Source organism: Bifidobacterium [indicum] DSM 20214 = LMG 11587, from assembly GCF_000706765.1.
GTDB classification, from domain to species: Bacteria; Actinomycetota; Actinomycetes; order Actinomycetales; family Bifidobacteriaceae; genus Bombiscardovia; species Bombiscardovia coryneformis.
In genome coordinates this window covers 230,686-288,356 of record NZ_CP006018.1, presented here as the reverse complement: position 1 = coordinate 288,356, position 57,671 = coordinate 230,686, and the positions used below count along the sequence as shown (strand labels likewise).

General features: G+C 58.9%; 43 protein-coding genes and 1 tRNA gene (2 of these 44 only partly in view). 22 read left to right on the top strand and 22 right to left on the bottom strand.

The window, feature by feature from the left end; translation table 11 throughout:
- Window positions 1–481: the 5' portion of a histidine phosphatase family protein gene (locus BINDI_RS01010; RefSeq protein ID WP_033491379.1), read on the bottom strand. Its footprint begins 176 nt before the window's first position; only the first 481 of its 657 coding nucleotides appear in the window; its start codon is at window positions 479–481; its stop codon lies beyond the left edge, outside the window.
- Window positions 482–758: 277 nt separating this feature from the next.
- On the opposite strand from BINDI_RS01010, the gene BINDI_RS01005 reads away from it, so the two are divergent.
- From BINDI_RS01005 to BINDI_RS00995, 3 genes are all read left to right on the top strand, one after another.
- Window positions 759–2,084 (top strand): MFS transporter, encoded by a 1,326-nt coding sequence (locus BINDI_RS01005; protein WP_033491377.1) that lies wholly within the window; start codon window positions 759–761, stop codon window positions 2,082–2,084.
- Window positions 2,085–2,238: 154 nt separating this feature from the next.
- Window positions 2,239–2,745, top strand: a complete 507-nt coding sequence (locus BINDI_RS01000; protein ID WP_033491375.1) for a GtrA family protein — start codon at window positions 2,239–2,241, stop codon at window positions 2,743–2,745.
- Window positions 2,746–2,818: 73 nt separating this feature from the next.
- Window positions 2,819–3,166, top strand: coding sequence for a phenylpyruvate tautomerase MIF-related protein (locus BINDI_RS00995; protein ID WP_033491373.1), 348 nt, complete (start codon window positions 2,819–2,821; stop codon window positions 3,164–3,166).
- A 168-nt stretch (window positions 3,167–3,334) separates the two neighbouring features.
- Here BINDI_RS00995 and rplI read toward each other — a convergent pair whose 3' ends face one another.
- From rplI to rpsF, 4 genes are all read right to left on the bottom strand, one after another.
- On the bottom strand, window positions 3,335–3,787 hold the full coding sequence (gene rplI / locus BINDI_RS00990; protein WP_033491371.1) for a 50S ribosomal protein L9: 453 nt from the start codon (window positions 3,785–3,787) through the stop codon (window positions 3,335–3,337).
- 14 nt (window positions 3,788–3,801) lie between these two features.
- The gene (gene rpsR, locus BINDI_RS00985) at window positions 3,802–4,050 is read right to left on the bottom strand and encodes a 30S ribosomal protein S18 (protein WP_033491370.1); all 249 of its coding nucleotides are present in this window, start codon (window positions 4,048–4,050) and stop codon (window positions 3,802–3,804) included.
- A 46-nt stretch (window positions 4,051–4,096) separates the two neighbouring features.
- On the bottom strand, window positions 4,097–4,702 hold the full coding sequence (locus BINDI_RS00980; RefSeq protein ID WP_033491369.1) for a single-stranded DNA-binding protein: 606 nt from the start codon (window positions 4,700–4,702) through the stop codon (window positions 4,097–4,099).
- A 110-nt stretch (window positions 4,703–4,812) separates the two neighbouring features.
- The gene (gene rpsF / locus BINDI_RS00975; RefSeq protein WP_033491368.1) at window positions 4,813–5,109 is read right to left on the bottom strand and encodes a 30S ribosomal protein S6; all 297 of its coding nucleotides are present in this window, start codon (window positions 5,107–5,109) and stop codon (window positions 4,813–4,815) included.
- A gap of 319 nt (window positions 5,110–5,428) precedes the next feature.
- Between rpsF and BINDI_RS00970 the strand changes: the two genes are divergently transcribed.
- The gene (locus tag BINDI_RS00970) at window positions 5,429–6,457 is read left to right on the top strand and encodes a glycosyltransferase family 2 protein (protein ID WP_033491367.1); all 1,029 of its coding nucleotides are present in this window, start codon (window positions 5,429–5,431) and stop codon (window positions 6,455–6,457) included.
- Window positions 6,458–6,469: 12 nt separating this feature from the next.
- Here BINDI_RS00970 and BINDI_RS07630 read toward each other — a convergent pair whose 3' ends face one another.
- The 7 genes from BINDI_RS07630 to rfbB all read right to left on the bottom strand — a co-directional run bounded on the left by BINDI_RS07630 (window position 6,470) and on the right by rfbB (window position 16,477).
- Window positions 6,470–8,890: a glycosyltransferase gene (locus BINDI_RS07630; RefSeq protein ID WP_237742953.1), complete on the bottom strand. Its 2,421-nt coding sequence runs from the start codon at window positions 8,888–8,890 to the stop codon at window positions 6,470–6,472.
- 16 nt (window positions 8,891–8,906) lie between these two features.
- On the bottom strand, window positions 8,907–10,562 hold the full coding sequence (locus BINDI_RS07625; protein ID WP_052357137.1) for a glycosyltransferase family 2 protein: 1,656 nt from the start codon (window positions 10,560–10,562) through the stop codon (window positions 8,907–8,909).
- A gap of 173 nt (window positions 10,563–10,735) precedes the next feature.
- On the bottom strand, window positions 10,736–11,959 hold the full coding sequence (locus tag BINDI_RS00955; RefSeq protein ID WP_052109042.1) for an ABC transporter ATP-binding protein: 1,224 nt from the start codon (window positions 11,957–11,959) through the stop codon (window positions 10,736–10,738).
- The gene (locus BINDI_RS00950) at window positions 11,960–12,787 is read right to left on the bottom strand and encodes an ABC transporter permease (protein ID WP_033491365.1); all 828 of its coding nucleotides are present in this window, start codon (window positions 12,785–12,787) and stop codon (window positions 11,960–11,962) included.
- Between the two features lie 63 nt (window positions 12,788–12,850).
- The gene (rfbA, locus tag BINDI_RS00945) at window positions 12,851–13,750 is read right to left on the bottom strand and encodes a glucose-1-phosphate thymidylyltransferase RfbA (RefSeq protein ID WP_033491363.1); all 900 of its coding nucleotides are present in this window, start codon (window positions 13,748–13,750) and stop codon (window positions 12,851–12,853) included.
- 135 nt (window positions 13,751–13,885) lie between these two features.
- Window positions 13,886–15,343: a sugar nucleotide-binding protein gene (locus tag BINDI_RS00940; RefSeq protein WP_033491360.1), complete on the bottom strand. Its 1,458-nt coding sequence runs from the start codon at window positions 15,341–15,343 to the stop codon at window positions 13,886–13,888.
- A 114-nt stretch (window positions 15,344–15,457) separates the two neighbouring features.
- Window positions 15,458–16,477, bottom strand: coding sequence for a dTDP-glucose 4,6-dehydratase (gene rfbB, locus BINDI_RS00935; RefSeq protein WP_033491429.1), 1,020 nt, complete (start codon window positions 16,475–16,477; stop codon window positions 15,458–15,460).
- A gap of 104 nt (window positions 16,478–16,581) precedes the next feature.
- Here rfbB and BINDI_RS00930 point away from each other — a divergent pair, with 104 nt between their 5' ends.
- Both BINDI_RS00930 and BINDI_RS00925 read left to right on the top strand, forming a co-directional pair.
- Window positions 16,582–17,985 carry a DUF2142 domain-containing protein gene (locus BINDI_RS00930; protein ID WP_148301947.1) on the top strand — a complete coding sequence of 468 codons (1,404 nt, stop codon included), beginning with the start codon at window positions 16,582–16,584 and terminating at the stop codon, window positions 17,983–17,985.
- 94 nt (window positions 17,986–18,079) lie between these two features.
- Window positions 18,080–19,519, top strand: coding sequence for a DUF2142 domain-containing protein (locus BINDI_RS00925; RefSeq protein ID WP_081830735.1), 1,440 nt, complete (start codon window positions 18,080–18,082; stop codon window positions 19,517–19,519).
- Window positions 19,520–19,605: 86 nt separating this feature from the next.
- On the opposite strand, the gene BINDI_RS00920 is transcribed toward BINDI_RS00925, so the two are convergent.
- From BINDI_RS00920 to BINDI_RS00910, 3 genes are all read right to left on the bottom strand, one after another.
- The gene (locus BINDI_RS00920) at window positions 19,606–20,322 is read right to left on the bottom strand and encodes a glycosyltransferase family 2 protein (RefSeq protein ID WP_033491357.1); all 717 of its coding nucleotides are present in this window, start codon (window positions 20,320–20,322) and stop codon (window positions 19,606–19,608) included.
- A 164-nt stretch (window positions 20,323–20,486) separates the two neighbouring features.
- The gene (locus BINDI_RS00915) at window positions 20,487–22,640 is read right to left on the bottom strand and encodes an RICIN domain-containing protein (protein ID WP_052109041.1); all 2,154 of its coding nucleotides are present in this window, start codon (window positions 22,638–22,640) and stop codon (window positions 20,487–20,489) included.
- Window positions 22,641–22,937: 297 nt separating this feature from the next.
- Window positions 22,938–24,893, bottom strand: a complete 1,956-nt coding sequence (locus BINDI_RS00910; protein ID WP_148301945.1) for a DUF6541 family protein — start codon at window positions 24,891–24,893, stop codon at window positions 22,938–22,940.
- A 144-nt stretch (window positions 24,894–25,037) separates the two neighbouring features.
- Here BINDI_RS00910 and BINDI_RS07050 point away from each other — a divergent pair, with 144 nt between their 5' ends.
- Window positions 25,038–25,532, top strand: a complete 495-nt coding sequence (locus BINDI_RS07050; protein ID WP_051875575.1) for a hypothetical protein — start codon at window positions 25,038–25,040, stop codon at window positions 25,530–25,532.
- A 43-nt stretch (window positions 25,533–25,575) separates the two neighbouring features.
- On the opposite strand, the gene BINDI_RS00900 is transcribed toward BINDI_RS07050, so the two are convergent.
- Window positions 25,576–26,292, bottom strand: coding sequence for a metal-dependent transcriptional regulator (locus BINDI_RS00900; protein WP_033491356.1), 717 nt, complete (start codon window positions 26,290–26,292; stop codon window positions 25,576–25,578).
- 222 nt (window positions 26,293–26,514) lie between these two features.
- Here BINDI_RS00900 and BINDI_RS00895 point away from each other — a divergent pair, with 222 nt between their 5' ends.
- Window positions 26,515–27,957 (top strand): Nramp family divalent metal transporter, encoded by a 1,443-nt coding sequence (locus BINDI_RS00895; protein ID WP_081830733.1) that lies wholly within the window; start codon window positions 26,515–26,517, stop codon window positions 27,955–27,957.
- Window positions 27,958–28,069: 112 nt separating this feature from the next.
- Window positions 28,070–28,157 (top strand) — tRNA-Ser (locus tag BINDI_RS00890).
- Between the two features lie 475 nt (window positions 28,158–28,632).
- Here BINDI_RS00890 and BINDI_RS00885 read toward each other — a convergent pair.
- Window positions 28,633–30,051, bottom strand: coding sequence for a DHA2 family efflux MFS transporter permease subunit (locus BINDI_RS00885; RefSeq protein ID WP_033491354.1), 1,419 nt, complete (start codon window positions 30,049–30,051; stop codon window positions 28,633–28,635).
- A gap of 66 nt (window positions 30,052–30,117) precedes the next feature.
- Window positions 30,118–30,702, bottom strand: coding sequence for a MarR family winged helix-turn-helix transcriptional regulator (locus tag BINDI_RS00880; RefSeq protein WP_033491352.1), 585 nt, complete (start codon window positions 30,700–30,702; stop codon window positions 30,118–30,120).
- A gap of 108 nt (window positions 30,703–30,810) precedes the next feature.
- On the opposite strand from BINDI_RS00880, the gene BINDI_RS00875 reads away from it, so the two are divergent.
- From BINDI_RS00875 to BINDI_RS00855, 5 genes are all read left to right on the top strand, one after another.
- Window positions 30,811–31,782, top strand: a complete 972-nt coding sequence (locus BINDI_RS00875) for an SIS domain-containing protein (protein WP_202805349.1) — start codon at window positions 30,811–30,813, stop codon at window positions 31,780–31,782.
- A gap of 1 nt (window position 31,783) precedes the next feature.
- Complete coding sequence (locus tag BINDI_RS00870) at window positions 31,784–32,629, top strand: PfkB family carbohydrate kinase (RefSeq protein WP_033491348.1); 846 nt, start codon at window positions 31,784–31,786, stop codon at window positions 32,627–32,629.
- Window positions 32,630–32,762: 133 nt separating this feature from the next.
- Window positions 32,763–33,497 (top strand): GntR family transcriptional regulator, encoded by a 735-nt coding sequence (locus BINDI_RS00865; RefSeq protein WP_202805348.1) that lies wholly within the window; start codon window positions 32,763–32,765, stop codon window positions 33,495–33,497.
- 99 nt (window positions 33,498–33,596) lie between these two features.
- Complete coding sequence (locus tag BINDI_RS00860; RefSeq protein WP_052109036.1) at window positions 33,597–35,102, top strand: amidohydrolase family protein; 1,506 nt, start codon at window positions 33,597–33,599, stop codon at window positions 35,100–35,102.
- A 37-nt stretch (window positions 35,103–35,139) separates the two neighbouring features.
- The gene (locus BINDI_RS00855; protein WP_033491346.1) at window positions 35,140–36,588 is read left to right on the top strand and encodes a YfcC family protein; all 1,449 of its coding nucleotides are present in this window, start codon (window positions 35,140–35,142) and stop codon (window positions 36,586–36,588) included.
- A 203-nt stretch (window positions 36,589–36,791) separates the two neighbouring features.
- Here BINDI_RS00855 and BINDI_RS00850 read toward each other — a convergent pair whose 3' ends face one another.
- Window positions 36,792–37,421 carry an NAD(P)-dependent oxidoreductase gene (locus BINDI_RS00850; protein ID WP_033491345.1) on the bottom strand — a complete coding sequence of 210 codons (630 nt, stop codon included), beginning with the start codon at window positions 37,419–37,421 and terminating at the stop codon, window positions 36,792–36,794.
- 165 nt (window positions 37,422–37,586) lie between these two features.
- Here BINDI_RS00850 and BINDI_RS00845 point away from each other — a divergent pair, with 165 nt between their 5' ends.
- The 3 genes from BINDI_RS00845 to BINDI_RS00835 all read left to right on the top strand — a co-directional run bounded on the left by BINDI_RS00845 (window position 37,587) and on the right by BINDI_RS00835 (window position 39,794).
- Window positions 37,587–37,910 carry a winged helix-turn-helix transcriptional regulator gene (locus BINDI_RS00845; protein ID WP_033491418.1) on the top strand — a complete coding sequence of 108 codons (324 nt, stop codon included), beginning with the start codon at window positions 37,587–37,589 and terminating at the stop codon, window positions 37,908–37,910.
- A gap of 209 nt (window positions 37,911–38,119) precedes the next feature.
- Complete coding sequence (locus BINDI_RS00840) at window positions 38,120–39,355, top strand: Na+/H+ antiporter NhaA (RefSeq protein ID WP_052109034.1); 1,236 nt, start codon at window positions 38,120–38,122, stop codon at window positions 39,353–39,355.
- Window positions 39,356–39,407: 52 nt separating this feature from the next.
- Complete coding sequence (locus BINDI_RS00835) at window positions 39,408–39,794, top strand: TIGR02328 family protein (protein ID WP_033491334.1); 387 nt, start codon at window positions 39,408–39,410, stop codon at window positions 39,792–39,794.
- A gap of 21 nt (window positions 39,795–39,815) precedes the next feature.
- On the opposite strand, the gene BINDI_RS00830 is transcribed toward BINDI_RS00835, so the two are convergent.
- Entirely contained in the window at window positions 39,816–41,027 is a 1,212-nt protein-coding gene (locus BINDI_RS00830; protein ID WP_033491332.1) for an MFS transporter, read from the bottom strand.
- Between the two features lie 153 nt (window positions 41,028–41,180).
- Between BINDI_RS00830 and BINDI_RS00825 the strand changes: the two genes are divergently transcribed.
- From BINDI_RS00825 to BINDI_RS00815, 3 genes are all read left to right on the top strand, one after another.
- Window positions 41,181–41,921, top strand: coding sequence for an SDR family oxidoreductase (locus BINDI_RS00825; protein ID WP_033491331.1), 741 nt, complete (start codon window positions 41,181–41,183; stop codon window positions 41,919–41,921).
- 102 nt (window positions 41,922–42,023) lie between these two features.
- On the top strand, window positions 42,024–43,358 hold the full coding sequence (locus tag BINDI_RS07045; RefSeq protein ID WP_052109032.1) for a polysaccharide deacetylase family protein: 1,335 nt from the start codon (window positions 42,024–42,026) through the stop codon (window positions 43,356–43,358).
- A gap of 247 nt (window positions 43,359–43,605) precedes the next feature.
- Window positions 43,606–44,022: a hypothetical protein gene (locus BINDI_RS00815; RefSeq protein ID WP_033491329.1), complete on the top strand. Its 417-nt coding sequence runs from the start codon at window positions 43,606–43,608 to the stop codon at window positions 44,020–44,022.
- Window positions 44,023–44,141: 119 nt separating this feature from the next.
- On the opposite strand, the gene BINDI_RS00810 is transcribed toward BINDI_RS00815, so the two are convergent.
- Both BINDI_RS00810 and BINDI_RS00805 read right to left on the bottom strand, forming a co-directional pair.
- A complete protein-coding gene (locus BINDI_RS00810; RefSeq protein WP_081830731.1) occupies window positions 44,142–44,912 on the bottom strand; it encodes an MIP/aquaporin family protein in 771 nt (256 codons plus the stop codon).
- A gap of 221 nt (window positions 44,913–45,133) precedes the next feature.
- The gene (locus BINDI_RS00805; RefSeq protein WP_033491325.1) at window positions 45,134–48,727 is read right to left on the bottom strand and encodes a DEAD/DEAH box helicase; all 3,594 of its coding nucleotides are present in this window, start codon (window positions 48,725–48,727) and stop codon (window positions 45,134–45,136) included.
- A 279-nt stretch (window positions 48,728–49,006) separates the two neighbouring features.
- Here BINDI_RS00805 and BINDI_RS00800 point away from each other — a divergent pair, with 279 nt between their 5' ends.
- Both BINDI_RS00800 and BINDI_RS00795 read left to right on the top strand, forming a co-directional pair.
- Complete coding sequence (locus tag BINDI_RS00800) at window positions 49,007–55,954, top strand: RCC1 domain-containing protein (protein ID WP_033491323.1); 6,948 nt, start codon at window positions 49,007–49,009, stop codon at window positions 55,952–55,954.
- Between the two features lie 237 nt (window positions 55,955–56,191).
- Window positions 56,192–57,671, top strand: the 5' portion of a protein-coding gene (locus BINDI_RS00795; RefSeq protein ID WP_033491322.1) for a leucine-rich repeat protein. Its footprint extends 1,040 nt past the window's final position; the window shows 1,480 of its 2,520 coding nt (coding positions 1–1,480); the start codon lies at window positions 56,192–56,194; its stop codon lies beyond the right edge, outside the window.

Sequence of the window (57,671 nt, the reverse complement as noted above, 5' to 3'; positions counted from 1 at the left end):
CCAGAATCTGTGCGTCCGGATATTCCTCGACCTTTTCGTATACGAAGTCCGAAACCCTGCGGGCTATCTGCCGGTAGCTCTCGCCCCAGCTTGGTTTGGAAAGATCCAGGACCAGTTTCAGGTTGGAGGGGTACCAGAGGGCACCCGCACCCCGGCCGATCCGTTTGCCGCGGAACTCATTGCCGGCCTCGATCAACCGCTCGTCATAGTGCGGATTCAGTGGGTCCAGGCCACGTTTCCCCCTGGCGGGATTGACCTCTTCCAGAAGGATGTCCGTGGTTTCCCTGGTCCGGTCCAGGGGGGAGGAATAGACGGCGGCGATGTCCCTGAAGCCAGGCGCTGCCGCCAGGAATCTACCCGTGGCATGGGCCATCCCCCGTCCGCGTTCGGACAGGTGGAAGCCTGGAAGGCGTTCGTAGAGAATATGGTCGGGATTGAATACCTGACCGTGGCGGATGAAATGAATGGTCGTTGCCGGCAAGTGACCTACCTCCCGATGGCTCCCCGGGTCTTCCCTCAGGACGAGAGCTCGGGGTAAACTTATATCAGCCCGGGACCGGCTTCAAGGGTCCGGAGCGGTTACCAGTCTAACAGTCCGTAACAGCCACCAATTCAACCCCTCTCCCCCTGTTTTCCGGGATTCCCCGGAGCGACCCGCGTCTTTGCGGATGGAGGGAGTGAAAGCGCTACGTTGAGCGGCAGGCCCCGAGGAAACCAAACACATAGGCATACGAGCAGAGAAAAAGGCAGGAGGAGCAATGCCGCAGCAGGTAAGGGATGCACTGGGTCAGATCGGCCATCGTATTTTCGGGGGCTACGCGTCACTTTTACGTATGCCCCACACAGCCCGCTTCGCAGTCGGCTCGGTCATCGCCTCCATGCCCTTCCCCATGGTCGGCATGACCATCACCATCTCGGTCCAGCATTACTACGGCAGCTACTCACTGGCCGGAGCCCTGACCGCCGTCCAGGCCATATCGCTCGCACTGGTGAGCCCGATCCTGGGTAAGCTGATTGACAAGTTCGGCCAGCGACAGGTCTCCCTCCCCACCGTGGTGGTCTGGATGGTCGCCGCCGCGGCCCTTATCACCTCGATCACCTCTCATGCGCCGGCCTGGGTGCTGTACTGCATCACCCCCTTCATGGCGGCGATACCGCCGTGGGGAGCCATGAGCCGCAGCAGGTGGACCAACATCCTCAGGGGAGACAGGAAGGCCACCGACCAGGCACTGTCCCTCTCCGGGGTCTTCGACGAGGCCATGTGGGTCATCGGAAACCCCCTGGCTTCCATCCTGGCCGTCATATCCGGGGTATTGGCCTTCTCCTTCACCGGAGTCTGTGTCCTGGTCGGCGCCTGGATGTTCCTTTCGATCGCCACAACGGAACCACCGTCCCAGACCAGCCTGGCCAAGGCCCAGGGCATCACACGCAAGGAGTACCGGGCCAGGCAGGCTGCCAGGGCGGCCGAACTGCAGGGGCAGGAGGGGCAGAGTGCCTTCTGGAGCTCGGGCATGATAGCCGTATGCGTCACCTGGTTCGGCCTGGGTGCCTTCCAGAGCGCCGCTTCCATCTCCATCATCTCCTTCGCCACCGAGCAGGGCATGAAACAGATGACCGGGTTCGTCTTCGCCTGTTTCTCCTTCAGCTCCTTGATAGGCGCCCTGCTCTATGGTGCCAAGAGCTGGACCATTCCCCTCTGGAAACGCTTCTACTTCTGCCTCCTGGTGGTCAACCTGGGCATTGGCACCTTCCTCTTTGCCGGAAACCTCTGGACCATCATGCTCATCTACCTGGTCATCGGCATCTGCCAGGCACCGACCTGGATCAACGGGAATCAACTCATGCTCCACCTGGTCCCCCCTGCCAGATTCACCGAGGGGATGGCCTGGCTGAGCGCCATGAACTCCATCGGGTCATCGGCAGGGTCCGCAATCGCCGGTCAGTTCATCGACCGATACGGCTCCCGGGGCGGATTCGGGGTTGTCACGGCTCTAGCGCTGACCTCCCTCACCATCGCCTTCGTAGGGTTCCGTCAGATTCGAGACAGTACCGAGAAGCCCATTCTCACCGAGCTCAAGGCCTGAACCCTCTGCCTCCAAGCCTGGGTACGGCATTCCGGCTCCGTCGGAATCATCAACAGGCACCGGTGCCGTTGCGATTCCTGCCGTCGTGAGATTTCTGCATACAATTCTCCGGCAGTATCGGCCCGGCTGCCGGGGAGTGGTTCAATGGTGCCTTATGCGCAAACTCATCGAGCAACTTGTCAAGTTCGGCATCGTGGGCGCCATCGCCTTCATCATCGATGTCAGCATCATGAATCTGCTGATCATCCTGGCCCACTTCAACAACGTGCTGGCCGGCGCCATATCCTTCCTGATCTCCCTGGCCTTCAACTACCTGGCCAGCATGAAGTTCGTTTTCAAACACCGGAACGATATGGCCCGTTGGATGGAGATGACGGTCTTCCTTATCTCCTCGGTCATCGGATTGGGCATCAACGAGCTCATCCTCTGGGCAGGCACGGCCATGCTGCCCGCCGACGCCATCCACTCCATGCACAGCAAATATGTGCTCTACTCCAACGCAGCCAAGATAGTGGCAACCGTCGTCGTGGCCATATGGAACTTCATTATCCGCAAGTGGCTCCTTGATGCCCCGGCACCCGGCCAACCAGCCAAGGAGGGCTCCCTCTCCCATCGCCTCGGGGCCTGGTCCCTGACGCATCGTCCTTTCGGATGGAACTGACCGGCACCGTCTAGTATTGAAGGGGTCGGCGGGCCAAGTCCAGGCCCTCTCCAGTCCAGTCAGGAGGAACATCATGCCTGTTATCCATACCCACGTCAGCACCTCGATAAGCGTCGAACAGCGTGAACGGATCAAGACCGCCTACGGCAAGGCCATCACCGCCGTTCCCGGCAAGTCCGAGGGGTGGCTCATGTGCCCCTTCGAGTCGGACATGCCCATCTACTTCGCGGGTGACGACTCCCAACCAGCCGCCTATGTGGAGGTCAACGTCTTCGGCAGCGAGGTTCCCAAGTCGGCCTGGGAGAGCCTGACCAAGTCCATCATGCAGATTCTGGACACCGAGCTGTCCATCCCCCAGGACAGGACCTACATCCGCTACACGGCCACAAAGGACTGGGGCTGGAACGGCGGCAATTTCTGAGCCGAAGGATTGTCCGGAAATGAGATACCGGACACATGAAGAAGGTCCCCCGCACCACATCGGGTGCGGGGGACCTTCTTCATATCTTGCTTAAGCCCTGATGCCGGGACCGGGAATACCGACCCCGAACCCTGGCATCAGCATTACCTGGGTCTCATCCAGGGTGGTTCACTCGCCGGCAATCACCTTGACGGTGAAGTTGGCGGTGATTTCCGGATGCAGGGCCACTGTTGCCGGGAATTCGCCGGTGGTCTTGATGGACTCAACGGAGATGGTCCTGGGGTCCACATCGGCCATGGGTCGAAGGGCCTGGGCGATTGCCTCGTTGGAGATACCACCGAAGAGCTTGCCGGAATCGGAGACCCTGGCGCTGATCTCAACGCTCTGGCCTTCGACGGCGTTCTTGGCTGCGACTGCATCCTCACGGGTTGCCAGCGACTTGGCGCGACGAGCCCTCTGCATGGCCTCGATCTGGGCCGCGGCACCCTTGGACCAGGCGAAGGCCAGGCCCTGGGGAATCAGGTAGTTGCGGGCATACCCGGGCTTGACGGCGACGACGTCACCCTTGTGCCCCAGGTCGGTCACGGTATCAGTGAGAATAACCTTGGTTTCCTTTGCCATGTCTGTATCCTCCCTCAGCGACCGGTGGTGGCGTAGGGCAGCAGGGCCATCTCACGGGCATTCTTGATGGCCGTGGAGATCTCGCGCTGCTCCTGGACGGTGACGCCGGTGATACGACGGGAACGAATCTTGCCGCGGTCCGAGATGAACTTGCGCAGCAGGGCGACGTCCTTGTAATCGATGGTGTGAACCTTGGCGGCCCTGAGCGGATTCGGCTTCTTCTTGAAGGGCTTGACCGGTGGTTGCGGCCTCTTGCGTGACATATGTTCTCCTTATTGCACTTATGAAATCTTGCCTTGAGCTATCAGCTCAGAACTCTGGCTCATCTCCTGCGCCGCCGAACTCCCCCGAGGACCCAAAGGATCCGAAGGAGTCACCGGAACCGGTGGACGACCAGGGATCCTGGGCAGGAGGCTGAGACCCCTGCTGGGGCGCGGCTCCCGCCGCGGCACCACCCTGGTAGGAGGATCCACCCTGGTAACCGCCGTTCCCGGCACCTGCAAACCCACCACGGCCGCCCCCGTTGGGGGCACCAGTGTTGGAGTTCCGGGTCACCTGGGCGGTGTTCCTGGTCAATGCAGGGCCAATCTCATCCAGACGCAGCTCCACGACCGAGCGGTTGTTGCCCTCACGGTCCTGGTAGGAGCGCTGTACCAGACGACCCTGGGCGATGACCCGCATGCCCTTGGTCAGACTGGCCTGAATGTTGGAGGCCAGGGGGTTGTAGGTGGAGTCCCATGCGGAGCACCGCATGAAGAGGGCGTCCCCGTCCTCCCACTGACCCGAGTTCCTGTTGAACTGCCTGGGCGTAGAGGCGATGGTGATGTTGGCCACCGTACCGCCATTGGAAGTGGTGCGCACCTCCGGATCCGCAGTGAGGTTCCCCACCACGGTGACGTATGTATCTCCTGCCATCTCACGACCTTTCCTCTTGTCGGGAATCCCGGATGTTCTGCCATCCCGTGGTTCCCCTGCCCATGGCGGACGGATGCCCCGCAGGGCCCGTCAACGCTCGATAGCTGTTTTTACTTGGCATCCTTACGAAGGATCTTCGTACGAATGATGGATTCGTTCAGGTTGAGGACACGGTCGAGCTCGGAGCTCACAGCCGGCTCGCAGCTGTACTCGACGACCACGTAGTTGCCCTCGTTGTTCTTGTCGATCTCATAAGCCAGCTTGCGGCGGCCCCAAATGTCGATATTGTCGACGGACCCACCTTCCTTGGTGACCACCTCGAGATACTGATCGGTCAGCTTCTTCAGGGATCGCTCATCCAGGCTCGGATCAGCAATGAACATCAGTTCATACTTGTGCGCAGACATCACCCACCTCCTTTGGACCTAACGGTCACGGACTTTCCGTGACAGGAGGGTGCATAAAGCCGGCGGTCCAATCACCACATGGCGCCAGAACCACCAGACAATGTTTCGAGTATATATCGTCATCAGGACCGGATTCGATCAGCCGGCTACGCTGGAGCCAATCACCGGCTGGCGCTGCAGGAAACCTGTTCCTGACAAGAAATGCGGCAAGGCCCCACTGTTCGACTCAGGCATCATACGGGCCATACCCACGCCGACCTTGCCGGTCTTTCATACAAGGCACAACCCAGACCATGAGGCTTCTACTAGACTGGCTTCTATGACAGTCAGCCAAGACCTGGTATCCATCATCGTTCCCGTATACAATGCGGCGGAATACCTACCCCGCTGCCTGGATTCCATCTGTGGGCAGACCCATACCAATCTGCAAATCATCCTGGTGGATGATGGGTCCACCGACGGGTCCGGCACCATTTGCGACCGATATGCAGTCCGGGACCACCGCATTCAGGTAATACACCAGGAGAACCAAGGCATCTCCGTGGCCCAGAACGCCGGACTGGACGCCACCCGAGGCACCTACCTGGCCTTCGCGGACAATGACGACATCCTCGATAAAAAGAACATCGAATTACTGCTCCACGCTCTGAAAGTAACCGATGCCGACATGAGCAAGGCCAGATGGCAGCAATTCGGCCCCTCCCAGATGGACTCCATTGTTGATGAAGCCTCTCATGGGGCTGCCTCACCACGAAACATCAAGGTCTTTGCCAACCCCTTCAAGGCCTATCAGACATACTTCTGCAAGAGTCTTCGCATCTTCATGGACATGATCGGCAAATCCGGTGAGGTCAGGTATTTCAACGAGGCCAATTGGTGCAGACTATACAAAGCTGAACTGTGGGAGGGTATCCGCTTTCCCCCCGGCCGCTACGCACAGGACATCATGGTGGCTGGCCCGCTATACCGACGAATGTCCAAGGTTGCCGACATCAATACAGTCCTGTACTACTGGCTGCAGTCGCCCTCATCCGTGACCCACTCCCTCCGCAGCGTGGGCTTCTACCGCGACAATGTGGCTGCGGGTCTGGCCAACTTTGAGCTGGCCCTGGACGACGGAATCACCCCTATGCGCAGTTACTATTCCATCTGGGATGGGCTCCGTTCCGAGACGGCTGCAGCTGGCTCGGACCCGCAGAGCCTGGAGGAACTGCACCAGGACCGGCAGAGGGCGTCGGCCCTCTTCCACAAAATGGGTATCGCCCGACGCGCCCTCTGTACCGTCGCCACCTGGGTCAGGCATCTGGAGAAGCTCATATACGATGCCCGGGTCAAGAATATGGCTTAATCTGCTGGGTATTCAGTCCTCCCGGACCCAGAAGTTGCCCGAGGTCCGGGAGAGATTGGGGTTGTAGTAGGGGTCGTTCTCGACCGCCTCCGCATGTCTGCTCCTGAATTCCGCGGACTCCTTTTCCAACCTCGCCCTCTTCTTTTTGTCTTTGGCATCCTTCCCGCGAGTCACCGACTCGAAGTGATAGAGCTCGACCTCATGGGCCCACACGTTGTCCCTGCCCAGCTCATCGTGGATTCGTGCGCAGAGATCGACGTCGTTGTATGCGACCGCCAGAGTTTCGTCAAAACCGGAAACAGCCTGGAAGTCCTCGGCCTTGACCATGCAGCACGCCGCCGTCATAGCGTAGTAATTGACATTCTCGATGAGTCTGCCGAAATAGCCAAAGTGGGTCCGTGGCGTGCCGACCATGATATGCCCGGCCACGCCTCCAAGCCCCAGAACAATGCCTGCGTGCTGAATGGTGTTGATCGGGTAATAGAGCTTGGCGCCAACCACTCCTATCCGTTGTAGCTGAGCGAAAGAGACCAAGCGCGTCATCCAGAGCGGGCTGATGACCTGGGTGTCGTCGTTCAGGAAGAGAAGGTACTTGCCCTTGGCCTCCTTGGCAGCCAGGTTGTTGATGCGGGAGAAGTTGAAGGGGATATCGAGATCAAGCACCCTGAACCGCTCCCCCAGGCGTTCCTTGTACCTGGCATACAGTCTTTTCATGGCCGGGTTGGTGCTGCCGTTATCGGCAATGAGCACCTCATAGTTAGGGTACTTGGTCTTTTCGATCACCGAGTCCATGCACCGCTCGATGTTGTCATAGCCATTCTTGGTAGGGATAATCACCGACACAAGGTCGGGGTCGTGAATACCGTAGTGAACGTTGTAGATGCCGCTCGGACCGGCAGAGACCACCTCGGCGTCAATCCCCCTGCGTTCCATGGCCGAGCTGAGGGCTCGCAACCCCGCGTCCGAAGCGTAGTCCTTGGCACCACCGCTGGAGGCAGTCGATGTGGGTAGAGTCCTCCAGTGGTAGAGAACCTTGGCTATGTGCTGGACTCTTGATGGCTCGGTACGCTCCATGAACCGCAGGAGCATGTCATAGTCCTGGGACCCCTCATATCCCACACGGAAGCCACCGATCTCATTAACGATGGATCTGCGGTAAACACCCAGATGACTGATGTAGTTGGTGCTCAGGAGAAGATCAGGCTCGTAGTCGGGCTTGAAGTGCGGGTCGAATCGGTGACCCTGCTCGTCTTCCTTGTCCTCATCGCTATAGACCAAGTCGGTTTCAGGCTTCTCGTTGAGCCGCTTGACCACTTCGAAGAAGGCCTGAGGAGGCAATTCATCATCGTTGTCAACCAGAGCCACGAACTCACCGGTTGCGATCTCGAGAGCCGAATTGGTCGCCCTCGATATATGCCCGTTCTCCTTCCTGAATACGACCTTGATCCGGTCATCCTCTTCGCTCATTTGCTTGAGGACTTCAGCTACACGGGGATCCGTGGAGCAATCATCGGCCAGGCAAAGCTCCCAGTTGGAATAGAACTGGTTGCGGATGGAATCTACACAGGCTCGTAGCCACTGCGGCTCAACATTGTAGACAGGCACCAGAACGGAGATCATGGGCTTGTACGCGAATCCATCGATGCTGGATTCGACAGCCGCTTTGTCATATTGCTCGGTACGCGCGATGAGTTTCCTGTACGCCGCCTTCTGCCGACGTGGCACCAGATATCGGTCGAAAATACGCCTGGCGAAGCTACGGGGATGCCTGATGGCGGCAGCTTTTCTGAGAAGTAGCCCGAACCTGGACATGGCTTGGGAACGGGGCACTTTCAGGGTCAAGGAAACCTGCCCGGACGGCCCGGAAATAACCAAGGACGGATGCTCGGCACGGAAAGCCGCCAGTCCGTCCGGCAGACTGATCCGCAGCTTGAATCCAAGCTCGGAATCGATGGGCATGGCCTTGGTCATGTTGACATCCGGCCGAAGAATCCGCTTCACATCATTCAAGCGGGCATGCTCGCAGGGAGATATACCGACAGAAGCCGCTTCATGCCCCTCCAGGTCGGCTGCCCAACCCGTCACCGTGATGACGGAGGAGTCCGATGAGACCAGGACCTGATCAATGGACGCCTCTACAGGAGCATGGTCCGGTTTCTCGGAGGGGAAGAAGGCCGAAGCGAAGGGATCCACCATGCCCTGGTGGGAAGCCAAGTACCGATCCAGGTCTTCCTGGGGTATCTTCGCAGGGTTTTTCGCCTCGTCAACGAAGAGGGAATATGGTTGCCAGAGGGTGGTAAGACCGCATTCCTCCTGCAACCTGACACAGTAGTCAATGCCTTGAAGACCGGAAGAAAGAGACTGATCGAACCCCTTTATCCGCTCAAAATCACGGCGACGAGTAAGCAGGCAATCCTCCGTGACGGCGAACATATCACGAGGCAGGAGATCAACGGAAGTAGTATCCGATGCCCTGGTCCCAGTCTCCGCGCATCTCGAAAGGCTGGCCTGTCTTCATCGCTCGCAGGGTCACGCCCACATTCGCAACTCGTCCACGGTCATCCAGGATTTTGCCTCCGACAACCCCAACCTGATCGTCGCGAATATAGTTGACCATTTCGGTCAGCCAGTCCGCCCTCCTGGGGTTCTTCCCATCCAGGAAGACCAGAAGGTCCTCATCGCATTCTCGTGCTGCTGCGTCGAACCCGGCCTTGCCGACGGACACAAACCTCACCTGAGGGTAGTCTGTTTCGAGCTCAAGATCATGGAGCTTCTCACCCGTATACCCGGAAGCAATAACAGCCACCGAGGGCGCTTCTCCATGGTAGTCGATCTTGTAGGTGCCGAGGTTATCGAGCATGCGGACGCTGCCATCTGTTCCCCGACGCTTAAGGGTGGCTTCAAGCGCAGCCTTGCCTGCCTCATAGGCGTACATCTTGCTGCGGGGATCACCGGCCACTGAACTGGAGAGGGTCCTCCAGTGATACATGATCTGGGGAATGTGATGGACCTTCTGCGCCTGCTCCGTCGCCCTCAGGACGAAGTCATAGTCCTGACTCCCGTCGAAGGCGGAATCCAGACCTCCCACCTTCTGCAGCAGGGCCCTGGAGACGGTCACGAAGTGGGTGATGTAGTTGTGGCCCAACAGAAGATGGGGCGAGAAATCAGGCTTGAAGAAGGGATCGAATCTGACCCCCTTTTCCGTGATTTTGTCCTCATCGGTGTAGATGAAGTCAATCGATGGATCGGAGTTAATTGCCGAAACCACCTCATAGAGTGCACTGGGAGCCAGCTCATCATCATTGTCCATGAAGCCGATGTACTGCCCCTTGGCCAGCTCTATCGCAGAGTTCGTTGCGGCGGCTATGCCACCGTTCTCATCCCTGTACACGGCATGGATTCGGGGATCACCGGCGGAGATCTCCTTCAGCAGGGTTCTCACCGACTCATCAGGAGAGTGGTCATCGGCCAGGCATAGTTCCCAGTTCGGATACCACTGGGCATCCATGGACTCCACACACTTGCGCAGCCATTGCTCATCCACGTTGTATACGGGAACCACGATGGAGATCAATGGCTTTTCAGCGAAGCCCTCCATGACCTGCATGGCATCCGCGGGCTTAGTAACCTCATGAGTCCGTATCCACTGGTCATAGGACTTCTGCCGCTTGGTGATCTTCCTCTTGGCACGCTTCACCAAGGACCTAAAGTTAGACGAGAAGGAATCATGAAGAAGACGGTAACTGATCTGTCTCAAACGTTGTTTCTTCCTGTCATTGCTGAGTTTACGTTCCAAACGGTTCAAATCGATCTGAACCGGCCGTTCAGTACCGTTGATCATGAAAAGAAGTTGGAATGATCCCTTGCTGGAAAGGGTTGCAGCGGTAAAACCGGGCCGGGCGGAAGAATCCAGATCGAAGACCGTGGCAATGTCATTCCTGTCCTGCCGTTCAACGGTTACATCCTCATCTTGGGGGCGAATGCGTATTCCGGTCTTACGATAGGTATCCACAGCCCAGCCGGATACCGTGACGGTGCCGTCTATGGGGTTCTTCACCAGATCCTCGATGGCAACCTCATAATTTACGGCGCTATGAACGATCATCCTTTTTTCTTCCTCGTCTTCGCACTATCATCAACAAGGCCACGTGTGGCTGACTTCTGAATATGTGTCACCGCTCCTTCTCGGAGCGGAATCAGGCCCGAAACAGCAGATACATCCTAATGAACTCCCAGCGGTAAAAACATGCGTACCCACTATGCGTCTATATGCCGTCATCAGGTCAGTTTCACACTGACTTTCGGATGAGTCAAACTTTGATCGTAGAGTTTGGCCTTGCGAACCTGGAAGTGGTACACAGCCGACTGCTTGAGCAGAAGGTCATCTCCCGAGGCAGCAGTGATGTTGATGTCATAATCACCAGAGGCCAGAACATTCTCGATCTTAAATATGATCTCGTGACGACCCTTGGTAAAAGTGTCCTTGTCTGAATTGACCAGGTTCGAGGTAGCCAGAACCACCCTGCCCTGCTGGTCTACCAGATTGATCTCGAAGATGCCGTGTGGAACGTTCCGCTCGCATTCGAAGGCGATCCTGATGTCGAAGTTCTGGTTGATGTCGAGGAGCTGGGTGTTCTTCCCATCGGCTGCGACCTGTATGTCGACCATCCGAACACCATCGCCTTGCTCCAGTCGGACCGCCTCATTGTCCTTCTGGACGGCCTCCTGCTCCTTCTCTATGAAGTAGTCGGAATAGGCACTGGCGACTTCGTCCGGTTCGCCGAACTTGGCAATGACACCGTCCTGTATCAGCATGGCTTTGTTGCAGAACTGTCGAACATCACCCATGGAATGAGTGACCAGTATGATGGTCTTCTTCTCTCTCTTGGCCTCGAAGAAATAATCCCGGCACTTCTTCTGAAAAGCTTCGTCCCCCACGGCCAGTACCTCATCAAGGACGAGAATGTCACCCTGGGACTTGATGGCTACTGAGAAGGCCAGCCGAACCTGCATACCACTGGAGTAGTTCTTCAGCTTCTGTTCCATGAAGTCGCCCAGCTCGGCGAAATCGACAATATCGTCATACATATTGTCGATCTCTTCCCTGGAGAACCCGAGCATGGCACCGTTCAGATATACGTTTTCCCTACCCGTAAGCTCAGGATTGAAACCCACTCCCAGCTCGATGAAAGGCACCAGTTTCCCATTGACCTGAACCTTGCCACTGTTTGGAGAGTATATGCGAGAGATGATCTTCAGAAGAGTGGACTTGCCGGAACCATTCTTGCCCACAATGCCAAAGAAATCACCTTTCTTCACCTCAAAGGAAATGTCCTTGAGCACATGCTGGATGGTATATCCGTTCTGCCTTCGGATGGTGTTGAAGACGAAACCCTTGAGGCTGTTGGTCTTCTCATAGGGCAGTTTGAAGTCCTTTGACACATGGGAGACCCTAAGTGCCACGTCATCAGGCAGATTATCGGTTTTATCGGAAAGTTTCATTTATACCAGCTCCGCGAAGTACTTGGATTTGACAGTAAAGAACTTCAAGCCCAGCAGGAAGATCAACAGGGAGAAGACAACAGGCCAGCAGGCGACGAAGAAGTTGCTTGTCCATCCCCACAAGGTCGGATTGGCCGGGGATATCAGCACATGACGAGCATCCTGCACAATCTGGGCCATAGGGTTAAGCATGAGGTCCAGCTTGGCGAAAATAGGTCCGTTGTTACCGGCCCTGGAAGAGATCATGCTGATTGGATAGATGATGGGCGTAGCATAAAAGCCGGCTTGCGTCACGACCTCCCAGATGGGGTTCAGATCACGCAGGTCGACATAGAGCGCACTGAGGAAGAATGAGATACCCAAGGCCAGCAAGTAGAGCTCAAAGACTATCGGCAGAATGAGTAGATTCGACCATGCCGGCTTGACTCCGTTGATCAGGGCAAAGACAATCACGACGATGAAGTTGAACCCGAAGTTGATCAGAGCGCTCATGGATGACGCAACGACTACCACATACTTGGAGAAGTGTATCTTCCGCAGAAGATCTCCATGCCCCACAATCGAGAGCATACCGCCAGTTGTTGTTTCGTTAAAAAGATTCCACAGGATGATACCAAGCAAGAGAGCCACGGCGAAGTGCGGAACATCCGCTCCAAACCGCATGAAGCGCACGAAGACGACATACATAATGGCAAAGAGCATAAGGGGCTTGAGAACCGACCACAGGTACCCCAAGACCGATTCCTTATACCTCAGTTTGAAATCCGTGGAGACCATGGCTTTGAGCAGAAGCCAGTTCTTCTTGCTGAAAATCTCTAATCTCTTCAATTTCCTCTCCTTGGTCGCACTCGACAATGGAACCCGTACTTGAAGGTGCGGGTTCCTGAATCGTCAGGCTTGATCCACATGCTTCTTGAAGATGATCTTGTTGTTGGCAACATCCAGCAGATGCTGACCATATGGAGACTTGCCATACCTTTGACCTGCTTCTACCAGCTCTTCACGGGTGATCCAGCCATTCTCGTAAGCTACCTCTTCCACAGCGGCGATGGGAAGACCCTGGGCCCTCTGAACGGTTCTGACGAACTCCCCTGCCTCATAGAGGGAATCCATGGTCCCTGTATCCAGCCAGGCATAACCACGACCCAGGGTCTGAACGCGCAGGGATTCGTCTTGAAGGTAGAGACGATTCAGATCGGTGATCTCCAATTCACCACGTGCAGAAGGCTTGACCTGCTTGGCAAACTCAGTGACTCGCTCGTCATAGAAGTACAGTCCGGTAACCGCGTAGTTGCTGGCCGGATGCTCAGGCTTCTCCTCAATGCTGACGACCTTGTTGTCTTTGTCGAACTCGACCACGCCGTACCTCTGTGGATCGTCCACATAGTAGCCGAACACCGTTGCCCCGTGCTGGCTGCCCGCCGCATTTCGCAGAGTACGACCAAGACCATTCCCGTAGAAAATGTTGTCGCCCAGAACCAAAGCGCAGGGTTCGCCGCCGATGAAATCCTCGCCCAGGATGAATGCCTGGGCAAGACCATCCGGGCTGGGCTGGATCTTGTAGGAGAGACTGATGCCAAACCGGCTCCCATCACCCAGTAGGCGCTGGAAATTGCCGATATCCATGGGCGTTGAGATGATCAGTATCTCATTGATACCTGCCATCATGAGCACGCTCAGGGGGTAATAGATCATAGGCTTGTCGTACACCGGAAGCAGCTGCTTGGAAGTGACGGTGGTCAGCGGGTACAGACGCGTGCCCGAACCGCCGGCAAGAATGATGCCTCTCATCGCGTGACGCCTCTCTTATGATTCATACATCCGTGTCAAACTCAAGATAGCTTACTGCCGACCGCCAACAGGAATCGATGAGTGGCAAAATCTCTGCGGTTCCCACGCATAGCGGACGGGCCGGAAGCGAGCCGCTCAGCGGGAGTCGATGATGGACTGGACGTAATCCTCCAGGGCACCCTCCCAATCACCGGGATGGAAGCCGACGGCCCTGATTTTATCCAGGGAGAGGGCACTGTTGGTCGGACGCGGGGAAATAGGGCCGGTGGCTCCCGCGTAGTAGTCCTCGGTCGACACCGGTTTCACCTTGTCGCCGTTGCCATTGGTCTGCTCGAAGACGCGACTCGCAATCTCAGCCCAGGAGGTGATGGACCCCGAACCGGTCAGGTTGTAGGTACCGTATGGTGCCTGCGAATCCAGAAGGTGGAAGATGGCTGCGGCCATGTCTTCGGTGAAGGTCAGCCTGCCAACCTGGTCGTCCACGACGGTAACCGAGTCGAGACCGTCATCCGGGTCAGCCACTCGGTCGGAAAGCCCCATCATGGTCTTGACGAAATTATGCCCCTGACCAATCACCCAGCTGGACCGGAGAATGTAATGGCGGGGTATATTCGAGACCGCGATGTCGCCGGCGGCCTTGGTCTGACCGTACACTCCGAGGGGTGCGAAGGGCTCGGACTCAGCGTGCTCCTTCTGCTGCCCATCGAAAACGTAATCACTGGAGACATGCACCAAGGTCATGTTGTGTTCTTCCGCGACCCTGGCCAGCATTGCCGGCCCCACGGCGTTGGACTTCCATGCATCCTGCCGCCCCTGGTCCGTCTCGGCCATATCGACCGCGGTATAGGCACCGGCATTGATGATGGTCCCGTACAGACTCCAGTCGAACTGGTCGTAGGCCTCAGGATCGGAGAAATCGAAGTCCTCGATGTTCGTGAATTCGAACCCTTGGAGATCGTGGTCCTGCACGTACTGGCGGATGGCCTGCCCAAGCTGTCCGCTGGCACCGGTCACCATGGTCCGGCGCGGGGCCATAGGCTTGGCCTGGGCCAGCATGGGATGGTTCGTATCCGCTTCACTCAGTTCGCACTGATCAAGCGGTATGGGCCACTCGATGCCAAGCTGGGGGTCGGCGAGGTTGACGAAGGTATAGGTCTTCTTCTGCTCCAGGGACCAGTGGGCATTGACCAGATAGGTGTAGACCGTGTTGTCGGCCAGAGCCTGGAAGCTGTTGCCCACTCCCCTGGGCACATAGATTGCCTTGGAGGGGTCCAGCCGGGTGGTGAACACCTGTCCGAATCCTTCGCCTGGGCGGAGGTCAACCCAGGCACCGAAAATCTCACCGCTCCCGATGGAAATGAACTTGTCCCAGGGCTCGGCATGGATACCACGGGTAACGCCACGGCTGGCATTGAAGCTGATGTTGTTTTGCACCGGGTGGAAATCAGGCAGGCCGAGTTCCGTCATCTTGGCCCGTTGCCAGTTCTCCTTGAACCAGCCTCGGTTGTCACCGTGCACCGGCAGGTCAAAGACCAAGAGCCCGGGAATGTTGGTCTTGCTGACTTTCAGCTCTTTTTCAAAATCGAAAGACATGGTTACTACTCAGTCACTTTCTAGCGGAATCGGGAATCGCTCCTCAGAGAGGAATCAGTCACACACCGATCGACGCAGAAGGCAACCCCCACCCCCGACCGGTAGCGGACCTCGTCACTGTCCGTTACGTCGATACTTCTCTTCGGTGGCGGCTTTGGCGGGCTCCCACCAAGCCCGGTTGTTCCTGTACCAGTCTATGGTCTGCTCCAGGCCGCTTTCGAAATCGGTATGCGCAGGCTCCCATCCAAGCTCGGTACGGAGTTTGGTGGCATCGATTGCATAGCGACGGTCGTGACCGGGGCGATCCTTGACCTTGTCGAAGGCATCCTCAGGTTGACCCATGACTTTGAGGATGTCGCGCAGGACGTTGATGTTGTTGCGTTCCCCGTCCGCCCCAATCAGGTAGGTCTCACCCAGGCGCCCCTTGGTCAGGATGGTCCAGACCGCACTGGAGTGGTCTTCGGTGTGAATCCAGTCCCTGACATTGAGACCGTCGCCGTAGAGCTTGGGACGAATTCCATCCAGGATGTTGGTGATCTGGCGGGGAATGAACTTCTCCACGTGCTGGTAAGGACCGTAGTTGTTGCTGCAGTTGGAGATGGTCATGCGGACCCCGAAGGTCCGGTACCAGGCGCGGACCAGAAGGTCCGACGAGGCCTTGGTGGACGAATAGGGGCTTGAGGGATGGTATGGCGTTTCTTCGGTGAACCTTGCAGGATCATCAAGCGCCAGGTCGCCGTATACCTCATCAGTGCTCACGTGATGGTAACGGACATCGTACTTCCTGGCGACTTCAAGGAGTCTGAAAGTGCCCACCACGTTGGTCTCGACAAATGGCGCTGGGTCCTTGATTGAGTTGTCGTTGTGGGACTCGGCGGCATAATGCACGATGGCATCGTGACCTGGCACGATTTTATCAAGCAGATCCGCATCGCAGATGTTGCCGTGGACGAACTCGACCCTGTCCTCCGGCAGCCCCTCGATATTCTTCCGGTTGCCGGCATAGGTGAGCGCGTCCAACACGGTGACGTGCACATCAGGGTGATGGTCAACCACATAGTGCACGAAGTTGGAGCCGATGAAGCCGCATCCGCCGGTCACAAGAATGTTCCTGGGTGAAAAGAAATCTGCCATGCGGACCATTATACGATACCGGTGCCTCCATTTTTATGTGTGCTAATGTACCCCTGTTGTATTCAGCTACGAGCCTCTATGACCACTAAGCAAAGGGGGCCTGCGTGAAATTGCAAGCCAAACGATTGAACAGTCACAGCACCTATGCAGTACTGCTCTTCCTTGTCATCTCCATTCTCGAAGGCACGGTCTTCCTGACCAACGTCGGAGCCCTGACTCTGCCGGATGGCGATATGCACGCAAACGCCTCATATGCCATGGCAACCGGACAGATCTTGAACCTGCCTGAGCGCAGTACGGACAAATTCGGGAACCCGGTAAAGAGCCAGCATATTTCCGGAGACTCCCGATACCTGCATAACAAGGCCATGCACAACGCCCTGGTGATGGACATCATCGGCGACCCCATGGCCACCGACCCCCATATGGCGAATCAGCGTCTTGCCGACCATCTGCCATCAACACAGGTAACCCTCCCGGACAAGTCATTCCCCTCGCGAACGAACCAGTACTTCCCCCTGGTCTATCTGCCCCAGGGGATAGGCGTTTGGGTTGGCCTGCACACCGGACTCGGACCCTACAACGTCTGGCAATGCGGAAGAATAGCGAATTTCATCTTCTACCTGTTCCTATTCGGCCTATCCATCGTGATGATTCCCAGGGGCAAGTACCTCATGGCTGTACTGGGGTCCCTGTATCCGACCATATTCATGGCGACCAGCCTTATGTCGGATGCCATGTTCATCAGTGTCTGCGCGTGCTTCATCGCTTACTTCTTCTCCCTTTCAACCCGCGATAGACCAGTAACCCGTGTTCAGATGGGTATCCTGCTAGGGCTCACCGTCTGCCTCTTCCTCTTCAAGACGGTGTACGTGGCATTGGCTCTCCTGGTATGGGCCCTGCCGGGGTCGCTGCTGACGACGAAACGCAAGGCTACATTCACGGGATTGTCCGCTCTCATCGCTCTCCCGATTTACGGCCTGTGGAGTTCGATCTATCAGAATGTACCGGCAATCGTCAGTATCTCCGACAACACCCACTTCATGTTCAGGCACCCTCTGAAGGTCATATTCACCATTTCCTGGAACCTCATGGAGTTCCCGAAGACCCTGATGAGAATCGGTTCTGCCGTCCTCGTCCCGACACTCTTCGTACTGGCGGCCTGGCTCATCCTGTTTATGTCCAGCAGGCCTGCACCGGTTGACCAGAGTTCCCCGACCGCCTCCGTGCGCCGGTACCGGTACATCTGGGTCTCTATGGTCGCTTTCTTCTGTGTGGCCTTCCTGGCATATCTCTTCCCCTATCTCACCTGGAACGATATGACGGTCATGAAGAACGCCCAAGCGATACAAGGATTCCAGGGCAGGTATCTCACCCCGATCCTGCCCCTCCTGACCTGCATATGCTTCTTCCCGCCCGAGAGGACGGCGGATGCCTTGCCCCCTCACAACGCGGCCGATACCATTGTTGGAGCTTCCGAAGCAGAGAGTTCTTCTCCAACGCGATAGCTATAATCCTTGACGTTGCTGATGCCCGTCTCTGTTGTCCAGCACCGGCAGGTACCGATTAACCACTGACTTACCGATCGGCAGGTATTCAAACATGGGAAAGCAGACAATGCAGGCTTTGAAGAAAAGCAGGGGGGCCATGCTCTTCTTCCTTGCGTTTGCCCTGTTACAAGGCAGTTTCTTCATCACTACGGTTGGGGCGCTGTCGTTCCCCGATCCGAACATCCATGCCTACGCCTCGTACTCAGCCGCCACTGGACAGATTCTCAACAAACCCGATCGTCAGATTGATGCGTACGGGAATTCAGTCAAAATCCAGCAGCTTCATGGCGACCCCCGCTTTCTGAGCCTTCAAGGATGCCAGAACGCGCTGGTAGTGACCCTTCTCAATCAGACCTCGGACTATGACCCAAAGCTCGAGGAGCAAAAAGCCGTTGACGGCCTGGCCCCGGGCGAAGAAGTCACCGTAGCCTCCCTTAAGGGCACAAACCGGGCTAACCAGTATTTCCCTGCAGTGTTCCTCCCCCAGGCAATAGGTATCTGGATAGGTCTTCACACCCATCAATCCCCCTACCAGACCTGGCAACTGGGACGAATAAGCAATCTGGTGGTTTACATCCTCCTGTTCTGTCTGGCCATCGCCATCATCCCCAGGGGGAAGATGTTCCTGGCTGTCATAGGTGCATTGCCGCATGGCATGTTCATCGCATCAAGCCTTATGGCGGATGCTCTTTTCATCAGCCTCTGCGCGGTGTTCATCGCCCTTTTCATGGCTATCACCACCCGCAACAAACCGGCATCGAGAGGGGAGATGGTGGCCTTATCAGTACTGACAGTGCTCTTGTTCATGTGCAAAACCGTCTATGCCAGTCTTGCGGTCCTCATTCTCGTCCTGCCCAGACGGATTCTCTCAACCAAGCGTAAGACCCTGTGTCTAGGTTCCTCCGCCCTTGCAATCCTGGCGATCTACGGCACCTGGTCTTCCTTGTACTCAACGGTTTGGGCAGAGGCATCCGTCTCCGAAAACCTGAGATTCGTGCTTCGCCACCCCCTCAAAATGTGCATGGCAGTTGCATGGAACTTCTTCATAAGGGGACCGCTGCATCTACTTAAACTTGGGGCTCCTTCAGTCCTCCTGGCAATCATACTGGGACTGGCATGGGGTGTACTCTTCCACAACTCTCACCCGACCCGACGGAAGGTCACATCGGCACGTGGGTTCATCAGCCTGTACCGTTACCAGATCGCCTCGGCTCTGGCCTTCCTGCTCCTCATCTACCTGGCCTATGCGTCCATGATGCTCACCTGGAACAACCTGCCGCAGATGAGAATCGGCGACCCCATCCAAGGAATCCAGGCAAGGTATTTTGAGCCTTTCCTGCCTCTCCTGGTCTGCACTGTCTTCCACCCTTCCGATGAAGACATAACGGATACGGAAGACCGTTCGACGGAATCGCACAAGGTTGGTTCAGCAACAAGGGGAATCGAAGAGCACGGGCCCGAAGAGAAAGCCCTCAAGCGCGAAACGGTCTGAATTCCCGATCGCTACGGCCTAATTGACTTCGCCATGGTCGGTAATCACCGACCATGTGGAGCATCGGAAGTCGTATTCCTTGCGCCTCAGTCGGCGGGTTGAATACCCTTGCGCTGAATGAAGCGGTTCTTGAAAATCCACTTCAGGTGACCAAAACCGGTCTTCAGATAGGACTGCTTCGTCTCTCCGAACCTGATACCCTGCCGTATCCTGACTTCACCGAAACGGGGACCCAGGTACTTATGGGCATTGAGCTTGATCTGAGGGGACAGGTTCCAATCGCCCTCCGTCAGATGAAGGGAGGGAACCACGTCACGCTCGAACACCCACATCCCTGATAGGGAATCGTGGATGACCTTAGCGTAGAGAAGGAACATTTCGAAGTTGAGAATCTTCACCCCGAGCTGGAGTTTCAAAGGAATGTTCTTGTCGGGATACCTGGAGCAGGAGGCGAAGCTGAGGCCACGCTCCTTCATGACACCCATGATGCGAGGGAGGTCCTCAATCGGGTACGTGCCATCGGAGTCCGCACACACGATGATCGAACTCTTGGCCTTGTTGATTCCAGTCATGTGGGCGAACCCATAACCGATTCCCGAGGCGACCCTGTCATCGACAAGCATCTCGAAGCGAGGGTTCGACCGCTCAATCTCACGGCCGACCTCTACGGTGTCATCACTCGACTTGTTGCTGACGCAGATTATCTCATCATAGAAATCCGGAATGTCGGCGACCATCTGAGCCAGATGCTTTGCCTCATTGCGGCACGGCATGACCAGAGAAACAGTCGAACCGCTCAACATGACTTGGTACTCCTTCGAATCGTATCTTCGTCTCATCGGGCAACCAGCCAACAGCAGTGCAGGAACGAAGGCGTGGCCAGGTCCCTCACATCATAGCCCACTCCCCTCACGGGAGAGGGTTCATCCCGGCCTCCTATGTGCCGCAAAGCCAACGGGTCAGCGTGTCAGCCGATGTTCCATTTCTGGTTGGCCTGCTCTCGGAATGTATAGGTGATGACAGGGGTACCCGGGTTGAGACCGCCACTGTGGATGTCGATAGCCTTATTGTTGACCATGCTGCGGATGGCATACCCGCCCTGGTACTTCTGCAGGTACCACACCTGATTGTACCCGCTCGTTTGGGTGTACTGAACGATATTGCCGCCGTCTCCCGGGAAACCGTACTGGAGGTCTAGATACATCTTGGAGTGCACAACCCTGATTTTGTATCTTCCATTGCCGGCATCGATGAACTCGAAACCCTGATTGGGGCCTCCGTTGTACGGCCATGTCTGCAGACGGGTATCACGAACCATGCTGCCGGCAGGCACATCAAGGCTGCTCCCATTCGCGTATGAACTGGTGATGGTTCTTTTACCACCGGGGATGGCTGCTGCCTGCATCAGTCTGAAGGCCTGATTCTGACCACCGTTATACTGCCAAATCTCCATCTTGGTACCCAGTGCCATATTGCCGCTGGTCACGTCGAGGGCCACACTTCTACCGTCCCCGAGTGCGGAGATGATGAAGACATATCCCTCTGGTGACCGATAGAAGTACCAGCGCTGATTGGGTCCCCTATTGGTCGAGTACTGAATGACTGGGTTCCCATTACGGGTAGAGCCTGTACTGACGTCCAGGGCCTTGCCGGAGTTCTTCGACGTGATGATATATGACCCGTCGCCGTGCGGCTTTAGGTGGTACAGCTGGTTCCAAGCGTTGGTAGGTGACCATGTTACCAACTGAGTCTCGTCCTGGTGGCTGCCGGCCGGTACGTCCAGATACCGGTCGGGAAGGGCCGAGCCGATGAAATAGTCACCTTCGGTTATGTCCGTGATTCTGTCGGCTGGGGAGAGCTTGGCCACGTCTCCCCCTACGCTCACCGGATTCCTGTTCCCGCAAGCGTTCAGATCCACGCTGTTGCCGATACCGTTGATTCTGCCGTTATCCGCATACTGCCAGCAACGCTGATTGGCAGAGAAGTTGAAGCCTGTGCGAGCACCATAACTGGCCACCCAGTGGGTCCTGGAGCGGATGGTGCCGCTGTTCAGAGCCGTGTTCAGGTAGTAGGTATAGGAGTAGATCGAGAGATTGTTATACCCCGCGGACTGCAAACGGTTGTACCAGGAGTTGACGATGCTGTCGTACACGGCGGGTGACGTCGGAGGGGCATGGCCGGTCCAGGCCCACTTCTCCAGGTCATAGTAGACAGGGTAGGTCAAATCTCCGGGCTGCACACCCGCACGACGAAGAAGATCCACCGTGCCGTCTCCCTCGGCCCAGCCGGTATTGCCGTCATAAGCGTAGGAGTAGAGGTAAAGACCGAAGGGGATACCAAGACGTTTGCACTCATTGATGTTGTATAAGGCCGTACTGTCGAAGCCGTTTCCCCATCCGTATCCGATACGGATGATGGCGCCTTCCACACCAGCGGCACGGGCCGTCGCCCAGTCGATTCGCCCCTGCCATTGAGAGACGTCGATGACGCCCTTCGCCTGCTGAGCGAACAGGGTGCCATCTGCCTCGAAGAAGGCCTGGGAGCCGTTGTGTGTTCCCCAGTGGGCCCCATATGCGTTGTTGCCCAGCGAGGCGGTTTTCGCAACAGCTTCCGACCTCCCCTGCGGGCGGTAAACACCACTTCGCGCTACGGAGGAGTACCTATCGCCGACCTGCCGTTGAGCGGCCGGATTTACCGACCCTGCCCGGTCGGACTCGTCCAGCTGCTCCTTGACTTCACTGACGGGAACCGGAATGAAGCTCTTTCCTCCGGTCTTGGCCAGGGGATCTGCCGGATGGTCCGGAGTACCAACGACCGAGGTATCGGTCACCGGCTGGCCGGTAGTGATATCCCTGGCCTCGCCCTGGTCGGTGACGGCCACACTCTTGGATACCATCGTGGCCTCTTCGGGAATGGAATCATGGATGGTGTCAGGAAGCATATCGCGCGGTACGGCACCCGTCTCCCCTGTCGCCGTGGAGTAAGTCTGGTTGCCCGGCTGGCTCGTCAGCCCGGCCGCATGGGCCCGATTCACACCCGCGAACGGCATCAGGGCCAGGAGAGCTGTAACGGTTCCCGCCGCACAGGCTCTGCCCAGGTGCCTTTTCCACTGCAATCCCATATCCGACACCAGTCACACGCTCCTTGCATGGCGACCACTCGAACCCCAAGAAGGAAGGTACCTCCTGCCTCCTGTTGCTGGGAGTCCTTATCAATCACAACTCGTAGGATAATCAGATTACCTGTATCTTTCTGACGGACACGCACACCCCAGGGAAGAGAACAGAAGATTCGCAAACAGCAAGGTCATACCGGCTTCCGAGTTCTGACGAGCCTGCCCACATCATGCGGGAATAGGGCAGCACGGCCAAAGACGGCGGTGCGAACATGCACAGGCAGAAGCAGGAGACGACTTGGGTCACCGGCAGGCGAACCGGTAGAGCGCCCAGTGCTCCCCGTCGCCGGCAGGAGCGCCAAAGTCCTCCACCTTCTGCAAGGCACCCGAACTGACATACCCGTCAATGAGGTTCTGATCATGGAAGGGGTCATACTGGGCCCTGTAGGTGAACATGTGCAGGTCGGGTGCCTGAGGCCCCATGGTCAGGAAGTACTTCGGAGCCGCGACGGCGCCACCGGGGCCATGCTGGGTGAAGCTGGGATCCACCGGACAGACCGTGGTCAGGAGCCTATCGGCATCACCTGAGGCAAAGGCATGTTCAACCTCCCCGAATACCTTGCCGTTTTTGGTGTCCATAGGATTGTAGACAGGGTAAAGCATGTTGAGCCCATACAGGGTCATCCCATACATGGAGCCGTTCAGGGGGTCGGAGACAATCACCGCATCATCCTGACCGGCCCGGTTCCTGACAGTGGTCAGCGCCTCGAACTTGGCCCTCGTCAGCTGCGAGTGCGGATCCTCCCTGTCCAGGACTGTGTTGGCCTCAGCCAGCAGAGCCAGATCATCGCGTCGAGGATTGTATATATTCCCCGCCACGACCAGGACCAGAGAGAGTGCAGTAACCGTCAGGACCCGGAAGGCACCATTCACGGCCGGCGCAGACAGCCAGTCCGTGGTCACATCCGTCGAACCTGTCAGGACCTTCTTGCCGCACTTCCACACCGCCGGCTGGGGATTCAAGAGGCAGCGCGCCCCGAAAACAAGGAGGGGGATTATCGCCAGGGGCAGCATGGCCAGGGGTCTGGTCTCACCTCGGTACCAGGCTGCGGTCAGGATATTGGCAAGGGGGCCGGAAACCGCCGCACTGCAGACGTAAATCAACCCGATCAGCAGGAAGGAGAGGACCAGGGACAGCCCTTCGCGGAAACGCCTGCCACTCAGCAGGAGTGAGGCGGCCAGGGCCAGCACGATGCATACCGCCATGAGCAGACCAGCGAACCCGGACAGGTTCCCGGTAAAGAGGACGCCTATGGCATCGGGCAGACTTCTGGTCGGCTGGAAGGTATGGAACCACGTGGACGGATGCAGGTAGTCCTTTCCATGGTCCCGACGCATCACGTAGACGGCAAAGAGGGCTGCTGCCAGGCAGCCGAATCCGGCCGCCCCTGCAATCAGCTTCCAGGAAAGGCGGAAGAGGATGAAAAAGACCATGAGCACCAGGTAGGTGAAGGCAATCCGCGGATGGGCAAGGAGTACAAGGACCGCCAGAGCCAGGTTGACCGGCACCCAGAAGACCAGCCCCCTGCCTGGGGTATCCGGCTTCCTCCGGTCAGCAATTGCATCCATCAACCTCAGCCCGGAGTATAGGGAGAACGGCAATAGGGCCATTGCCAACCCGTAGGCGAAGAGAGGGCCCGCGTCGAACAACCAGAAGGGGAAGGCAGCCGACGTTACCGAAAGCACCGGCACCAGGAGGCACATCCCCGCAACCTGCAACCTCGGCATATCACCGAAGAAGTAGGAGCACCAAAGCAGCATTCCCGCAGGGAAGAGCAGGCCCGAGGCAAAAATCCAGACCAGGTTGAGCCCGGTGAAGATGTTGACCGTGCAACCGAAGAAACCGGCCACCTTGATCAGGCAGTAAACCATAAGATGGAAGAGCGGCGGGTAGAAGGAGTCATTGGGATTCAGCTCGAAAGCGACTGGGAGCCCATTTCGAAGAAGTTTGCGAATGAAGTAATAGTGGGATGGGGCGTCGATGGCCTGGATGGGCATATTCCACATCTCCCAGGTCTTGGGGAACCAGGCGACGACCAGTCCGAACGCCATGGCCACCCCGGCCACCGAGGCAAGAGGAACCAGCCAGGCAGACTTCAAGAAGCGCGGCCCGGCCGCATGGGGATGGGCAGTACCCGATGGGACATCCGGCTCTACAGGTCCGACCATGTCCACCGAGTCGACTGTCTGAGACGTCATATCCATCCTCCCGTAGGGCAGCAACTGCATATGAGACTACACGTAGGGCGGTCCCGTCCATCCCCATCCGGATAAGATCACGTCTGCGATTACCGGAGATACGATTACCTGAGAACACCAATTACGTCCGAAAGGTGCATGAGCATGTCGAAGTCCATTGCCGTGATCTCCCTGATTGGCGACTGGCTCCTCTTTTCCTTCCCGCTCTATCAGGGACTTATGGAACTCAAGGAGTTCAAGGCACTCTTGGAGGAATTCAAGCAGGTCAGCAAACGATGGAGCCCAATCTCACCATGGTGGTGGCTGATTCCGCCCCTCAAGGTCCACAAGGAACGAACACGTGGCAACAACATCCTCCGAGAGGCGGCTGATACCAAGCGCGAGCGCCGCCAGGTCGTCAACTTCCTGGACAAGGCCACGGCCTGGTACTTCGTGGCTCTGGCCGGCTGGCTGAAGATGATTGCCTCCTTATACGAGCTCCTGGAGCAGTATGAGGTCGAGAGCGTCTGGATCCTGGTCGGACTGGTGTCCATCCTGACGGCTGGCGGCATCTTCAATGCCCATTACCGAATCGACTCCAGGCGCGTGGTCAAGAAAGAAACGGAGCTCGACTCCGGCATCGAGCGGGTTGAGGAATAAGGGCCGCTCGGCGCTCCTGACACACGTAAACGGACGTAAAACCCTACGCGAGGACCGGACTGACCTGAATCAGAGCAGCCTGAGCGAAGTTCAGCTGCAAATCTTCGCCCTGCTTTCCGACGGCCTGGCCCGGCTGATCCGCAGGATCGGTCACCACCCGCAGCGTGACCGGCTCTTCCTCTTGTTTGCGGACCACCTGAAGCAGGGTCCCATGGCCGATTCCGTGCTTGCTCAGGTACCTCAGCATCGTCGAGTCCTCATCGCTGACACGGTGCACACGGATGGTGTTCCCCTCCTCCACTTGCGAGAGGGGCTGCGTCTCGGGGATGACCGGGATGGTCCCGGTTTCAGAAGGTATGGCATCACCATGCGGGTCCAGCGTGGGGTGGTCGAGATACTGATCGATTTTCTCTATCATCTTGTCGGAAACGGCATGTTCCAGGGCATCCGCTTCCTCATGCACCTCGTCCCAGCTGTAATCCAGCACCTCAACCAGGAAGGTCTCCAAGAGTCGGTGGCGGCGGACCATCGTAACGGCAGAGCGTACCCCGGCAGGGGTGAGCCCCACCTTCCCATACGGCTTGTGCTCCACCAGACCGGCATCAACCAGCCTGCTCAGGGCACCGGAAACGGTGGACAGCTTCATCCCCGTCCGTTCGGCCACCGCCGAAGGTTGGACCGGACCCTCGTCCCACTCCTGCAGGTCCCAGATGACCTTCAGGTAGTCCTGGGCATTGGCCGAAAGCTGCGTGACATCCATGTTGCACAGTTTATAGCATGGCGATTCACACCCTCTTCGCCCCGGCGGCAGGATATGGCCGCTCCATCTATGCAGATGGCATGACCGGCCGGGCGAGATGTTGGCAGGGTCACAGGACAATCTTCCATAGGGGATGGAAATATCGGCAGGGCATCATTAGACTTCGAAGGGTCGAAGTTTTACCGAGGGCCGTCAGGCAGACCAGATTCCCAGGAAGGTGCCATGCTGAAATCAGAGGCAAGACAAGCAGTAGAGTCCGTACCCCGGGGCGGCGCCGACCAGGCCAATCCGGCCAGCAATGAACCGGGCCGGGGACACTCGATCATCGAGACCGCCAACGGTCGTTCCCTGGAGGAAATCAACGCCACGGTGGCAGTGCCCAAGTCCACCACCTCCTTCTGGAAGAACCTTGCGGCCTTCTCCGGTCCAGGTGCCCTGGTGGCCGTAGGCTACATGGACCCCGGCAACTGGATCACCTCCATCGGCGGCGGGGCCCAGTACGGCTACCTCCTCATGAGCGTCATCCTCATATCCAGCCTGATTGCCATGATGCTCCAGTACATGTCAGCCAAGCTGGGCATCGTGACCGGTCTGGATCTGGCCCAGGCCACCCGCCTGCATACCGGCCGCAAACTCAGCTTCGTCCTCTGGATCTGCACCGAGCTTGCCGTCATGGCCACCGACATCGCCGAAGTGATCGGCGGGGCCATTGCCCTCAAACTCCTCTTCGGTATCCCCCTGGTGCTGGGCGTGGCCCTGACCGTTCTGGATGTTCTGATACTGCTCCTCCTGACCAAGATCGGATTCCGCCGAATCGAGGCCATCGTGGCCACGCTGATCCTGGTCATCATGGTTGTCTTCGTCTACGAGGTAGTCCTGGCGCGACCCGACCTGCCTGCCATGTTCGAAGGATTCGTGCCCACCCCGGAGATTCTGGGCAAGGGGCAGCTCACCATGGCACTGGGCATCGTTGGTGCCACGGTCATGCCCCACAACCTCTACCTCCACTCCTCCATCGTCCAGACCCGCGACTTCGACAGGGAGGACGAGAACCAAGTCTCCAACGCGGTCCGATTCGCCACCTGGGACTCCAACATCCAGCTCACGGGCGCCTTCATCGTCAACTGCCTCCTCCTGGTACTGGGTGCCGCCATGTTCTTCGGCCACGGTGAGGGACTGGACACGTTCACCGCCCTGTACAACGCCCTGGGCGACAAGACCATCGCCGGACCTGTGGCGTCAGGACTTCTCTCCACCCTCTTCGCCGTGGCCCTGCTGGCCTCCGGACAGAACTCGACCATCACCGGCACCCTGACCGGACAGATCGTCATGGAGGGCTTCATCCGCATGAGGATCCCGCTCTGGCTGCGCCGCCTTGTGACCCGTGTCGTCTCCATTATCCCCGTCCTTATCTGCACCATCGCCTTCGGCGGGAAGGAATCCGCCCTGGACAGCCTCCTGGTCTACTCCCAGGTCTTCCTCTGCGTGGCCCTGCCCATATCCATGGTCCCCCTGGTCTGGTTCACCTCCTCCAGGAAAATCATGGGGAAGCATGCAAACCCCCGGTGGATGGCCTTCCTTGCCTGGATTATCGTGGCGATCCTGACCGGACTGAACCTCCAGCTGGTCATCCAGGATGTGGGCGAGCTGATTCAGATGCTCTGATTTGCGGGCCGGTGATTCCACACGCCAAGGCCTGCCAAATCCGGCACCTATGTTATAGTTTCTAGTTGTGTCGTTACGACAGGTTCATACGAACTGGTCGCAGCAGACATCTGGAGGATTCGCCTAGTGGTCTATGGCGCACGCTTGGAAAGCGTGTTGGGTTCACGCCCTCACGAGTTCGAATCTCGTATCCTCCGCCAACAAGGGCTTTGAACAATCGTTCAGAGCCCTTTTCATATAGCAAAGCACTTCCGTTGCACACATATCCGAGCTCGTTTGACTGTCTTACCGTTGTCTCGCTCGGCTCTATTTGATGACGACGGCATGGAAAAGTTATGGGTCAGGCGTGCGTAAAAAGTGCGACAATTCCAACCGTACCTATATGACCTGCCTGGATACGTCAGAGGGTGATAGTTGGCGGAATCACGGGAATCAGACGAAGAATGACAGAGACCACTGAAAGCAAGAGCATACGGACACCGTCAGAGTCGAGAAGAACGACCAGCAAACCACTGTTTGCAACTCCCGCCATGCTCGCCAAGCACTACAAAGCGGACGACGATTCATAAAGAGATACTCGGCCGCTGCGACGGGTTCATCTACTTCGCGGTTCATTGTTTCCTATCTCCGAGCCGCGATACAGGCGGGATTCTTGCGGAAAACAAGGAAGTTTCCCTACCTGGTCTCAGAATTATGCGATTTGAGGAAGAACGAAGCACCTAGACCGACTACAGCTATGAAAGCCAGGAAGAGGAAGGCCCATCGGTAGCCCCGATCGAGAGCCTGAGCCGACAAGGCTCCGCCATGGCGTCCGCTCTGTGCGCCGATTGTGACAATCATCATGGCTGCGGCAGTGCCCAGCGAGCCCCCGACCTGTCTGACAGTTGAGGCGGCCGCATTGCCGTGGGCAGCAAGTTCCGGAGGAAGAGCGTTGATGCCCTCGGTAAAGGTGGTCATCATGACCAACGCGACACCCGCCAAGCGTAGGGCATAACAAGCGGCAACCACGATAAGGCTGGTAGTGGTTCCGAACCATATCATCGGCAAGGTGCCAGCAAGCAGCACCGTATACCCCAAAAGGGAGATTCTCCTTGCCCCAATCCTTTGATAGATCATCCCGGAAAGCGGGTTGAATATGCCCATGACGACAGCTCCCGGCAGCATGACCAGGCCCGAGACAAGCGCGCTTGACCCTCGCGTGTTCTGCAAATAAAGAGGAAGAACCAGCTCCACCCCGACCATGGCAATGTTGCTCAGGGTGCTCAGCAGACTGGTCAGATTGAAAGTGGCGTTCGCAAAGACCCGCAAATTCACCAGCGGAGATTCCAGATGCAGCTGACGCCAGCAGAACAAGACCACCACCATCAGGCCAGCCAAGAGCAATCCCAAATCAAGAACCGATGCCCCGCCCCTGTCCCCAATGGCGGACAGGGCATAAAGAAGAAGCCCGAAACCCAGGCAGGAGTAAATCACGGACGCCACGTCCAGATGGGTCCTCGTCCGGTCGTTGACCGTGTAGACTAGGAAGAAAGACATCACCAAGATAGCGGCACTCAGAATGGCAAGCAGGATGAACAGAGCCCGCCAGGACCAGTGCTCCAAAACAAACCCAGAAAGCGTGGGGCCCACCGTAGGTCCCAAAGCCACAACCAGCCCCACCACACCCAGGGCCACACCGCGTTTCTCTGGCGGGAAAAGCAGCAAGACCACGTTCTGAATGAAAGGCATCAGTGATCCAGCGGCAACGGCCTGAATGATCCTACCCGTCAATAGCAGAGCAAAATGTCCACCGGAAAAGGTGCAGACCAAAGAGCCCATTAGAAAAGTCGCCATCATCACAATGAAGGCATGCTTAGACTGAAAGTTCGAGAAAACCCAGGCTGATACGGGGATCATTAGTCCCACTACAAGGAGATAAGAGGTGCTCAGCCACTGAGCGGTGGATTGGGAAACACGGAAATCCGCCATAATGGTCGGAAGCGCGTTGTTGAGGAAGGTCTCCGCCATCAAGGCAATGAAGGCCCCAGCCAGGAGCGTGCCCATCATCACGGAGCGATTACCCTCAGATCCGCCTTTGCTATCAACCTTGCCCATATCACATCCTCCATCCCCAACGGGACTCAATCCGAATACCTCTCCAGCCTGATTCAGTGAGGCCGCTCAGGATTCCAGGTTCCCAATGATTCGTTCCAAGTAATTGACTAACTGTCTGCTTTCCTGATTACTGAATCCACTCAAGGCCAACTCCCCCGTGGCCTGCAGTGCATGCCGGACCTCGGTTCGGTGGGAAATCAAATCCGCCCGTGCTCGGTCTGTGAGGATCAGAACCATCTGACGCCTGTCATCGGCCTGTGGTTCCGCAATAAGCCATCCTGCTTTGACCAGCCGTTTGACGATTCCCCGGACCGTGGGATGACTCAATCGGAATCTGTCCGACACCGCTTTTTGAGTCACTTCCAGGCCATCATGCTCATACAGGTAATAGACAATGACGAACTGAGGGCCGGTCAACTCGGGGAAGATGCCCCGCACAGATTCATTCATTTGCTTTTCCAACAAGGTATTGGCCATCTTGACCAGCCCCTCCGGTCGATGCTCAGACAATTCCGGTTGCATTTCCCGCCCTTCAAAAGTATAGCTTGCTACATTATTGGAGAAACCGATCTCGTTGTCAAGGCAAGGCCCAGAGCCGGGAGCGCTACGATTGCCCACACCGACGCTAACCACAGCATAGATGGCGGTCATACGCACACTCCTCCGCGCCGACGACACCCAAGTGGACAACCCGAGTCATACTCGTTATACTCGCACCATAACGTTATATAACGTTATGTGATGAACAAGGAGGTTATCATGCAGGATATTACCGATGTGGCCAAGCGTCTGGTCCAGCACAACAAGGGCAAAATCACCGAGGTCTATTTTGTGGCCTGCGGCGGTTCACTGGTCGACATGTACGTGTCGGACTATTTCATCCGCAGCGAGTCCACAACCATTACCAGCGGGTGGTACACAGCCAACGAATTCGTCCACGCCACCCCCAAGCGCCTCGGCAAGAACTCCGTCGTGATCGCTTGCTCCCACGGCGGCAATACACCCGAGACGGTCGAGGCCGCCAGGATCGCGAAAGCAGCCGGGGCACAGACGGTCGGACTCACATACAACGACAAGGCCGACCTGCTCGCCGTTTCGGACTATAGCTTCCTCTACGAATGGGGCGATGAAACCCGCGTCCACAACAACCCCATGGCAATCATGCTGGAACTGACCGTCGGCATGGTAAACGAATTGGAAGGTTACGATCACTACAACACCTTTATGGAAGGCATGAAGCTGATCGATACCATCGTGGCATCCGCGGAAAAGCAGGTCGAGCCCAGGGCCAAGGCCTTCGCCGACGCCTACAAGGACGAGGAAATGTTCTACGTGATGGCCTCCGGAGCATCCTACGGCCATGCATACGGGTTCTCGATTTGCTCCTTGATGGAGATGCAGTGGCTGGATGCAACGGCCGTGCACACCGGCGAGTTCTTCCACGGCCCGCTGGAAATCACCGACGAAAACACCCCCTTCATCCTGGCGATGGGTCTTGGACGTACCCGTGAGTTGGACGAGCGCGTGCTGAAGTTCCTCAAGCGGTATGCCAAGAAGATCGAGGTCGTCGACGCAAAGGAACTCGGGCTGGACATGATTGACGACTCGGTCAGCGAGTACTTCAACCCCGTGCTCTTCTACAGCGTGCTCAGCAAGTACCGCTATGCCCTGTCCAAGGTCCACAACCATGACCTGGACGTGCGGAGGTATATGGGCAAGGTGGAGTACTGATATGCCGGGCCATATTCCTCACGAGGACACAAAGGTCATCGGCCTGGGAGACCAGGTTGTTGATCAGTACGTCAACAAGAACGTCATGTATCCCGGTGGCAACGCCCTGAATTTCGCGGCATTCGCCAAGAAGCTGGGGTATGAGGCGGCATTCATGGGGGTATTCGGCGATGACCGTCAGGCCCAGCTGGTCGAATCCAGCATTGACGACCTGGGCATAGACCGCAGTCACAGCGTGGTACGCCACGGCGAGAACGGCTGTGCCAAGGTCAACATCATCGATGGCGACCGCGTTTTCATTGGAAGCAATGAAGGCGGCATCGCGGGACAGGAGCCCCTGCAACTGGACGAGGGCGATCTGGATTACCTGCGGGGGTTCGGCCTCATCCACATGGGAGTATGGGGAAACGCCAATCATCTGTTGCCCCAGGTCAGCAGACTGGGCATTCCGATCTCCTATGACTTCTCCGACGAGTTCGACAACGCCATGGTTGATGCCGCAATCGGGTACGTGCAGTATGGCTTCTTCTCGGTCAGTGGGATGGAAACCAATCAGGTGGAGGTGTTGCTCAAGCACCTCTTCACGGAGCCCAACAGGGTCCTGATCGCCACACGAGGTTCCCAGTCCACGGTGGTCTATGACGGCCAGAACTTCCATGAACTGGCACCCCATGTCGTGGAAGCCGTTGACACCATGGCGGCCGGAGACTCGTTCCTGACCGCCTTCCTGCTGAATCACGTTGTGCAAGGGCGCGGTTTGGACGAGAGCCTGGTCGCAGGCCAGGACTTTGCAGCAGAGGCGGTGCAGTTGAATGGCTCTTTCGGATATGGCGCACCCATCAGGTAGCCATATCACCATCCAGGTCCAGGCAGTTCGGATCGGGATGTAATCGGATATAGATATGAACCCGGGCAGCAAGGATCAACCGAACCTTGTAAGAGCGGTATGTCAGCCTCGATGAGGTAGCATACTGTGTTACATGACCGATAGGGAGAACCTGATGCTCAAGGGCGATACGCAGATACCGAAGTACGCTCAGATCAAGGCGCTCCTGCTCTCCGAAATTCGGTCCGGCCAATTGGCCCCCGGTGAGAAGATCCCTACTGAGCCCCAGTTGTGCGAACAATTCGGCGTATCCCGTATCACCGTTCGTCGTGCCATTGAGGAACTGGTGGACGATGGTTATCTTCTCAAGAAGCAGGGGAAGGGCACCTTCGTCAGAACCCACAAAATCGACCGGAGAGTCGAATACGTCATGGGATTTACAGAGAGCCTGACCAAGGCCGGCTACAAGCCATCAAGCAAGGTGCTCGAATGCCGTCTGATCCATGCCGAACAGTGGATTACCGAGCAACTTGGCGACCAGCCGTCCGAGGATGTGGTCTATCTGAAGCGGTTGCGGATGGCCGACAACCAACCGGTCATGGAAGAGAACAACTACTTCCCTGCCGATAGGTTCGCCTTCCTCATGCACGAGGATCTGTCAGGGTCCCTCTATGACCTGCTTGAGAGGAAGCACGGAATCCGGCCCATCAATCCCAAGACGACAAGGCTTGGTATGACCTTGGCCGATGCCCGGCTGGCCAAGGAGATGAAAGTGGTCATAGGCACTCCCTGCTTTGAGGTTCATACACTTATCTGCGATCAGGATGACCGACCGGTTCATGTTGGTCATCAGTTTTATCTTGGGGAGTTCTATACCTTCAGCCTCTAACAAGGTGGTCGGCTGAACCCGGAACGCGCATCCTCTTGCCATCTCATAAGGGCAAGTGCGCCCAAAGGACTCCCCAAGTCCTGACGATAAGGACAGACAATGAGGACTGTTGTAAGGTCCCGTCATATCTTTGACGGGATTTCCCCGCAACTCTTCAAGGGGTTTGTGGAGTTTGAAGGATCGACCATCACCAAGGTTGGTCGCGACTGGAATCACGAAGATCCTGGACCCGATTGCAAGGTGCTCGAATATGACGAGTGCCTGGTCATGCCGGGCCTTCACGACAACCATGTTTTCTTCTCCGGATGGATGGCGGCAAACGCCGGCCTGGATCTGTCATCCGCGGATTCCGAAGAGGAGGCCGCACTTCTCTTGGCCAAGGAGCACAAAGAGAATCCGACAAGACCCATATACGCCCATGGATGGAATCGGCAGCTATGGGGCCAAGACCCCGAGCGGGACAGTCTGGATGACATCAGCGACCAGACCCCGATAGTGGCCATCGACTCACTACGCAGCCGTTACTGGATGAATACAGCGGCGGTTCGGCGGTATGGATTCTCCGAGGACCAGCTTGGGGCAGAGGACCGGGCCCTGCTGATCAAGGAGATGACCGGTGACCGGGAGCTGGTTCGGGCTTCATGGAGACGATTCGAGCAATTGCTCCTCGAAAGAGGAGTGGTTTCCTGCAAGGACATCGTTTTCGACGGCACAGGCGTGCATGGCTGGCTGGCCGATAAGTGCCTGAAGGCCGATCTCTACATAGAGCCCGTAAGGGAGCAGGTAACCGGAGCAAGGCTGAAGCAGATCGCCACACAACCGCTGGGTTCCAAGACCAGGCTACGCGGAGTCAAGCTTATGGTCGACGGGGTCGTCGCTGACGGAACCGCGGATATTCACGGTCGCTATGCCTCCGGTGAGCCCACCCCACAAGTTGATTACCGAGAACTGGAACATCGCGTCGAAGACATCGCAGGCAGCGGGTTTTCCTGTTGCATGACCGCCGAGGGCGACAGGGCCATAGAGGAATCCGCTCGGATACTGTCCTCTGCGGCCGCGCCGGGATTGCACCACTCCATCAGCGACTTGGAGATGATCAATGATCGGGCAGCCGGCGTAATGGCCCAGGCAGGCATCACAGCCGAGTTATATCCGCAGATATTGGGGTTGAACCCATCCGCCCAGGATGCCTACATGCCAAACACCATTGCCGACGATGACGGCAGTGATTTCTTCCATTACAGCAGTCTGACGACGCCTGGGCTGAATCTGACATGCGGCACGGACTGCCCCCTGTTCCTGCCGAGCCTTCCCGAATCCATCCTGCGGGCCAGTCTGCGGGAATTCGACAAGGGAGGCGAGCAGTGGTTCCCCCAGTACGCCCTCCCGGCAATGGCTGTATTGTCCGCCTGGACCAATGATGGCCACTCCAACCGGAATGACCCTGATCCGGATTCGCCCGGTGCACCCCCGAGTCTGCGACCCGGACAGAGAGCCACCATGGCCATCTTCGACAGGGATCTGGTCCATGCCGACGCGCAGGGCCTGCGCGAGGCCCGGGTGGCAGCCACCTACGTCGATGGACAACCTGCCTACGAGGCCTGACCCGCATTACCCGTATACCCCAAGAAATGAGACAATCATGTCCACAACCAAGAAACGCAAGTCATTTACCTTCCCACATAGCTACGCCCTGCTGTTCTTCATGGTCATTCTGGCCGCAGCATCGACCTGGTTGATTCCAAGCGGCCAGTTCGATTCCAAAAAACAGATGGTGGACGGCACGGAGAGGACCGTCATCCTTCCTGGGACCTTCCATGAAATCGGCAAGATCAGCGACGGTCTGGACCACCGTCAGGGTCTGGCCGCCATCCTGGAAGCACCCGGCAACGGAATCATCCAGGCCGTGGAGGTCATCTCCTTCGTGCTCATCCTGGGAGGAGCCTTCGGCATCATCCTCAAAACCGGTGCCATCGATCGGGGTCTCAGGGCACTGGCCGACTCTTTGGGAGCCAAGGGCATCCTGGTCATCCCGATGATGATGCTCCTTGTCAGCCTCGGCGGCTCAACCTACGGCATGAGCGAGGAACTGATTCCCCTGTTCATCATCTTCATCACGTTCATGCTGACAATGGGGTTTGACTCCATGACGGCCATACTGACTCTTTTCCTGGCCAGCCAGGTCGGGTATATCGGTTCAACCATCAACCCCTTCAACGTGCTGATAGCCCAAGGCATCGGCGAAGTGCACGGGAATCCCCTGCTGATGTGGCGTATCGTCTGCTGGGCCATCTTCACCCTGATAGCCGTTGCCTTCACCATGCGGTACGCCTACCGGGTTCGCAAGACTCCCGAATCCTCAATCGTCTATGACAGCGACCAGCGTCTGCGCGCCCGACTGCTTTCCGGAAATGAGGGCGCGAACGGCAAGGACGAAACCGGCAAGACCGACACCTTCACCACTCGCGACAAGATCATCATCGGCATTTTTGTCCTCGGATTGGCCGTGATGGTATACGGCATCCTGGCCCTGGGCTGGTATATGACCGAAATCGGCGCCCTCTTCCTCGCCGTGGGCCTCATTATCGGGATTGTGGCGCGTTTCTCGCTCAATCAGATATGCGAGAGCTTCGTAAGCGGATGCGGGGACTTTGTCTATGCAGCGGTAATCATCGGTCTGGCCCGCAGCATCCTGGTCATTCTCCAGGACGGCATGATCATCGATACCATCCTGAACTGGCTGGTGGGACTGCTGGGTAATCTGCCTAAGGGTCTCTTCACCACCATCCTGCTTGCCGTCCAGTCGATACTGACCCTGTTCGTCCCCTCATCCTCCGGCTCCGCAGCCTTGACCATGCCTGTCATGGGTCCCCTGGCCGATCTGGTCCATATCAACCGTGACGTGATCGTGCTGAGCAACCAGTTCGGCAACGGCCTGATGAACATCATCAACCCGACCGGCGGCGTGCTTCTGGCCGGGCTGTCCGTGGCCGGGATCAGCTTCGGTAAGTGGCTGAAGGTCGGCGGGAAGATATTCGCCATTCTGTTCGTTGCGGCAGCCATCCTGCTTTGGGTGGCCACGCTCCTCTGACACCGGAGCCGGCCGCGCAGTACAGACCGGAAAACACCGGGCCGCACTCCTGCCTTTCGGGTGAATCGAATTGCAGGAGTGCGGCCCCGTTGTCATTCATGACGCTATCGGTCTATGCGCCAGGCTTTTCACCGGCTGTCCGTAACGGGCCTGTTCAATCCCCCCTGGCAGAGCAGGCCCGATTCGGGCTTTCCGCACGACGATTACTTGGCGTAAACGGAAATACGCTCACCGACATGCTTGCCGGATTCGACCTCGTCCACCATGGCGATTGCATAGTCGGCATAGCTGATGAAGCTCTGACCCTCCGCATTGGTGGTCAGCTCCTCCCCGGCCAGCCCGTAGGAGCCGGTACGCTCACCCTCGGCTTGGAAGTCGGCGGCCGGGCTGACATAGGTCCAGCGCACATCGGAACGGGTGCGCAGGTGGGCCAAGGCCTTGCCATGGGCACTGGAGACCGGCTTGTGCGCATCGAGGAAGTCCGGGGTATCCTCAAGGGCCAAGGTGTGGTCCTTGTTGACGAAGAGGCTCCCGGCGCCACCGACCACAAGCAACCGGGTATCCGTTCCCGACAACAGGTCAGCCAGATGCTTGGCCGCATCGGCGATGTAATGCAGGGTATCCGGGGTCCAGGCTCCCGCCGCATCCACCACCACATCGAATCCGGCAAGGTCGGCCGCCGTCAGGTCGAACAGATCCTTGATGATGGCGTGCTGAGCATCGGTCTTGTTGTCGCTGCGCACCACCGCAGTCACTTCATGGCCGCGCTGCACTGCCTCTTCGACAATGAGCCGGCCCGCCTTACCATTTGCCGCAACTACTGCAATCTTCATCATGTGTCCTTTCGTTCAACTTTTTGGAGGTCACTCCGTTTTCCTTGTCCTGATGTACCCTATTACCATACGGATGAAGAAGATAGTAGGCATAAAGAAGTTCCATAGTTACCAAAAAGGAACGTTTGTGGAATTTCATGGTGTTCTGGAATGGAGATTCCTCTGATGCAGGATGAACTACCGGCGTGTCCCGTCGAAACGACACTGTTGCTGATTTCCGATAAGTGGAAGGTCCTGATATTGCGGGATCTGCTGGGCGGGACACTACGTTTTGGAGAGCTGCGCCGCTCCCTGGGCAGCGTCTCGCAGAAGGTGCTCACCGCAAATCTGCGCCAGATGGAGCACGATGGCCTGGTACATCGCAAGGTATACCCGGAAGTCCCTCCGCGCGTGGAGTACTCCCTGACGGAAACAGGAAAAAGTCTCAGGCCGGTCATCGAAGCCATGCGCGATTGGGGTAGCAACTACCAGGCCGAACGCGCTGCCTGACGCTCGCGTTCGACAGCATATAGGCTCAGCCAACACCGCTCCGACGGTTTCCCCTTACCGCGCACGTTACCCCCCCCCCGCCCCTGCCGGAAATCCTGTATTCAGGCTCCCTGGTATTCTGCCTATCGGGAGTCCCCAACAGGATTCATGCCGGGAAGACTGGTCGGCGAAACAGACAACATACATCTCTCAGAAGGACCAACGACCGTATGTTTGCGCGCCAGACCAACCCACTCAGGCCCATTCGACACCTCGTCGCCAAAACCTGGCTGCACCTATGCAGCACCGCCCAGAACGACCGCAGCACCGCCTTGCTCATGGTATCGGCTGCCATCCTGGGACTTGTTGGGGCCAACTTACCGGCCACCCTCGATACCTATCAGGCGATTTCCACATGGGTTCCCCTGCATGCCCTGGACCACCTCATGCCGGGTCTGGACCTGACCGTCAAAGAATGGGTGCAGGACGGCATGCTGACCCTGTTCTTTCTGGTCATCGGCCTGGACCTCCGGCAGGAGATGTCGACAGGAACACTGCGCAACCCACGCCAGGCCCTGACCCCGATGCTTGCGGCAATCGGAGGGGTGATCGCCCCCATCGGCATATACTGGGCCATCAACCACTCCGACCCTACAGGACTACGGGGCTGGGCCATACCGACTGCAACAGATGTGGCGTTCTCCCTGACGGCCCTGCGGATACTCGCCCCCGGCACCGGTGCAGGACGCCAGTCATTCCTCATGACCCTGGCCGTATTCGACGACATCATCGGCGTACTGCTGATTGCCATAGGCTATTCACACCTTTCTCAGCCCTGGATGCTGCTCCCCGCCATGCTCTGTCTGGGGGGATGGTATCTGCTTATGCGGATGAGGCGAGTCCTCCGCCCAATCGCCCTACTTGCCGCCCTGGGCGCCTGGTACGGGTTTCTTCGTGCAGGGATTCATCCGGTCCTGTCAGGCGTGGCTCTCGGGCTGCTCACTCCGGGCAGGTCTTCGCTTCAGGGCAAGGAATCGAGAGCGGAGAGCCTGAGCAGGAATCTCACCCCCCTATCCGCGCTGCTGGCACTGCCCTTGTTCGCCTTCCTATCCATGGGGATACCTCTGCGCGACTTCAGCCCCACCTGGCTGACGAGTCCCATTTTCCTGGGGATTACCATCGGGTTGGCATTAGGCAAACCACTGGGGATCATGTCCGTGGTTCTGGTCTGCTCGCGGTTGGGACTGAGACTCCCCTCCGGAATCCGTACGGTTGACCTGGGCGCAGTGGCCCAGTTGTGCGGGATTGGGTTCACAATGTCCTTCCTCATCGCCGACCTTGCTTACTCCGGCACAAGTCACATCAGCATGGCCCTTGTGGCGGTCCTGGCCGGATCCGCACTCTCCTTCCTTCTGGCTGCCGTCACCATCGCCTTCACAAAAAGAGAGACCACCAGCCGCGGTTGAAGACTATGCTTGGGAAACCACGAGGAGTGACGGTCCAGGATCGGGGGCAGGTATGCGGCTGTGGCATCAGGACCTGATTGGGGCACTGCCCCGGCAACAGCTCCTGGGGCAGCATAGGGAAATCACCGCCCTCAGGGGGCTTGGCTGGGGCCGCAAGCATGCCACCGTGGATTACGTCTTCTCCCACTCGCCATACAAGCTCTATCAATTCCACATCCTGGTCATGGATGAGATGGCGGCCAGGGGATACCATCCGGATCCGGACTGGCGCGATCCCCTCTATCGCGGCAGGCACTGCGACCCCTATGAACATCTGGAGGCCGTCCGACTCACCTCGCCAATCTATCCGGAGCACGATGAGGCCTATCTGGAGGAGTGCCTGGAAAACCTCAGAGGCAAGGGCATCATCATCGGCCCGGACAACCTTCACGCAGCATAAGGCCGCCTCGACAACAGGCGGTCAGCCTTTTCTGCTGACCGGCCTGACCAGCAGGGTGACCAGAACCAGGACCAGCGCCAGGGGCAGGAGGGCGGGCCGGACACCGGTATGGTCGGCCAGGAAGCCGATGGCAGGCGGGATGATCCACGAAACCCCGTAATAGGCGGTCGAGATGACCGAGGCCCGTTGGGCCGCCATGGACGGGTCCCGCGTAGCCAGGGTGGTGACGATGGGGACGCCCAAGGCCGCACCGATGCCCCAGATGCAGGTCCCCACGAGGGAGACCACCAGGAACGGCGAAAGGGAGTAGACCAGGATGCCCAGAGCCGAAACCAAGAGGGTCAGATAGAGACTGACCGTATTGCCCAGCCGCTCGATAACCCAGGGGCCCAGCATCCTGGAGATGATCATCGCGGCCGCAAAGACCGTTGGAGCCAGATTGGCCATGGATTCCGGCGCGCTGAAGGAATCGACCAATCCGATGCTGCTCCAGTCATTGACGGCACCTTCGCTGGCCTCCAGGGCCACATTGATCAGTGCCAGCATCAGCACCAGGGAGTCCCCCCAGGCCGCCATCTGCTTGCGCATGGGGCTACGGTCGTCGCCAGCGCAATCAGCACCTGAATCTCCGACGGGGCCGGTGTCATCGCCCTGGGGATTGGCCGGGCAAACAAGAAGACAGCAGGCCATCAGACCCAGGGTCACCAGAGCATTGGCCGCCAGGTGGACCTCCACCGGTATGCCCAGGTGGGAAATCAAAGAACCCAACCCCAAGGCCAGGAACATGCCGAGGCTATAGGAGGCATGGAACCTGGCCATGACCGAGTGCTCGGCGTTGCGCTCAACGGCTCCGGCCTCGACGGTGTTGACCGTTCCCCAGAGGCTGATTCCCGCCGAATTGAAGAGAAGTCCCAAGACCACGCCAGGCAGCGAGAGCCGCCAAATGGCAAACGAGGCCACCAGCATGCCCAGGCACCAGGTAGAAGCACTCAGAAGCATGGCACGACGCACACCCAGGCGGTTGGTCAGAACGCCGGAAACCACCATGCCCACCAGGGCGCCGCACCCGCCAAGGATGGTCATCAAAGCCAGGGAGGAGGGTTGCAACCCCAGTATCTCCTTGACCGACGGCAGACGGGAGAACCAGGCAGAGGTTCCCGTCCCCATGAAGATGAAGAACCCGAAGGTGGCCAGACGTTCGCGCACATTGCGCCGACCGGTATTGACAGCCATCGAATCCTCTCTTTCCTCTTCTCCCCAGCGAGCTGTTTCCATCCTCACACCCTATGGGGACCACGGCGGGACCCGCACGAATCTATCCGTGCAGGCCCGACCATCTTTCTGTACACTTAGGACCGTCAGTTCGTTCTATCAAAGGAGAGTAGTATGACTGATCGTCTCAATGGCAAGGTTGCCATCATCACCGGCGGAACCGGCGGAATCGGACTGGGTGTGGCTGAGTGCTTCGTACGGGAGGGAGCCAAGGTGGCCCTGACCGACATCAAGGAGAGCGACGCATCCAGGGAATTTATGGACAAGTACCATGACCAGGTCATGTTCACCCCCCTGGACGTGACCGATGAAGACCAGTGGATCGAGGCCATCGACAAGGTCCAGGCCGAACTCGGCGAGCTGACCACTGTGGTCAACAATGCAGGCATCGGCGGCAGCGGTGCCACTCTGGACCAGGAGAAGTACGAGGACTGGAAGAAGGTCATCGACATCAATCTGAACGGCACCTTCCTGGGCACCAAGCACGGCATGCGGGTGATGAAGGGCCGCGGCGGCTCCATCATCAACATCTCCTCCATCGAGGGATTCGTGGGCCTGAGCGGGGCCGGTGCTTACAACGCCAGCAAGGGCGGCACCAGGATCCTGACCAAGTCGGCTGCCCTGGACTCGGCCAACAACGACTATAAGGTCCGAATCAACTCGGTCCACCCCGGCTTCATCAAGACGCCGTTGATCAGCCAGGACCTTGAGGATCGTATGAGCAAGCTGACCCCCCTGGGGCACATCGGCGAACCCCGCGACATCGGCGAGATCTGCGTCTACCTGGCCGCGGATGAGTCCAAGTTCGCCCTGGGCTCCGAGTTCGTGGTCGACGGCGGATTCATCGCCCAGTGATTCGACCGCCTGGGGGCCAGATCGGCCCCCAGGCACCTAACCCGACCAGAGACGCCATCCTTGCACAGGAGAGATGGCGTCTCTCTATCACAAGGTTCAAGTATGGCTGAAGGCGCAGGCACCTCGGACACCCGGGGGCACAAACTCCGACGACCGAAAAGGGTTGCCCTGTCTGTGGCCCTGCTGGTCCCGCTTGCCCTGGTCTCCGGGCTGGCCGCCTACAGACCCGTTTACAACCACTACAGATCGAGCATCTCCAGGTGCATGGAATGGGGTAACGCCTGGAGAATCAGTGATGCCCACCTGAACAGGCTCCTGGATGCCAGGGAAGCAGGTCAGGGCGGGGCCCAGCCACCGGCATCCACACAGAAGATCCTGGACAGGATACGGCTTCAGGAAGGCAGGGACCGCAAACAGGCCATGCAGACGGGCGCGTTCGGCCAGGACGGATGCACGGCCCGGCAGATGCCCAGCCACCGGCACAGGATGGCCGATACCCTGAGCGGTCTGACAGCTAAATCCGAGCGGGCCATCGTCGACCTGCACAAGCTGGATTCCCGCCTGCCTCCCCGGGCGGACGACCTGGACCGGCTCAGGGCAATCATGCCCGGTATGGCCGAGTTCGCCGAGGACTCCAAGGCCCTGGTCGGCCGGAACAATGCCGACCGATTGACCCTGGTGGAGGACCTGAAGGTCGCGGAGAATCAGACGGACCCGTACAACGCCAGGACCTTGGAAGAGACCCTCTACAGAGACGCCGACCGGTTGGTTCGGGCCGGGAACAACCGCAAGGGCATCGACTGCACCCAGCAGTCCTGCCTTGCCCTGACCTTCGACGATGGACCCGACACGAAGCTCACCAACCAGATACTTGATGACCTGATCGACAGCCAGTCACCCGCGACCTTCTTCCCCATAGGGCAAAAGGTCGGCCCTCGGACCACCAGGATCCTGGAGCGGATGACCCAAAAAGGGTACCCGGTCGGCAACCACACCTGGAGCCACCAGGACCTCCCCGACATCATGGCCAGGCATCAGGAGGAACTGCAGATTGCTCAGTCCGGTCAGGTAATCCGGAATGCGGCCAAGCGGGCCGTCACGATGGTCAGACCTCCCCATGGCAGGGTGGACGAGGCCAGCAGGTCATACATCGGCAATCATCTCGGGGCGGCCATCGCCTCGTACAACGCGGACTCCTACGACTGGGCCCGTGGCGCCTCCCCCGGCTCGATCACAGGAAAGATCAAGGCCGAACTCCAGCCCGGCTCCATCGTCCTCATGCACGACATCCAGCCCCACACCGCACAGGCCCTGCCCGGTCTGCTGGATGACCTGCGCAGAAAGGGATACCGCCCGGTCACCATACCCGAGCTGACCGGGGAATACCCTCGCGCCGGGGCGGTCTATATCTCCCGCACCAACATCCTCAGACCCTGACAGACAGAACCTGCGACCACTTCGTATGCCAACCTGAGGCAATCCCAATTGTCGCGTGGTTTTCGACCGCGACATTTCCTCGCCCACCATCCCACTTTCCGCCCCGGAATTTGCTAACGTAAGAAATGGAAGCACTGTTGCATCCAGGCGGGTCGTCAGAAATTGACGGCCAGCCACTTGTCATGGCACTGCACGGCCATGACATCTGCTTGACCCCGTGCAGGCGGACCAATCAGAAAGGTCAGTCATGGCAGAAGATACACTCATCGTCGTCGATACGTCCATGTTTGCAAAGGACGCTGTATCAAAGACGGCCAAGGCCAACGAGGTGGCCAAAAAGTTCGGGATCAGCGATGAGGCCTTGAAGCAAGTCGAGGACTACAAGGACCAGCTGAGCTATCACCAGGCATGGGACCTCCCCTTCCTGGGATATGTGGACGAGGATGGTTATGGTTACGCCTACGTGCCGGACGAAGCGGTGGCGGCCGACGGGTGGGATGCCCACAAGGCCTTCCTGGATCTGCCTGACGACGTGCAGACGGCCTTCGCCATCCGCATGCTCTTCACCCACCGCGACCTGGACCGCCACGGCGCCGAGATGTTCCTCCACCATGGCCGCGGCCTGACGGTGCGTTTCGAAGGCCCCACCTCAACCAGCTACTGATTCGCTGCCTCACACCGATGCCCCGGAAGGCCAAACCTTCCGGGGCATCGCCTGTTCCCGGAAACTCAGCCCCGCCCCACGCTCCGGATAATCCCCGGGAACTCGGCAGGGTCGGAGGGTCAGGAGACCAATCCGAAGATGCCGGGAAGAACCACACCAATCACTGCACCGATGCAGGGGCCTACAAAGGGAACCCAGGCGTACCCCCAGTCCGCGTCCCGCTTGTCGGCCATGGGCAGGAGCGCATACGCCACCCGGGCGGAGAAGTCACGGGCGGGATTCAAGGCGGCACCGGAGATGCCACCCAGGGCCAGAACCAGAACCGTAATGACCAGGGCGACCCCGAGCGGACCGACCTGGGTGGGTGTTCCGCCATTGACAAAGACCCAGGTGACCAGGACGGCCGTACCGACAATCTCGGATACGACATTCCAGAAATTCGACCTGATGCCCGGCTTGGTGCAGAAGACCGTGAGTTTCACATCAGGGTCGGTGTGCAGGTCGAAGTGTTTGCGGGTGGCCAGGTATCCGATACAGCATCCCACAAAGGCACCCAGGAACTGGGCCAGGATGAAGATACCGACATTGGTGGCCGTGACAGGTATGCCGCCCTTCCCCATGGGCATCCCGTTCAGGGTGGCGCCCGGATTGAACCAATGGTTGACCACCCTTGCCAGGGTGATCGAAGGGTTGAGGTGGCCTCCGGTCCGCCAGCCCACATAGACACCGACATAGACGGCAAGCCCCCAGCCCAGGGCCGCGTTGATCCAGTCGCTCCTGAAGGCGGCGCTCTTGGACAGTGACCTGCTGGCCGAGACCATGCAGGCGATGGCCATCATGACGGCCGTTCCCAGAAACTCCGAACCGAACATCTCAATGCCGCTCATCATGCCTGACCTCATCGTTTCTCGTAATCGAACGCGCGGAGTGCAGCCACCCCCGTAACCCGGACGGTCAACAACGACCAGCCCGGCAGGTACCGGTAAGGCACCCGTCAACCCTATGCGGCGCAACCGCCGGATAGCATCAGACCATTAAGCGTAGCCGGAACAGGGTACTCCTGCACAACCGGGGAGATACCGCCACCTTCCCGGCAGACCTACAGTCCGGGTCAGCCCAGGAGGGCAAGGAGGTCCCTGCGGCTCAGACGGCCGATATCGGAGGCGCCGGTGACCGCTGCGGAATCGACGAACCGGGAGGCCAGATCGCTCTTGGTGTGTTGGAGACCAAGAATCCGCTCCTCAATCGTGTCCTTCGCCACAATCTGATACACATTGACGTCCTGAACCTGTCCAATCCGGTGGGCACGGTCGTTGGCCTGCTCCTGGGCGGCCGCGTTCCACCAGGGGTCGGCGTGAACCACCACACAGGCCCCGGTCAGATTGAGGCCCGTGTTGCCGGCCTTCAGGGAAATCAGGAAGACGGGGGTCTGGTCCTGATTGAACCGATCGACCAATTCCAGGCGCTGCTTCTTGGAGGTGGCGCCGGTTATCATGTCGTACCCCACGCCCAGACCACGCAGGCGTTGAGCAATCAGGTCCAAATACGAGGTGAACTGGGAGAAGATCAGCATCTTCCGGCCAGCGTCCTGACAGGAAAGGACCAGGTCCTCGATGGCATCGAGCTTGGCCGACTGACCATGCCGGTCGGTTTCGGACTGGGTTCCGCCCTCCGGCAAGGCTTCATAGACCAGCCTCGGATCACAACAGACCTGTCTCAACCTGGTCAGCTGGGCCAGAACCTGAATCTTCCCGGTCTCGTACTCCCGGTCCTTCTCGCGGTTCAGGGTGGAGCGGAGTTCCTGTTCGAGAGCGGCATAAAGCTTGCGCTGGCGCCCCTCCAGGGGAACAGTGATGACATTCTCAATCTTCTCCGGCAGGTCGGTCAGGACCTGGGACTTGAGCCGGCGAAGAATGAAAGGACCGACAAGGGCCTGGAGTCTGGTCTGGGCGTCCTGGTCGCCACTCAGGATGGGCATCTCGAACCTGTCGCGGAAGTGGCTGTACGGCCCCAGGATTCCGGGCATGAGGAAGTCGAAGATACTCCAGAGTTCGGAGAGCCGGTTTTCCACGGGCGTACCCGTCAGGGCAAATCGATGGCGAGAATCCACGGTTCTCACGGCCCGGGAGGCCTTGGTGGCGTGGTTCTTGATGTACTGGGCCTCGTCCAGAACCAGGGTATCGAAGGAAGATCCCTGGTAGTCCTCGATGTCACGACGGAGCAGGTCATAGGAGGTGATCAGGAGGTCATAGGATCCACTGCCCTCAAGCATGGAACGCCTGTCGGTCTTGCGCCCGGCCAGGATACCAACCTTCAATTCGGGCGCGAAGCGACTGGCTTCGGCAGCCCAGTTATAGACCAGGGAGGCAGGGCAGACAATCAAGGAGGGCAGGACCTCCTCGGAATCGCCGAGTGTCCGATCATGACGGGAGAGCAGGTAGGCAAGCATCTGCACGGTCTTGCCCAGACCCATCTCGTCGGCCAGAATGCCGCCGAACCCCCTGTCACTCACCGTATTAAGCCAGCGGAACCCCTCAATCTGGTAGGGCCTGAGCTGCCCGTGAAGGGTCTCCGGCACCCGGTAGGCCTGGGGGTCCACGGCTTTGAACCCCTCCAGATAGGAACTGAAGTCCTGGTCCCGCTCGTCCTCCCCCACCTGGTCATCCAGATAGTAGGACTGGTAGGCAGGCACCGGCACCTGTCCGGCATCCAGAGTCGCAACAGGAATGCCCAGGTCCGAGGCCACGGCATCGACCTGGCCGGCATCCAGGGTGGTCAGATCCACAAAGGCCCCGCTACGCAACCGGTGGAATCGCCGACGTTTACGGTACTGGGCCAGCAACTCGGGCACCTCGTCCGGGTCGATCTCCTTGGCGATGGGAGATATTTCAACCAGACCCGACTTGAGTCTGACCCCCACCCTTATCTGGGTATGACTGGTTACGGTCAGGCCGTCGAAGGCGGGGGTGGAGAAGACATGACCCATGCCGCGCAGAAGAGGCAACCCCTGGGTCAGGAAGGCATAGATGGCCTTTTCGTCAGACTCCGGAATCCTGGCCACGCCCTCCTGGGGAGCGGGGAAGTACTGACGGACCGCCTCCCTGGCCAGGCGCTCGCTGTCCAGGTCTCGCACAGCATCGGCTGTTGTGGGAAGGTCTTGGAACACAGGGTACCGATGCTCCCCATACTTGGCTTCCAGATCGCAGCTGATCCCCTCCTGGTCCCGGTCCAGATAGAACTCGATCTGGCATGGGGGACGGCGCAACTCCACCAGTTCGGGTGGGAGGCTGGCGGTCAGGGCAGGGCTGCGCAGCCCACCGCGACCCTGCCTGGGCTCGGCACCTGGCCCACCCAACTCGGGCAGTACGGTCCGGGTGAAGAGTTCAAGGTCGTCCCGACCCAGGTAGAGCCGGGAATCCTCCTGGCCCCCACATAGGGTCTCGATAAGCTCCCGGTCCCTGATGAATCCGGGAGAACACCTGTGGAATAAGGGGGCGGCATCCTGAATCCCGCTCGAAGCGGCGGACCTGACCACCACGAACGAGGCGGCCTGGCCTGGAATGAACCGCTCCACCGATGCCTTGTGCTCAATCACATAACCGCCGGAACCGGCATCACCGGATCCGGCGGAGCTGATGCGGATTCCCAGGTCCGGGTCCCCGTCGACCACCCGAGCCGGCAAGGTCTGACGCAGGAAGCGTTCGGAAGGCGTGTAGTCCAGGGTCAGATCGGAATCCAGGTAGAGCTCGAGAAGCTGGGCCACCTCGTCGTCGGTAAGGGTCATCCGTCCGAGGGACGACCTGGACACGTGTCGGCCAAACGGGTCCTGCTGGGCGGCCAGGCTCCTGCGGATGGCTGCGGCCCGCTCAATCAGCCCAAGCAGGGAGAGCGAACGCTGGTCAAAGGTGTCCCGGGAATGCACAAAGGCCAGGCGCCGACCGTAAGAAACGAATTCGGTCTGGTCCACGGCCCGAAGGAGGGCGGGAATGTCCTTGACCAGGTAGGCGACGCCCCTGGAGGCCATACCGATATGGAGTCGAATTTCCCACCCGCCGGCCAGGTCGGACAGGTCGGGTCTGAGCCCCACCGACCCGATCGGCAGATGACGCTTTTGGTCAGTGGAGGGAATGGCCTGGCCCTCGGCACGAGTACCGACCTCCCGAAGGAGTTTGAGCTGCCTTTCCCGATAGGAGCGCCTGATGTTCCCGTCCTCCCGGAGCATATAGGCACCCAGGGCATGGGAGGTTCTGCGGGTGCCGGTCCTGCGAGCGCCCTGGACCGTCCTATGGTCGAATCGGTCCGGGTTCTCGTTGTAGGCCATTATCAGCGCAATCACGTGTTTGCATACGGAACCCTGCCTCCCGAAGGCCTGACAGGTACAGGATGAGCCGACGACCTCGCCCGCGGATTGGTCAAGCCGGGTCTGCACCAGGTAGTCATCGGTCAGGTCATACGTGGAACGGATCCTGGCCGAGAGGGTGAGGATATCGCCCTCCTCACGGACCTTCAAATCGGTCATGCGGTGGGCATCCAGAATCTCGTGGGCGCGGAAGTAGGCCCTCCCGCCCAGACGGCGCAAGGTGGAATCCGCTATGGTGTCCAGACTGCCGTAGGTGGTTGAGTCGTCATCACCGCCTACATCAAAGAACCCGGAATCGTTATCCCTGCCGGACCTTCCCCCGTAGACCGCCGCATGCCAATCCAAACCCAGGACCTCCTCTGCTGACCATCATACTTAGGGGAGAGGGGGCAAGACTTCTCGTCTCTCCAAGAGCCCACAGACAACGTTCCGAGTCTACCAAGCGAGACACACCGATGATTCTGAAAAAACCATATGTTTTCTTTGTCGCCGTATGATATGGTCTTTGGAAGTTTCATCATGAGGGGGGGACCACCTTTTGTGCTGACTCGTCATTGGGGTGGCGAGTGCGGAGACCGATAGTCTCCCAGTTGCAAGAGGCGGGATTATTGGGGAGTTCTCGCTATGCACAATAACAGCGTATCCAGGCACATCGCCAGGCCGATCATAGGCGCGCTTGCCGTCCTGGCCGCCATGGGGGTTGGTCTGATGGCAGGTTCCGACCCGGCTGACGCACAGTCGGCGGACCAGTCCGTACTGTCCCGGACGGGAGAAGACACAGGTCTTCAGACCCTGAACCCCGGCAAGGGTTCCACCTTGTCTCCCTCGGATACGCCTTCATCACCGCTCCCTACACCGTCTGCCTCACGGCCCGCTGAACCGGCACCATCGTCAACCACTGCCACCCCGCAATCCGATTCCGGACCATCCCAGCTGGCGACTCCCAATCCACTGTCAAGCGAGGACTCAGACCAGGAGGCCGCAAAATCCCGTGAACCGGCGGCCAGATCCGGTGACAGCCATACCGTTACATTCACCTCCGAGGCCGGCACCCAAGGCATGCCTGCCGCCCAGACGGTCGCCGACAGAAGGACCGCCACCCGGCCTCTCAGCGATCCCACCCGGCCTGGGTGGACCTTTGCCGGATGGTTCCAGGGCGACGTCGCCTACAACTTCACCCGGCCGGTAACGAAGGACACGGCTCTTACTGCCAAATGGGGCAAGTGGTCCATCAGCCCGACCCAGGGACCCTGGAGGGGCGGCACCGACGTTCAGGTGAGTTTGCCCACGGATCAGAATCGGTTTGCTCAGGTTTCGGCAGGCCATTCGCACTCCGTAGCGGTGGGCAGCGACGGGAACGTATACACATGGGGAAACAACTCTAACGGCGAGCTGGGAATCGTTGACATAACCTACTCCACGGTCCCGCGAATGGTTTCCATGCCCGAGGGCGTGAAATTCATCCAGGTATCCGCAGGCTACATGTTTTCCATGGCCCTGGACAGTCAGGGCAGGGTATGGACTTGGGGTAACGCCAATTATGGAAAACTGGGTCGCAGCCCCGATGCCGCCAACCCCGCCAACAGACCCGGCATGGTCACCATGCCGACAGGCGTGACATTCACTTCCATCAGCGCCGGACAAAACTTTGCCATGGCTCTGGACCAGAATGGCGAAGTTTGGACCTGGGGGCCTGCATGGGGCAATCAACTTGCACGCCCCAACAGTAGCTCCAACCCCTCAGATATACCTGGTAAGGCGCAGCTCCCTGCAGATACCGTTTTCACAGCCATCAGTGCGGGCAGAAACTACTCCATGGCCCTGACAGCTGACGGGACCGTTTGGACCTGGGCAGACACCTACGGGGACTGGATTGGCCACACCGGCACCGCACCCGCCGCGGTCGATACCAATCTGAAATTCACAGATATCAGCGCCGGCGGAGATCACTCCATGGCCGTGGACACGGGCGGCACCCTCCAAACTTGGGGAAGCAATGATTACGGCCAGCTGGGACGCATGCCCACAACACGCAACCCGGCCAATCGACCAGGGCCCGTCCCCGGCCTGACCGACATCAGCGTTATTAGCGCAGGAACCCGATATTCAACAGCCACCTCCAGCATCGGGAGCTGGGCCTGGGGACGGAATAATCAAGGACAGCTCGGCATAAACACCACCACCGACTCAGCCACACCAACACGCATGGTTGCTCCCGATGGGGCTCCCGACGGATTCAAGTACATCAGCTTCGCGCCTAATGTTGCAAACCAAAACGACTTCAGGACCTTGGCAATCGGGTCCGACGGCAATGCCTACGGCACTGGAAATGAAGGTGCTGGAGAGCTTGGCAAGAACAAAATAAAAAGCTCCCTCAAGATGGGTATGGTTTGGAGACACATCAGCAGGGAGGTCACTACCGTCATATTCGGAGCCAAGAACAACGCAACCGGCATGTTCCGTCGGGCCGACGGGTGGCACACCACCGCCCCCAGGCAAAGCCCCGGCACCGTCGACCTCACCATTCAATCCACCATCGACGGCATCGCGCAACCCGACGAGACCGGCCATCAGTTCACGTACACCGGCACCTCTACCACCGTGACCTTCCAATCCGAACACGGAGCCCCCATACCCCAGCAGGAGGTCGTAGTCGGTGACATAGCCCAGCGCCCAAGCGATCCCTCCGAGGATGGATGGACCTTTGACGGATGGTTCCAGGGCGATGTCGCCTACGACTTCTTCACTCCCGTTACCAGCCCCATCACGTTGAAAGCCCGGTGGACATACGGGAACGGCCAGTGGTCTGTCCATCCCAGTTCAGGCCCGCGGACAGGCGGCAATGATATACGGCTTGACCCACCAAGTCGTATCGCCTTCAGCCAAGTGGCAGCGGGCGGTTGGTTCTCGTTGGGACTGGGAAGCGACCAGAACGTATACGCTTGGGGAACCAATTCTTGCGGCCAACTGGGCGACGGTACCACATCGCCTAGAGCCAACGCCCCTGTGAAGGTATCCGCGCCCGAAGGCGTGAAATTCACTCAGGTATCCGCAGGCAGCAAACATGCCTTGGCCCTGGACAGCGAGGGCAGAGTCTGGACATGGGGAGACAACAGTCAAGGCAAGCTCGGCCGTTTACCGGACGTTGCAAACCCGAACAACAAGCCTGGTTTAATCTCCGTGCCGACAGGCGTAACGTTTATTGCCGTCAGCGCCGGCCAAGACTTTTCGGTGATCTTGGACCAGGACGGAAACATCTGGACATGGGGAGAAAACTTCTGGAACACGCTCGGACGGTACGCCTCTTCCGCGGAATACGGTATTCCCGCAAAAGTGGCAATGTCCAGTGGAGCCACCTTCGTTGCCATCAGTGCTGGCGACCGGCACTCCACAGCACTGACCGACGACGGGACCGCCTGGACCTGGGGTTACTTTGACGAGCGGTCCGGGCGTGCCGGAAGTACTGACTCATTGCCAGGACCAGGCCCCCGTCCGGTCAACAGTGATTTGAAGTTCACGAAAGTCAGCTCAGGAGGTGATTACTCCTTGGCCATTGCCTCAGACGGTACCGTCCTGAGCTGGGGCCTCAACGGTTATGGCCAATTAGGTCGCACACCCGACAGTGCCAACCCCGCCGGCAGGCCCGGACGTGTCGATAACCTGTCTGGGGTCACCGACATCAGTGCCTCGCAAAATCTCTCTTCCGTCGCCATCAACTCCACAGGTACATGGGGCTGGGGCCGCAACCACTCTGGACAGCTGGGCATCTCCACCAGCACCGGCGATAACAGCAAGGGCGTGCCCATGCCTACCCTCATACCTACACCCAAGGACGCACCCGACGGTTTCTCCTACCACACCCTACAAGCAAACTCCTCCAGCTACAGTGGTCACACGCTGATCATCGGCTCCGATGGTTCCACCTACGGTTTCGGCTACAACGCAGCCGACGAGCTCGGACGCGGTCCAAAGGGGCCAGTTACCACTTACGAGCCCGCTAGCGTATGGTTTCCGTGGCCGTTGACCCTGTCCAGCGTCACCTTCGACGGAGTACCGGCCCAGGGCGTGGTGACGCGACAGACGGATGGTTCCTGGATTGCGCGCCCTCCTGCCCATTCGCCGGGACAGGTGGAGCTACGGGTGCCATGGACACGGACGGATCTAAACCAGGGTGTGGAAATCCTGTCCTATACATATCTGCCATTGAAGAACCAGGTCAGGTTCGACCCGGGTAACGGGGACCCGGTTATCGTCCAGACCGTGGATGAGTGGGGACTTGCCAGCCGGCCTGACACGGATCCGACCCGTGCCGGATACCAGTTCGACGGATGGTTCCAGGGCGAAGCGGCCTACGATTTCACCCAGCCCATCTCTGAAGACACCACTGTGACGGCCAAATGGAGCCGTCCCGGTTCCTGGTCACGGTCACCCGCATCCGGCCCCACCGGAGGCGGGACGTCCGTAACCCTCACCGCCCCCTCCGGAGCACTAGGCGCCCGCCTAGCCGGCATCAACGCAGGCGGCTCCCATTCCGTGTCCGTTTCCAGTGACGGACAGGTATACGCGTGGGGTGACAACACCCACGGCCAAATCGGCGACGGCACCCACACCGGACGCACCCTCCCCACCGGCACCGCCGCACCTGCGGATGTGCGCTTCACCCAGGCGACGGCAGGCAGGAACCACACGGCAGCCCTCGACACCACCGGACGAATCTGGACATGGGGCGACAACTCGGACGGACAGCTCGGACGCGGAACGGTCGGCGGAGATGATTCCACACCCGGGCTTGCCTCCACTGGCGATACACGATTCACTCAGATCAATACCGGCGACGACCATACCATCGCCCTGGACACGACCGGACACGTCTGGACCTGGGGCAACGACACCTACGGCCAGCTCGGACGCGGAACGGCAGGCAGCGCCACCGGCACACCCGCAATACGCCCGATGCCCAAAGGTACGCCGCCCGGGCTGGTCTACACACAGATACAGGCCGGCGGCAATCACTCCCTCGCCATAGCCAACAACGGCACCCTGTACGCCTGGGGCGACGACACCTACGGCCAGCTGGGAGACAATAAGACCGGCACCACCACGGCCACCCCCTCTCCCGTACGCACCCCGACCGGCGCGCCCCCAAGCTTCACCTGGTTGTATCTGGCCGCAGGCAAGGACCACACCCTTGCCATCGCAACCAACACCACCGCCGACACCACCGCCGTGTACGCATTCGGCTCCGGCCGGCACGGCCAAATCGGTAGTTACTCTGCAAAGGCCGACAACCCCCTGCCTACCAAGTCCAATCTGCCCTACGGTGCCGATATCTTGAGAGTCTCCGCCGGGGGTCAGACCTCGCAGGCCATCATCTCCACTGGAGCTCTCTACACCTGGGGAAGCAACACAAACAGCCAGATCGGCGACGGCACCAATACCGACAAGATCTTGCCAGTCGCCATCACCACCCCGGGCCGGGCGAACTTCACATGGAAGCGGGCCGCAGTGGGGATGAGCCACACCCTTGGCATCGACTCGGCAGGTACCCTGCATACCTGGGGCGACAACACCCACGGTCAGCTCGGCGAAGGAACCGACACGCCCCGATCCAGACCCGGAAAGACCACTTTCCCCGCCTTGCAGGTCACCTCGACCGCATTCGGGGCTCGACCTGGCGGAAACCCCAGCCCACAAACCGACGATTCCTGGCAGGTCACTGCACCAGCGAGGAAGCACCGGCCCGGCCAGGTACCCCTGACCATCCGATGGAGTCTGAACGGCAAACCACAACCCGACACCGACCTGGACTACACCTATGCCCCGAGCCGGTACACCGTCACCTACGACACCAACGGAGGGACACCCGTCCCTCCCGATGCCACAGTGGACGAGGATGGGACCACGTCACGGCCCGCCTCCGACCCCACACGAGCGGACCATGTGTTCGACGGATGGTTTGACGGAGATACGGCTTACGACTTCACCCAGCCCATCGACCGGGACATGACCCTTACCGCCCACTGGCACCAGCCCGGCCACTGGACGCTGAGTCCGGATCATGGCATTGACTCCGGCGGCGAGACCGTCACCCTGACCCCTCCCGCACCAGGCGGCATGCGCCTGGCCCAGGTCAGCGCAGGAAGTCGAAACTCACTGGGCATCGGCTCAGACGGCAACGCCTACGCCTGGGGATCCAACGATAGTGGTCAGCTCGGCGACGGGACCCGCACCGACCGGTCCACCCCCGTAAGAGTCGCCACTCCGACCGGAGCAGGCAACGGATTCACCTGGACCCAGGTCCAGGCCGGTGAATCCATGGGCATCGGCCTGGGCTCTGATGGCAACGTCTACGCCTGGGGATCCAACACCAACGGCCTCGGCGACGGCACCAGCACCATCTCCGCCCTGCCCGTCCGAGTCGCCACCCCAACCGGAACCGCACCCGAATTCCGGTATACGCAGGTCGCAGTCGGCGGTCAGCAGCTCATGGCACTCGGCAGCGACGGCAACGTCTACGCCTGGGGATCCAACACCAACGGCCTCGGCGACGGCACCAGCACCTCCTCCGCCCTGCCCGTCCGGGTCGCCGCCCCAACCGGAGCCGCACCGGAATTCCGGTACACCCGCATCAGCGCTGGAGACGGATTCGCCCTGGCACTCGGTAATGACGGGCAGGTATACAGTTGGGGATCCAACTCCAACGGCAGGCTCGGCCAAGGCAGCACGAGCAGCGGAAGCGGACTGCCCGGGCCCATTGCCACACCCGCAGGAGCCGACAAGGCCCCCGTCTTCACCCAGATCAGCGCAGGTGCCTATCATGCCCTGGCCTTGGACGAGGACGGACACGCCTGGGCCTGGGGCCGCAACAACAGCGGACAGACCACCCCTGCCTTGAGCGGAGACCAGACCGTACCCGTCCAGGTACCGCTCCCCCAGGGCGCACCCGAAGGGTTCGCCTACACCCAGCTGGCGGCAGGGGGAAGCCACAGCCTGGCCATCGGAACCAATCAGGTGGTCTACGGATGGGGCGACAACACCCACGGCCAGCTCGCCGACGGGCGCGCTTCACAGCAACCCGCACAGGCCAAGAACCCTGATACCCCCAATCAGGCACTCACCGCCCGCGCCATCAGCGCCGCAGGTGACCACAGCCTGGCCATCGGAACCAGCGGGACGGCCTATGGATTCGGGCAGAACACCAACCACCAGGGTGGCACAAGAGCCGGATCCGCCGACCTCACCGAAGCAACCCCCATCACCATTCCAGCCGACGGAGTACCCACCCGAATCTCCTTCGACGGGCAGGACAGCACCAACATCCGTCAACAACCCGACGGCACCTGGCAGATCACCACACCTGCCCATGAACCCGGATCGACCACCGCCCGCATCCAGTGGACCATCGCCGGGTACCCCCAACCCGACGACACCTCCAACACCTACACCTACCAGCACACTGCCAGGCTCCCAAACGCAGGCGGCATCGGCATCGTCCTCCTGCTGGTCGTAGGGTTGCTGACCATGGCGGCTGCCGCGGCAAGGCAACGACAGTTGAAGAGGCCCCGGGAGTAGAACAACCCGGAAGGGCATGCAATTAAGGGGCGGCAGGATGTCCTGCCGCCCCTTAATTGCAATCTGAGAGCCTGAAAGGAAGTTGGAACCACACGTTGGGTCTTACGGACTATCTATGGACTTTTCGTCTTTTTTTGATTCTTTTTCGGGATTCGTATTATAAGGTGGAAGCAGTCCCTGATCACTTTGTGCGCATGGAGCCTGCAGCAGGGTGTAGGGGTAGTGAGATGAGGACTGATGACATACAGGTTGGGCGGTAAAGGGACAGGTTGCGGTTCCCTGTCTTCTGGGGACTTTACGTCCCGCGCCAAGACCTGTATAACGAATCTGCTGGTCATCGGCCTACTGGGCACACTCACGCTCCTGGGCGTGCCGCAGAGCGCCCAGGCAGACGAAGCCGGCGGCACGAAGACACCTGAGCAGACACAGACCTCGAGTCAGCCATCACCTGGCCAGCCGCAACCGGACCAGTCAACACCGACCCAGACATCAGGGCAGACCCCGAACCCACAACCCCGGCAGGAGCAGGGAAACCAGGTACAGAGCCAGGAAACCCAGACGACCACGACCTCCGGAGACGGTGGATGCACCGTCGCGGCCGAACCCGATAAGTGGAACTGGACCATCACCAGCGAGGCCAACAAAACCGCCGAACTCGGCAAGTACATTCCCAACTGGGGGTGGATCCCGGCCGGAGGCGAGGTCCGCCTGCCCGGCACCTTCACCAAGAACGGGAACACCTATACGGTGACCTCCATCGGCGAACAGGCCTTGATATATCAACCCGGCAGCCTTGTCATCAACCATCTCTGCATGCCGGACACGGTGGAGACCATAAAGACCGAAGCCTTCTACAACACGAAGATCGCCGACATCCACCTGTCCTCAAATCTGAAGACCATCGGCGAACAGGCCTTCGCATACAGCGACATCCCTTCAATCACCATCCCCAGCAAGGTGGAAACCATCGGGAACTCGGCCTTCCTCAACAATGACACCCACGCCAACAGGCTCAACACCCTCGATCTCAGCCAGGCCACCTCCCTGACCAGCATCGGAGCCTACGCCTTCTACGGATCCGGTCTGACCTCGGTAGCCATCCCCGGCAAGGTAAAGACCATCGGCGACAACGCCTTTTCCCACAGCCCCAACAATTCATCCGCACTGTCCACCGTTGACTTCAGCCAGGCCACCTCCCTGACCAGCATCGGGAAGAGCGCCTTCTGGAACACCCACCTGACCTCGGTCGCGATACCCCCAAAGGTGGAGACCATCGGCGACAACGCCTTCGGCAGCATATCGAACCTGACTCAGCTGGACATGAGCGGGGCGGACTCCTTGTCCAGCATCGGCACGGAGGCCTTCATATACGGCAGGATCCAGAACAGCATCACCCTTCCGCCAAACCTGAAGACCATCGCCGACAGAGCCTTCTTCGGCAATCTCATCAGCAGGTTGGATCTACCGGCCACCTCCGCACTGCAGACCATCGGCAATTCCGCCTTCGCCTACAACCGCATCATGGGGGGCGCGAATTCCAAGGACCTCATATTCCCCGACAACCTGACCAACATCGGCCAACTCGCCTTCGTGGGCAACCTGATCACATCGGTGCATTCCACCAAACCCGTCAGCATCGGCGACCATGCCTTCGACTACAACAACATCTCCGAACTGTTTCTCCCCTCGGCCCGGTTGAGTGGCACCTCGCCGGCCA

Bases quoted from the DNA above. Each gene is read 5' to 3' on its own strand.
- BINDI_RS01005 (WP_033491377.1), top strand. From the start codon at position 759: ATGCCGCAGCAGGTAAGGGATGCACTGGGTCAGATCGGCCATCGTATT.
- BINDI_RS01000 (WP_033491375.1), top strand. From the start codon at position 2,239: ATGCGCAAACTCATCGAGCAACTTGTCAAGTTCGGCATCGTGGGCGCC.
- BINDI_RS00995 (WP_033491373.1), top strand. From the start codon at position 2,819: ATGCCTGTTATCCATACCCACGTCAGCACCTCGATAAGCGTCGAACAG.
- rplI (WP_033491371.1), bottom strand. From the start codon at position 3,787: ATGGCAAAGGAAACCAAGGTTATTCTCACTGATACCGTGACCGACCTG.
- rpsR (WP_033491370.1), bottom strand. From the start codon at position 4,050: ATGTCACGCAAGAGGCCGCAACCACCGGTCAAGCCCTTCAAGAAGAAG.
- BINDI_RS00980 (WP_033491369.1), bottom strand. From the start codon at position 4,702: ATGGCAGGAGATACATACGTCACCGTGGTGGGGAACCTCACTGCGGAT.
- rpsF (WP_033491368.1), bottom strand. From the start codon at position 5,109: ATGTCTGCGCACAAGTATGAACTGATGTTCATTGCTGATCCGAGCCTG.
- BINDI_RS00970 (WP_033491367.1), top strand. From the start codon at position 5,429: ATGACAGTCAGCCAAGACCTGGTATCCATCATCGTTCCCGTATACAAT.
- BINDI_RS07630 (WP_237742953.1), bottom strand. From the start codon at position 8,890: ATGTTCGCCGTCACGGAGGATTGCCTGCTTACTCGTCGCCGTGATTTT.
- BINDI_RS07625 (WP_052357137.1), bottom strand. From the start codon at position 10,562: ATGATCGTTCATAGCGCCGTAAATTATGAGGTTGCCATCGAGGATCTG.
- BINDI_RS00955 (WP_052109042.1), bottom strand. From the start codon at position 11,959: ATGAAACTTTCCGATAAAACCGATAATCTGCCTGATGACGTGGCACTT.
- rfbA (WP_033491363.1), bottom strand. From the start codon at position 13,750: ATGAGAGGCATCATTCTTGCCGGCGGTTCGGGCACGCGTCTGTACCCG.
- BINDI_RS00940 (WP_033491360.1), bottom strand. From the start codon at position 15,343: ATGTCTTTCGATTTTGAAAAAGAGCTGAAAGTCAGCAAGACCAACATT.
- rfbB (WP_033491429.1), bottom strand. From the start codon at position 16,477: ATGGCAGATTTCTTTTCACCCAGGAACATTCTTGTGACCGGCGGATGC.
- BINDI_RS00925 (WP_081830735.1), top strand. From the start codon at position 18,080: ATGGGAAAGCAGACAATGCAGGCTTTGAAGAAAAGCAGGGGGGCCATG.
- BINDI_RS00920 (WP_033491357.1), bottom strand. From the start codon at position 20,322: ATGTTGAGCGGTTCGACTGTTTCTCTGGTCATGCCGTGCCGCAATGAG.
- BINDI_RS00915 (WP_052109041.1), bottom strand. From the start codon at position 22,640: ATGGGATTGCAGTGGAAAAGGCACCTGGGCAGAGCCTGTGCGGCGGGA.
- BINDI_RS00910 (WP_148301945.1), bottom strand. From the start codon at position 24,893: ATGACGTCTCAGACAGTCGACTCGGTGGACATGGTCGGACCTGTAGAG.
- BINDI_RS07050 (WP_051875575.1), top strand. From the start codon at position 25,038: ATGTCGAAGTCCATTGCCGTGATCTCCCTGATTGGCGACTGGCTCCTC.
- BINDI_RS00900 (WP_033491356.1), bottom strand. From the start codon at position 26,292: ATGGATGTCACGCAGCTTTCGGCCAATGCCCAGGACTACCTGAAGGTC.
- BINDI_RS00895 (WP_081830733.1), top strand. From the start codon at position 26,515: ATGCTGAAATCAGAGGCAAGACAAGCAGTAGAGTCCGTACCCCGGGGC.
- BINDI_RS00885 (WP_033491354.1), bottom strand. From the start codon at position 30,051: ATGGGCAAGGTTGATAGCAAAGGCGGATCTGAGGGTAATCGCTCCGTG.
- BINDI_RS00880 (WP_033491352.1), bottom strand. From the start codon at position 30,702: ATGACCGCCATCTATGCTGTGGTTAGCGTCGGTGTGGGCAATCGTAGC.
- BINDI_RS00875 (WP_202805349.1), top strand. From the start codon at position 30,811: ATGCAGGATATTACCGATGTGGCCAAGCGTCTGGTCCAGCACAACAAG.
- BINDI_RS00870 (WP_033491348.1), top strand. From the start codon at position 31,784: ATGCCGGGCCATATTCCTCACGAGGACACAAAGGTCATCGGCCTGGGA.
- BINDI_RS00865 (WP_202805348.1), top strand. From the start codon at position 32,763: ATGACCGATAGGGAGAACCTGATGCTCAAGGGCGATACGCAGATACCG.
- BINDI_RS00860 (WP_052109036.1), top strand. From the start codon at position 33,597: ATGAGGACTGTTGTAAGGTCCCGTCATATCTTTGACGGGATTTCCCCG.
- BINDI_RS00855 (WP_033491346.1), top strand. From the start codon at position 35,140: ATGTCCACAACCAAGAAACGCAAGTCATTTACCTTCCCACATAGCTAC.
- BINDI_RS00850 (WP_033491345.1), bottom strand. From the start codon at position 37,421: ATGAAGATTGCAGTAGTTGCGGCAAATGGTAAGGCGGGCCGGCTCATT.
- BINDI_RS00845 (WP_033491418.1), top strand. From the start codon at position 37,587: ATGCAGGATGAACTACCGGCGTGTCCCGTCGAAACGACACTGTTGCTG.
- BINDI_RS00840 (WP_052109034.1), top strand. From the start codon at position 38,120: ATGTTTGCGCGCCAGACCAACCCACTCAGGCCCATTCGACACCTCGTC.
- BINDI_RS00835 (WP_033491334.1), top strand. From the start codon at position 39,408: ATGCGGCTGTGGCATCAGGACCTGATTGGGGCACTGCCCCGGCAACAG.
- BINDI_RS00830 (WP_033491332.1), bottom strand. From the start codon at position 41,027: ATGGCTGTCAATACCGGTCGGCGCAATGTGCGCGAACGTCTGGCCACC.
- BINDI_RS00825 (WP_033491331.1), top strand. From the start codon at position 41,181: ATGACTGATCGTCTCAATGGCAAGGTTGCCATCATCACCGGCGGAACC.
- BINDI_RS07045 (WP_052109032.1), top strand. From the start codon at position 42,024: ATGGCTGAAGGCGCAGGCACCTCGGACACCCGGGGGCACAAACTCCGA.
- BINDI_RS00815 (WP_033491329.1), top strand. From the start codon at position 43,606: ATGGCAGAAGATACACTCATCGTCGTCGATACGTCCATGTTTGCAAAG.
- BINDI_RS00810 (WP_081830731.1), bottom strand. From the start codon at position 44,912: ATGATGAGCGGCATTGAGATGTTCGGTTCGGAGTTTCTGGGAACGGCC.
- BINDI_RS00800 (WP_033491323.1), top strand. From the start codon at position 49,007: ATGCACAATAACAGCGTATCCAGGCACATCGCCAGGCCGATCATAGGC.